Annotated in this window: 45 protein-coding genes (2 of these 45 running past the window's edge); 15 read left to right on the plus strand and 30 right to left on the minus strand. The window is 40.9% G+C overall.

The window, feature by feature from the left end:
- Window positions 1-103, minus strand: the 5' end (the start) of a protein-coding gene (locus tag SD427_RS10525) for an N-acetyltransferase family protein (protein ID WP_320557750.1). 401 nt of this gene lie to the left of the window's left edge; only the first 103 of its 504 coding nucleotides appear in the window; it begins with the start codon at window positions 101-103; its stop codon lies beyond the left edge, outside the window.
- 369 nt (window positions 104-472) lie between these two features.
- Between SD427_RS10525 and SD427_RS10530 the strand changes: the two genes are divergently transcribed.
- Together SD427_RS10530 and SD427_RS10535 are read left to right on the plus strand one after the other, a co-directional pair.
- Window positions 473-1,978 carry a T9SS type A sorting domain-containing protein gene (locus SD427_RS10530; protein WP_320557751.1) on the plus strand — a complete coding sequence of 502 codons (1,506 nt, stop codon included), beginning with the start codon at window positions 473-475 and terminating at the stop codon, window positions 1,976-1,978.
- 3 nt (window positions 1,979-1,981) lie between these two features.
- Complete coding sequence (locus SD427_RS10535) at window positions 1,982-3,403, plus strand: hypothetical protein (protein WP_320557752.1); 1,422 nt, start codon at window positions 1,982-1,984, stop codon at window positions 3,401-3,403.
- Between the two features lie 126 nt (window positions 3,404-3,529).
- On the opposite strand, the gene SD427_RS10540 is transcribed toward SD427_RS10535, so the two are convergent.
- The 5 genes from SD427_RS10540 to SD427_RS10560 form a co-directional block, all read right to left on the minus strand.
- Window positions 3,530-5,932: a S9 family peptidase gene (locus SD427_RS10540; RefSeq protein ID WP_320557753.1), complete on the minus strand. Its 2,403-nt coding sequence runs from the start codon at window positions 5,930-5,932 to the stop codon at window positions 3,530-3,532.
- A 219-nt stretch (window positions 5,933-6,151) separates the two neighbouring features.
- Entirely contained in the window at window positions 6,152-6,583 is a 432-nt protein-coding gene (locus SD427_RS10545; protein WP_320557754.1) for a DoxX family protein, read from the minus strand.
- Window positions 6,584-6,650: 67 nt separating this feature from the next.
- Window positions 6,651-7,526 (minus strand): GTPase Era, encoded by an 876-nt coding sequence (gene era, locus SD427_RS10550; protein WP_320557755.1) that lies wholly within the window; start codon window positions 7,524-7,526, stop codon window positions 6,651-6,653.
- A 246-nt stretch (window positions 7,527-7,772) separates the two neighbouring features.
- Window positions 7,773-8,672, minus strand: a complete 900-nt coding sequence (locus SD427_RS10555) for a carbohydrate kinase (RefSeq protein ID WP_320557756.1) — start codon at window positions 8,670-8,672, stop codon at window positions 7,773-7,775.
- Between the two features lie 31 nt (window positions 8,673-8,703).
- Window positions 8,704-9,702: a LacI family DNA-binding transcriptional regulator gene (locus SD427_RS10560; RefSeq protein ID WP_320557757.1), complete on the minus strand. Its 999-nt coding sequence runs from the start codon at window positions 9,700-9,702 to the stop codon at window positions 8,704-8,706.
- Window positions 9,703-10,104: 402 nt separating this feature from the next.
- Between SD427_RS10560 and SD427_RS10565 the strand changes: the two genes are divergently transcribed.
- Window positions 10,105-10,431, plus strand: coding sequence for a multidrug efflux SMR transporter (locus tag SD427_RS10565; RefSeq protein WP_320557758.1), 327 nt, complete (start codon window positions 10,105-10,107; stop codon window positions 10,429-10,431).
- A 187-nt stretch (window positions 10,432-10,618) separates the two neighbouring features.
- Here SD427_RS10565 and SD427_RS10570 read toward each other — a convergent pair whose 3' ends face one another.
- From SD427_RS10570 to SD427_RS10595, 6 genes are all read right to left on the minus strand, one after another.
- Window positions 10,619-11,386, minus strand: a complete 768-nt coding sequence (locus SD427_RS10570; protein ID WP_320557759.1) for a class I SAM-dependent methyltransferase — start codon at window positions 11,384-11,386, stop codon at window positions 10,619-10,621.
- Window positions 11,386-12,195, minus strand: coding sequence for a type I methionyl aminopeptidase (gene map, locus SD427_RS10575; protein WP_320557760.1), 810 nt, complete (start codon window positions 12,193-12,195; stop codon window positions 11,386-11,388). The genes SD427_RS10570 and map overlap by 1 nt, the downstream gene beginning before the upstream one ends.
- A gap of 158 nt (window positions 12,196-12,353) precedes the next feature.
- On the minus strand, window positions 12,354-12,785 hold the full coding sequence (locus tag SD427_RS10580; RefSeq protein WP_320557761.1) for a BT0820 family HAD-type phosphatase: 432 nt from the start codon (window positions 12,783-12,785) through the stop codon (window positions 12,354-12,356).
- A 94-nt stretch (window positions 12,786-12,879) separates the two neighbouring features.
- Window positions 12,880-13,860 (minus strand): acyl-ACP desaturase, encoded by a 981-nt coding sequence (locus SD427_RS10585; protein ID WP_320557762.1) that lies wholly within the window; start codon window positions 13,858-13,860, stop codon window positions 12,880-12,882.
- 138 nt (window positions 13,861-13,998) lie between these two features.
- Window positions 13,999-15,540, minus strand: a complete 1,542-nt coding sequence (gpmI, locus tag SD427_RS10590; RefSeq protein WP_320557763.1) for a 2,3-bisphosphoglycerate-independent phosphoglycerate mutase — start codon at window positions 15,538-15,540, stop codon at window positions 13,999-14,001.
- Between the two features lie 395 nt (window positions 15,541-15,935).
- Window positions 15,936-16,478, minus strand: coding sequence for a hypothetical protein (locus SD427_RS10595; protein WP_320557764.1), 543 nt, complete (start codon window positions 16,476-16,478; stop codon window positions 15,936-15,938).
- Between the two features lie 783 nt (window positions 16,479-17,261).
- On the opposite strand from SD427_RS10595, the gene SD427_RS10600 reads away from it, so the two are divergent.
- Window positions 17,262-17,609: a helix-turn-helix transcriptional regulator gene (locus tag SD427_RS10600; protein ID WP_320557765.1), complete on the plus strand. Its 348-nt coding sequence runs from the start codon at window positions 17,262-17,264 to the stop codon at window positions 17,607-17,609.
- A gap of 168 nt (window positions 17,610-17,777) precedes the next feature.
- On the opposite strand, the gene SD427_RS10605 is transcribed toward SD427_RS10600, so the two are convergent.
- Window positions 17,778-18,785 carry a hypothetical protein gene (locus tag SD427_RS10605; RefSeq protein ID WP_320557766.1) on the minus strand — a complete coding sequence of 336 codons (1,008 nt, stop codon included), beginning with the start codon at window positions 18,783-18,785 and terminating at the stop codon, window positions 17,778-17,780.
- 132 nt (window positions 18,786-18,917) lie between these two features.
- Window positions 18,918-21,347: an AAA family ATPase gene (locus SD427_RS10610; protein WP_320557767.1), complete on the minus strand. Its 2,430-nt coding sequence runs from the start codon at window positions 21,345-21,347 to the stop codon at window positions 18,918-18,920.
- Between the two features lie 366 nt (window positions 21,348-21,713).
- Here SD427_RS10610 and SD427_RS10615 point away from each other — a divergent pair, with 366 nt between their 5' ends.
- Complete coding sequence (locus SD427_RS10615; RefSeq protein WP_320557768.1) at window positions 21,714-22,037, plus strand: translation initiation factor; 324 nt, start codon at window positions 21,714-21,716, stop codon at window positions 22,035-22,037.
- A 96-nt stretch (window positions 22,038-22,133) separates the two neighbouring features.
- On the opposite strand, the gene SD427_RS10620 is transcribed toward SD427_RS10615, so the two are convergent.
- The 3 genes from SD427_RS10620 to SD427_RS10630 all read right to left on the minus strand — a co-directional run bounded on the left by SD427_RS10620 (window position 22,134) and on the right by SD427_RS10630 (window position 27,344).
- On the minus strand, window positions 22,134-23,033 hold the full coding sequence (locus tag SD427_RS10620) for a leucine-rich repeat domain-containing protein (RefSeq protein ID WP_320557769.1): 900 nt from the start codon (window positions 23,031-23,033) through the stop codon (window positions 22,134-22,136).
- 58 nt (window positions 23,034-23,091) lie between these two features.
- Entirely contained in the window at window positions 23,092-25,245 is a 2,154-nt protein-coding gene (locus SD427_RS10625; protein ID WP_320557770.1) for an alkaline phosphatase PhoX, read from the minus strand.
- A 272-nt stretch (window positions 25,246-25,517) separates the two neighbouring features.
- Window positions 25,518-27,344: a cytochrome-c peroxidase gene (locus SD427_RS10630; protein ID WP_320557771.1), complete on the minus strand. Its 1,827-nt coding sequence runs from the start codon at window positions 27,342-27,344 to the stop codon at window positions 25,518-25,520.
- A gap of 284 nt (window positions 27,345-27,628) precedes the next feature.
- On the opposite strand from SD427_RS10630, the gene SD427_RS10635 reads away from it, so the two are divergent.
- Window positions 27,629-28,483 (plus strand): nucleoside phosphorylase, encoded by an 855-nt coding sequence (locus SD427_RS10635; protein ID WP_320557772.1) that lies wholly within the window; start codon window positions 27,629-27,631, stop codon window positions 28,481-28,483.
- 130 nt (window positions 28,484-28,613) lie between these two features.
- Here the strand turns inward: SD427_RS10635 and SD427_RS10640 are convergent, their stop codons facing one another.
- On the minus strand, window positions 28,614-29,981 hold the full coding sequence (locus tag SD427_RS10640) for a hypothetical protein (protein ID WP_320557773.1): 1,368 nt from the start codon (window positions 29,979-29,981) through the stop codon (window positions 28,614-28,616).
- A gap of 537 nt (window positions 29,982-30,518) precedes the next feature.
- Between SD427_RS10640 and SD427_RS10645 the strand changes: the two genes are divergently transcribed.
- Both SD427_RS10645 and SD427_RS10650 read left to right on the plus strand, forming a co-directional pair.
- Complete coding sequence (locus tag SD427_RS10645) at window positions 30,519-30,818, plus strand: hypothetical protein (protein WP_320557774.1); 300 nt, start codon at window positions 30,519-30,521, stop codon at window positions 30,816-30,818.
- Window positions 30,819-30,937: 119 nt separating this feature from the next.
- Window positions 30,938-31,747, plus strand: a complete 810-nt coding sequence (locus SD427_RS10650) for an enoyl-ACP reductase (protein ID WP_320557775.1) — start codon at window positions 30,938-30,940, stop codon at window positions 31,745-31,747.
- Between the two features lie 140 nt (window positions 31,748-31,887).
- Here the strand turns inward: SD427_RS10650 and SD427_RS10655 are convergent, their stop codons facing one another.
- The 7 genes from SD427_RS10655 to SD427_RS10685 all read right to left on the minus strand — a co-directional run bounded on the left by SD427_RS10655 (window position 31,888) and on the right by SD427_RS10685 (window position 43,460).
- Window positions 31,888-33,327, minus strand: a complete 1,440-nt coding sequence (locus tag SD427_RS10655; RefSeq protein WP_320557776.1) for a glycoside hydrolase family 30 protein — start codon at window positions 33,325-33,327, stop codon at window positions 31,888-31,890.
- Window positions 33,328-33,413: 86 nt separating this feature from the next.
- Window positions 33,414-34,223 (minus strand): glycoside hydrolase family 16 protein, encoded by an 810-nt coding sequence (locus SD427_RS10660; RefSeq protein WP_320557777.1) that lies wholly within the window; start codon window positions 34,221-34,223, stop codon window positions 33,414-33,416.
- Between the two features lie 193 nt (window positions 34,224-34,416).
- Complete coding sequence (bglX, locus tag SD427_RS10665) at window positions 34,417-36,639, minus strand: beta-glucosidase BglX (RefSeq protein ID WP_320557778.1); 2,223 nt, start codon at window positions 36,637-36,639, stop codon at window positions 34,417-34,419.
- 19 nt (window positions 36,640-36,658) lie between these two features.
- Window positions 36,659-38,125 (minus strand): glycoside hydrolase family 30 protein, encoded by a 1,467-nt coding sequence (locus tag SD427_RS10670; RefSeq protein WP_320557779.1) that lies wholly within the window; start codon window positions 38,123-38,125, stop codon window positions 36,659-36,661.
- A 21-nt stretch (window positions 38,126-38,146) separates the two neighbouring features.
- On the minus strand, window positions 38,147-39,007 hold the full coding sequence (locus SD427_RS10675) for a hypothetical protein (RefSeq protein WP_320557780.1): 861 nt from the start codon (window positions 39,005-39,007) through the stop codon (window positions 38,147-38,149).
- Window positions 39,008-39,022: 15 nt separating this feature from the next.
- Window positions 39,023-40,630: a RagB/SusD family nutrient uptake outer membrane protein gene (locus tag SD427_RS10680; RefSeq protein WP_320557781.1), complete on the minus strand. Its 1,608-nt coding sequence runs from the start codon at window positions 40,628-40,630 to the stop codon at window positions 39,023-39,025.
- Window positions 40,554-43,460, minus strand: a complete 2,907-nt coding sequence (locus SD427_RS10685) for a TonB-dependent receptor (protein ID WP_320557782.1) — start codon at window positions 43,458-43,460, stop codon at window positions 40,554-40,556. The genes SD427_RS10680 and SD427_RS10685 overlap by 77 nt, the downstream gene beginning before the upstream one ends.
- Before the next feature lie 176 nt (window positions 43,461-43,636).
- Here SD427_RS10685 and SD427_RS10690 point away from each other — a divergent pair, with 176 nt between their 5' ends.
- The 3 genes from SD427_RS10690 to SD427_RS10700 all read left to right on the plus strand — a co-directional run bounded on the left by SD427_RS10690 (window position 43,637) and on the right by SD427_RS10700 (window position 46,935).
- The gene (locus SD427_RS10690; protein ID WP_320557783.1) at window positions 43,637-44,830 is read left to right on the plus strand and encodes an MFS transporter; all 1,194 of its coding nucleotides are present in this window, start codon (window positions 43,637-43,639) and stop codon (window positions 44,828-44,830) included.
- Window positions 44,831-44,846: 16 nt separating this feature from the next.
- The gene (locus tag SD427_RS10695; RefSeq protein WP_320557784.1) at window positions 44,847-45,635 is read left to right on the plus strand and encodes an NUDIX hydrolase; all 789 of its coding nucleotides are present in this window, start codon (window positions 44,847-44,849) and stop codon (window positions 45,633-45,635) included.
- 121 nt (window positions 45,636-45,756) lie between these two features.
- Window positions 45,757-46,935 carry an acyl-CoA dehydrogenase family protein gene (locus SD427_RS10700; RefSeq protein WP_320557785.1) on the plus strand — a complete coding sequence of 393 codons (1,179 nt, stop codon included), beginning with the start codon at window positions 45,757-45,759 and terminating at the stop codon, window positions 46,933-46,935.
- 73 nt (window positions 46,936-47,008) lie between these two features.
- Here SD427_RS10700 and SD427_RS10705 read toward each other — a convergent pair whose 3' ends face one another.
- The 4 genes from SD427_RS10705 to rsmG all read right to left on the minus strand — a co-directional run bounded on the left by SD427_RS10705 (window position 47,009) and on the right by rsmG (window position 51,348).
- Window positions 47,009-49,702 carry a PD-(D/E)XK nuclease family protein gene (locus SD427_RS10705; RefSeq protein WP_320557786.1) on the minus strand — a complete coding sequence of 898 codons (2,694 nt, stop codon included), beginning with the start codon at window positions 49,700-49,702 and terminating at the stop codon, window positions 47,009-47,011.
- On the minus strand, window positions 49,699-50,235 hold the full coding sequence (locus tag SD427_RS10710) for a DUF922 domain-containing protein (protein ID WP_320557787.1): 537 nt from the start codon (window positions 50,233-50,235) through the stop codon (window positions 49,699-49,701). The genes SD427_RS10705 and SD427_RS10710 overlap by 4 nt, the downstream gene beginning before the upstream one ends.
- A gap of 8 nt (window positions 50,236-50,243) precedes the next feature.
- Window positions 50,244-50,651, minus strand: coding sequence for a hypothetical protein (locus SD427_RS10715; protein WP_320557788.1), 408 nt, complete (start codon window positions 50,649-50,651; stop codon window positions 50,244-50,246).
- A gap of 61 nt (window positions 50,652-50,712) precedes the next feature.
- On the minus strand, window positions 50,713-51,348 hold the full coding sequence (gene rsmG / locus SD427_RS10720; RefSeq protein ID WP_320557789.1) for a 16S rRNA (guanine(527)-N(7))-methyltransferase RsmG: 636 nt from the start codon (window positions 51,346-51,348) through the stop codon (window positions 50,713-50,715).
- A 238-nt stretch (window positions 51,349-51,586) separates the two neighbouring features.
- Here rsmG and SD427_RS10725 point away from each other — a divergent pair, with 238 nt between their 5' ends.
- The 4 genes from SD427_RS10725 to SD427_RS10740 all read left to right on the plus strand — a co-directional run bounded on the left by SD427_RS10725 (window position 51,587) and on the right by SD427_RS10740 (window position 57,057).
- Entirely contained in the window at window positions 51,587-52,780 is a 1,194-nt protein-coding gene (locus SD427_RS10725) for a pyridoxal phosphate-dependent aminotransferase (RefSeq protein ID WP_320557790.1), read from the plus strand.
- Between the two features lie 45 nt (window positions 52,781-52,825).
- Window positions 52,826-55,765, plus strand: a complete 2,940-nt coding sequence (locus SD427_RS10730; protein ID WP_320557791.1) for a M16 family metallopeptidase — start codon at window positions 52,826-52,828, stop codon at window positions 55,763-55,765.
- 339 nt (window positions 55,766-56,104) lie between these two features.
- Window positions 56,105-56,488, plus strand: a complete 384-nt coding sequence (locus tag SD427_RS10735) for a hypothetical protein (RefSeq protein ID WP_320557792.1) — start codon at window positions 56,105-56,107, stop codon at window positions 56,486-56,488.
- Between the two features lie 113 nt (window positions 56,489-56,601).
- Entirely contained in the window at window positions 56,602-57,057 is a 456-nt protein-coding gene (locus tag SD427_RS10740; protein ID WP_320557793.1) for a hypothetical protein, read from the plus strand.
- A 156-nt stretch (window positions 57,058-57,213) separates the two neighbouring features.
- On the opposite strand, the gene SD427_RS10745 is transcribed toward SD427_RS10740, so the two are convergent.
- A protein-coding gene (locus SD427_RS10745; protein WP_320557794.1) for a GLPGLI family protein crosses the window boundary here: on the minus strand, window positions 57,214-57,671 show its 3' portion. Its footprint extends 352 nt past the window's final position; 458 of the gene's 810 nt are visible here — the last part of the coding sequence; its start codon lies off the right edge, out of view; the stop codon is at window positions 57,214-57,216.

A 57,671-nucleotide genomic window follows, 5' to 3' on the forward strand; every position in this document is an offset into this window, starting at 1 on the left:
CCGTATCGGCAGTCACCATTCTTGACGGGACGGTTGAATTGTAAATTTCTACGATTTTAGGCAAGTCTTCAAAATCTGCATTTCTGAATTGTATTTCCTGCATGGTATAATTACATCTTTCTGCAAAGATAAATGAAGATTTTTTTAAAACTGACAGGAATTGCCTGATCTTCCTTAATTTTTAAAAGTTATTGATGATGATTTCTGACATTTTTAAATTTCAACACACTATGACATCCGGTGAATCCTTAGTTCAAATTTTCCGGCTTTTTTATCAGGCAATAAAAACATGCTGACAGTGAAATATTTCATTAATTATTGAAAAAATATTTTTTTATTGAAATTTTCTGCATACATTAGCATTGTTGAAAAATTAAACAAAATCCATTTAGCCTGTAATATTTATAAATATTAAGCTGATTGAATATATATTTAATATCATATTTTTCTAACAAACAAATAATTAATAACCATGAAAAAAGTCTTACTTACTCTCGGAGTATTAGTATTGAGTTTCAATTATGCTCAAGCCCAGGTTCCATTTCCCCACACTGCAACAGCATTAAATGGCCAGGCCGAAAGGGTAGCCTCATTCGGTGTCTCCGATAATGCCAATGACAGGCTGGAAATCACGAATGCCACCAACTACAACGGACAGTTTGTCCCCCAGCTTTGGGCCAGAAGGTCTTCTGACAACAGAACCACATTCGGAATTCAGGCTTCCATCCCGTCAAGCCTGGATAACGGCAGCAGCCCGCTGGTCGCGTTTTCTGCCGAAGCCAGGAACAACATCAACTTAAATGCACCAAACGGATCCGACTATCCGTGGGGCAACGGGTCAGACGGACAGGCCATCTCCATTACCAACAGGCCTTTATTTGTATGGAATAACGCCTATACCCGGATTATGACCATGGCAGGAAACAACAATATCGGAATCGGTACTGCCAGCCCGACTGCAAAGCTTCATACCCTGGGAAACCTGAGGTTTGAAGGATTATCTGCCTCTTCATCAGGAACCAATGTATTAACTACTGACGGTTCAGGAAACGTTTTTTTAAAACCGGTCTCTTCTTTTGGCGGAAACGGAGGTTCCTCCATCCTGTGTAACACCCCGAATTATATCCTGAAAAGTGACGGTTCTTCAGCCATATGCAGCCAGATTTATGATGACGGCAATTTTGTAGGAGTCAACACAAATTCTCCGACTGCGAAACTTCATACTTTAGGAAACCTGAGGTTTGAAGGATTACCTGCCTCTGCAGCGGGAACCAACGTGTTGACCGCTGACGCTTCGGGAAATGTTTACCTGAAACCGGTCTCTTCTTTCGGAGGAAACGGCGGATCATCTTCCATCCTGTGTAACACCCCGAATTATATCCTGAAAAGCGACGGTTCTTCAGCAATCTGCAGCCAGGTTTATGATGACGGCAACTTTGTAGGAATTAACACAAGCTCCCCGACTGCCAACCTGAACAGCATCGGTACCGTACGTTTTCAAAAGCTGCCCCGTACCGAAAAATTTGAATATTTTGTAGTGGCAGACGGAGAAGAATACCTGCAGTATATTCAAAGGGACAGTATGATGGAGATCATCAAAGAATCAGTCTACAGCAGGGTGGCAAGTGAATATTCGCAGTCGCTGGCGCAGATGTCTGAAGAAATTAAACTGCTCAGACAGGAAATTGCGGAAATGAAAGGCCAAAAAGCACAAAGTACAACAGTTTTAACCAGTAACCAGATCACGATTTCGCCCAATCCTACAGACGGCCAGATCAGAATAAATTTCAGGGATACCCCGAATGAGAAACTTCTGCTTTCATTGTATGATATACGGGGTTCAAAAATTAAAGACATCGCAATGGACGGTAACCGGAACGAGGAAAACGTGAATTTAAATTTTTTAACATCAGGAACTTATTTATGCAAGATTGCAGGAAAAAACACTAATTTTACGGGGAAAATCGTTAAAAAGTAAGTAATGCACATTTCTCCTTTTCAGTACATTATAAGTAATCAGCAATTGGATTTCCCTATTAACCATGGGGAAATCTTTTTTCATAAAGGCCTCAGTATCGGTATCCATCCATCAAACCGCGAACATCTGGTAATTAATAATGACCTTATTTTCTTCGGCGAGTGTTTTGACTATGAAAATACGCAGTTTATGAATAAGGAAATTGCAGAACAGCTGACAGGCCTGAGCCTGGAAAAGAAAATTGAAAAAATAAACAAGCTGACCGGCTTTTTTATTTTCCTTTTTTTTGAAAACGATCATGTGTATGTCTTCAATGATGCTTCCGGCCAGCTGGAAACCTATATTTCAAATACAGACAACAGGCTTTTTATCAGTGCACAGCCGAACATGATCACTTATCTTTCCGGGGATGATTCCTATCATAGCGATGCCCCGCAGTATATTATTGACCGGAAAATAAATATCTTCCGGAAAACGCCTTTCAAGAATATTGATAAGCTGATTCCTAATTTTTATTATCATATCAATGATAAAAAGTACATCCGGTTTTATCCGATGAAGGCTTTGCCGGTATTGCCTGCTGATGAGGTGGCAAAAGAGGCACTGGCTGTCCTGGAAGGTTCCATCGCAAGCATGGCTTCCAGAAAAGATATAAGTATTGCGGTTACGGCCGGCTGGGATTCCAGGGTCCTGTTCGCAGCCTCCTTAAAAAATGCTGATAAGGCCGTTTATTATGTCCTGAACCATCAGACGGAAGACGGCAGGCAGGATGTTAAAATAGCCGGGCAGATCACCGGTCATTTTTCAAAAGGCTTAAAAGTTATTGATTACGATGTATCATCCATTCATTTATCCGGTAATGATGCATCTGTGATATGGAAAGATGATGAAAAGGGCCGCAAAATGTCCCTTCTTATGAATGAGCATTTCCCGGACCGTTACCTCATCAACGGGAATATCAGTGAAGTTGCCAGGAACTTCTATGATCCCCTGCCTGAAAATCTTTCTTTAGGCGAGCTATGCTATATTTTAGGAATTAAAGATGGTCCTTATGAGAAAAATGCGGTAAAAGAATGGCTTGAAACCCGTAACCAATACATATATCTCCTGGATTCCATTTATTGGGAACACAAAATGCCCAACTGGGCGGGAGCCTCCAAATCAGTTTCCAATGTGTACAATACCGTGATTTCTCCTTTTAACAACAGGTATCTGTTGAATCTTTTACTCTCGACCAGAAGAAAAGACCGGGACAAATATTTCCACAAGATTTACAGCAGTATCCTGAAAAATGTTGATACCCATTTAGCCCTCATTCCGCTGAACCCGACCAAGAAGCACCGGCAGATTTCAACCATGAAAAAGCTTCATGTATACCCGTTGTACAGGCATCTGTTTTTTAAAATGAAAAAACTGAAATTCTGACAGGCTTCGGGCAGATTACAAAGCATATTATAAGCCGATTAATCTAATCTAGAAACCTGTCCCAAGAAATACATGCTATACGACAATAAAAAACCCGCTTCAGGCGGGTTTTTTACTGATCATTATTTAATTTTTCAGGCATTTTTCCAGGAACCGGTCCTGTTCCCAAAGCAGGTGCAGGATATTTTCTTTTGCGGCATATCCGTGCGCTTCTTTAGGCAAGAGCACCATTTTTACAGGAGCCCCAAGATTTTTGAGTGCCTGGAAATACCTTTCTGTCTGCAGGGTAAAGGTTCCCGGGTTGTTATCGGCATCCCCGTGGATCAGCAGCAGTGGGGTTTTCATTTTATCGGCATTCATAAATGGGGACATGGTATTGTATATTTCCGGCACATCCCAATAGTTCCGCTGCTCGCTCTGGAAACCGAACGGCGTCAGGGTTCTGTTATACGCACCGCTTCTGGCAATTCCGCATGCGAACAATTTGGAATGCGTCAGCAGGTTTGCAGTCATAAACGCACCGTAAGAATGTCCTCCTACCGCTACTTTCTTTCTGTCAATGTATCCTAACCTGTCTACCGCATTAATGGCCGCTTCCGCATTGGCGACAAGCTGTGGGATAAAGGTATCATTCGGTTCTGTTTTTCCTTCCCCGATGATCGGGAAAGCAGCATCATCCAGAACGGCATAGCCTTTAGCCGTCCAGTATACGAAAGATCCGTAATACGGAAAAGTAAAGTCATTCGGGTTCTGGGTACTCTGGCCCGCGGTATTTTTATCTTTATATTCCGTAGGATAGGCCCAGATCAGCAGCGGTAGCTTTTCGGTTTTGTTTTTCCGGTCATAGCCGGCCGGCAGGTAAAGGGTTCCCGTAAGCGTTACGCCGTCACTCCTTTTATACGTAATAACTTCCTTATATACGTCTTTAATACTTTCAAAAGGATTGGCAAAATTCGTAACGGCTTCTGCTTTGTCCGTTTTAATGTTTTTCCTGAAATAATTGGGATACAGGCCTGAAGACTGCCGGGTTATTAAAATCTCCCCTTTTGAAGGGTCTAAAATATCAATGATTTCTTCTTTGGCATTTTTAACATTGGACGTATAGAGTCTTTTTTTCTTCAGGGTGTTTACATTCATTTCATCAATAAAAGGGTGCTGCCCTTCTTTGGTAAAGCCCACCCCTATCAGGTAAGACTTCCCTCCTTTCATATCCACTACATATCTTCCGTACTGGTTTTTAGTGGTATTGAAGTTTCCCGGGTCACTGTACACATCCTGGTAATTCCGGTCATCGATTACTTTTGATGCTCCGTTATTCAGGTCGACAAGATAAGATTTCGTATTTCTGGTATCGTACCAGCCTTCGGAAACAATTGCATAATGGTCATTGGTCCAGCTTGTCCCTTCATACCGCTGCCTGGTTTTAAAGAATGATCTGGGTGCAGCTGCAAACGGAGCTTCCCAGGTAAAAACCTCATCCCTGAAATCCGCTGTTTTGGACTGGTCACCGCCATCCAGAGCTTCTGCGTACACTAAGGTTGCAGGAAGGTCGCTTCTCCATCCCATCTCTCTTTTCCCGGTTCTTACCGATGAAAAACCTTTCGGCATGATTTCATTCAGCGGGGTTTCATTCACTACTTTTACCACATTTCCATTGCCGTCATACACGGTAGTGGTCATAGGGAACCTGTTCAGGGGAACGATGTATGAAAAGGGTTTTTTGAGGGTAGTTGCCATCAGGTAGTTCCCGTCCGGCGAATAGCTCAGTCCGGTATACATGTCCTGATCTTTTACCTTTTTCAGGTTTCCGTCTGTATCTACATTATAAATATCGGAAGCGGTAAGGATTTCAAAATTCTTTTCATCCTGCGGGTTTTTAAGCAGGTCCTGATAAGTCCGGTTCTGCGATACTTTCCCGTCTGCCGTAGAAACAATCGGGCCTGTTGGAAGATCTTTGGCCGGATCCGTTAAGGCCGGCCTGTTCTGTGGAAGGGTTTTGATTAAAATATTTTTAGAATCCTTGTTCCAGACATACGGGATTCCCAGGTTTGCATTCAGGTTGTCCGGGGTTATTTTCTTTGCAGCTGCGGTTTCCAGATCTACAATCCATAATTCGACTCCTTTACCGGTAGTGTTGGTAAAAGCCAGTTTCTTTTCATCGGGTGAAAATGAAGTATAGGTAATTTTAGGGTTAGCAGGCAGATTCTTAACCTGGACTTCAGTTTTATCATTAAGTTTTCTGACCTTCAGATTATTGGAATACGTAGCCGTACTTGAAATGTTGGTTACCGGATTGATCCTTAATCCGCCCAGTTTCATTTCCTGCTGGCTGAGGTCTTCCAGCGTCTTGTAAGTCGGACGGTAGGTGAAAACAATCCAGTCTTTTTTGCTGTTCATGAGCACACTTGGCGGCCTTTCATAATCCGCCAGCTTAAGGATCTCCGGAGATGGCTTCTGATAGGCAATATTTTCCTGGGCTTCGTAAAAATTAAGGAACGCCAACAGGCAGATGGTTAGTTTGATCTTCATTGTATTATAATATTATGTTTTTTTTCTTCTCTTGTCTTGTCTTCTCTTCTTTTATCCTGTCTTTCCTACGAATTTAATGAATTATTTTATCTTTTATGGGGTTTTATTTTCCTGGTAATGTACTGCCAAGGCAGTTTTGCCCACTTCCTTTAATTTTAGAATTCCAGCATAAAAAAAGCAGTAAGTTTCCTTACTGCTTCTATTTATATTTCAGGCGAATTACCAGTCGCTGGCTCTTTTCCTTTTCTCGATCATATGATCTACTGAAATCTTGCCGGCCCCGAACACCATCAGCATCAGGTACACCGCCAGATAAATAAGGCTCATTTCCTGTTTTTCAAAAGGATCTGATGAATGAACAATGAATCCGGCTACTGCCATGGTAAAGATCAGGAATCCCAAAGCTACTCTTGAGAACAAACCTAAGATCAGCAGAATAGAACAGGCAAACTCTGCAAACACGGTAAGTCCCAGCGAAACCTGAGGCCCCATTCCCAGGAAGTCAAAAAACTCAGGCTTGCCGCCTTCAATCAGCATCTGAAGTTTCGGGAATCCGTGAGACAGCATGGCAAAACCAATAAATACCCTCACCACCAATAAAACAATATCTTTTACAAGAGAATCGGAATGTGCAGCGTTTAAAGAATTCATTCAGTTAAAATTTGATTAAAGATAACGAAAAATCTTTTAATATAACGGCTGTTCTGCCCTATTTAGTCTATCGGTACCCGAAATTCTTAAGGTCCCTGTCATTTTTCCGCCAGTCTTTTTTCACTTTTACAAACAGGTTTAAGTGAATTTTTTTGTTGAAGAATTTCTCCAGGTCCAACCTCGATTCGGTTCCTACTTTTTTAATGGCTTCCCCTTTATGCCCAATGATAATGCCTTTCTGCGTATCCCTTTCTACGTAAATAATAGAATCAATAAAGATGATGCCTTCTTTTTCCTTGAACTGCTCGGTCACCACCTCTACAGAATACGGGATTTCCTTTTCATAGTTCAGAAGGATTTTCTCGCGGATGGCTTCGTTAACGAAAAACCTTTCCGGCTTGTCCGTATACTGGTCTTTATCATAATAAGGCGGATTTTCAGGAAGCATCGACTTTAATTTAGGCAGAATGATATCTGTATTAAATGCATTTAAGGCAGAAATAGGCAGGATTTCCGCTTTCGGAATCCTTTCATGCCATAATTCCACCAATTTCTCCAGGCCTTCCTGGTTGGTCTGGTCTACTTTGTTCAGCAGGAGCAGGACCGGAACCGGGATTTTATTCAGTTTCTCAATAAGAAATTCCGAAGGCTCCGCTTTATCGGTAACATCTACGATGAACAGGAAAACATCTGCATCCTGTAGGGAATCCTTTACAAAATCCATCATTTTTTCCTGTAAACCGTATTTTGGGTCCAGAACACCAGGGGTGTCTGAAAATACGATCTGCAGATCTTCTTCATTATAAATTCCAAAAATCCTGTGGCGTGTTGTCTGTGCCTTCTGGGTAACAATAGCCAGTTTCTCCCCCATCAACTGGTTTAACAAGGTAGATTTTCCGGCGTTCGGCTTTCCGACAATATTTACAAATCCTGCTTTGTGCATAAAAACTATATTATGAGCTGCAAAGTTAGTAAAACAATCCGGTCTTTGCGCCTATTCCCGAAAAAAGGCTTTCAGGTTGAAGATGCAGCGGCCTGAACCTGCCATAAAGAATCAATTGAAAGCGTGCCCAAATACATCTCATAAAATATATCCCAAAAGAGGAAGAACATTTAAAAATAAGCTTTGAAAGGTTATGTAAAATAAACAGACGCTAAATCCGTGCTCGCCCTGCTGTTTGGCATATAATTAAAAGTGACGGTCTTTGAACTGTTCAAACTCTGAAAGCTCATAATCCGGGCAGGCTCCGGATTTTGATGTCACCCACGCACCCAAAGCAGCCGCCTGTTTGATAACTTCTTCCGGACTTTCATGCTTAATCCTTTTTGAAATAAAACCTGAAAGGAAGGAATCCCCGCTTCCCACTGTATCGGCAACCGTAATCGGAACTGCGGGACAGCTGTAGTTTTCTTCTCCTGTAAAATATCCGGCTCCTTTGCTTCCCTTTGTCAGTACCACTTCACGGATATCAAAATGATTCCTGAGGAATGCCACGCCTTCTTCTTCGCTGGTGTATTCCCGGCCGGTCAGCTCAAGGATCTGTCTCAGTTCCGCTTTATTCATCTTGACGATATCTGATTTGTGCAGCAGGGTTTTAATTAATTCGGCATCGATAAACGGCGGCCTGAAATTAACATCAAAAATCTTAAGCTTCGCTGCTTCCAGAAGCTTAAACAGGGTATTTCTTGTGGGTTCGTTTCTTGCCGAAAGGCTTCCGAAAACAAATGCTTCCGCTTCTGCAACCAGTTCATTATGCTCCTTTTGATAACCGATATAATCCCAGGCGACGTGGTTGATGATCTCATAGGAAGCTTCGTTGTGCTCATCGATCTTTGCGGTAACCGTACTGGTAGGATGTTCGTGGTCCACCTGGATAAAATCCGTAGTGATCCCCCAGTTGCTGATTTGGTCCGTTAACTGTTTTCCCAATTCATCATCTCCTACCCGGCTGAGCATTTTTACGTCGATGCCCATTTTATGGACGTGATAGGCTACGTTGAACGGCGCTCCGCCCGCTCTCGATCCCGCCGGGAAAATGTCCCAGAGCACTTCGCCGAAACATACGATATATGGTTTTTTATCTGTCATCAATTTATCTTTAGATTTATTACTGCTTATTTTACTTTACCGAACCCCGTTCCATAAACCGGGCGTTCAGCGTTACCCTTTTCCCGTCCGGCGTATAATTACTGATCTGGCTGTCCAGAAGGTTGACCGATTCTTTCGCCATATCCGTTAAGGGCTGCTGCACAAAACTTATTTCGGTAGGGAAAAGATAATACGCTTCGGTTTCATCAAAGGCCACGACCGAGAGGTCTTCCGGAACTTTAATATTGCTGTCAATAAGATACCGGAGCCCGGCAATGCCTAATTTGTTGCTGGAAAAATAGATCGCCGTTCTTTTTGAAAGATCAATATTGTCTTTCAGTTTTACCGGAATCTCTTCTGCAATGGTGTGGATCCCGATTAAAATCCTTTTGGCGGAAATCCCGGATTCCGATATCCGCTGGTCAAAGCCATCCTGCCGGTCCAGCAGATGCGGGAGTTCCGTATCATAGCCTACATAAATTATTTCATCAAATTTCCTTTTGACGAGATGGTCACAGATGTATTCTGAAATTTCGGAATTGTTGATCATCACTCCGGGCAGGCTTACATTTTTCAGGTACCGGTCTATGGTCACTACCGGATACTCTTCCCGGATCAGCTTATTAATGGCTTCATCAGAATCCACCACCGGCGCAATGATCATCCCGTCAACCTGCTGTTCAGAGAATAGTTCTGTAAGTTTCCTGAACTTTTCAGGATTTTCGTCGCAGCTCCCGATCAGAAGCGTATATCCGAGTTTCATTGCTTCGTCTTCAATATTCCGTGCAATATTGGAATAAAAATCATTGGAGATATCGGCTACAATTAACCCGATCAGCTTGCTTTTGCTCATTTTCAGGCTCCGTGCTATCTTATTGGGGGTATAACTGATATTTTCCGCCACTTCAAATACTTTTTTTCTGGTGGCTTCACTGATGCGGCTCCCTTCTTTTCTGTTGAGAACATAGGACACAGTAGCCACAGAAACTTCTGCAATCCTGGCTATATCTTTTATGGAAGCTCGTTTCATTCTTTAGTTTTCAGCAAAAATATTTTATTACCCGTATTAAAACAATAGATGCATAATTTGGTACATACCAAAAATAAATGTAGTTTGGCGATTTTTCAAAGCTTGTGGTTAAACGATACAAATACCTGTAAATCATCAAATTATTTAAAATCATACGTTTAGTAATCATGCATATTTCATATAAAATAATCCGGCGGACAGGACAATATCTCATTTTTGGTTAAACGTTTACTCTTACAATTTAATGAAAAATATAATGAATTCAAAATAGTGACCTGCAGATCGACTGCATAATGCATAAGATGACTGGTTTTTATGGTACCGTTTAAAAAGCAATTTTATGGGCAGTTACCCTTTAGTATTTATTTTTAAATCCTGAAATTTGCAGCAGGAATTAAAAATATGAATTGGATTATCTTAGTGATTGCGGGATTATTTGAAGTGGCGTTTGCGTCATGCCTGGGGAAAGTAAAAGAAACTTCCGGAACAGCCATGTATCTTTGGTTCGGGGGTTTCCTTGTTTCACTAACCATCAGCATGCTCTTGCTGATCAAGGCTACACAAACCTTACCGATAGGCACTGCTTATGCGGTGTGGACGGGAATCGGTGCCGTAGGGACTGTATTGATGGGGATTTTCTTCTTTAAAGACCCGGTAAGCTTCTGGCGGATTTTCTTTATTATCACATTAATCGGTTCCGTTATAGGATTAAAAGCCGTTTCACATTAAAATCAGGATACTATCCTTTTCCTGATTTTACAAAAGTATAGGAAACGGTTAAAATGAATATTGACCTTGGCAATGTACGGAAAGGATGATGTATTTTAGTGACAGAAAATGATCAGTGTTTCCGTTTATCAAAGAATAAATACAAAGGTATATGTAAAAAATGCCCGGACGCCCGGGCACTTTTTCATTATTTTTTATAGACTACCGGAAGAATTTCATTTTTCCGCAGTCCGTATTTTTTAATTTCTTCTTCTGAAAAGTTTTGGGAATAGAAATTAGGTTCCACTTCAAAACCAGCTTTCCTTAACCGGTCGAAATAATCCATTCCGTACCAGCGTACGTGGTCATACTGCCCGAAATGCTTCTGTCTTTCTTTGGGATCTTTGATGGTGAAATCCTCGTAAGTCTTTTCCAGCGTATTTTTCATCGGCACCTGCAGAATCCCCCAGCCTCCCGGCCTTAAGACGCGGTACAGTTCACCCATGGCTTTTGCGTCATCTTCAATATGCTCCAATACATGGTTGCAGAAAATGATATCGAAGCTTTCATCTGCAAAAGGAAGATCCAGGATATCAGCTTTTACATCGACAATCGGCGAAAATAAATCCGCTGAAATATAATCCAGGTTCCTCATTCTTTTGAATTTCCTTAAAAATTCCTGTTCGGGAGCAATATGCAGGACTTTATGGTTTTTAATGAAAAAATCGGTTTCGTTCTGAAGGTAGAGCCACATCTGCCGGTGCCGCTCCAGGCTCAGCGTTCCCGGGGACAGGGCATTCTCGCGCGGGTTTCCATAGCCGTACGGCAGAAATTTCCGGTAGGATCTGCCATCGATGGGATCCTGAAATGTATCCCCTTTAAAAAACTGGTAAATCAGCGGCCGTGCCCAGATGCTCAGTTTAATCAGCATCGGGCGCGGGATGGTATTCAGTAAAAGTTTTGCGGCTTTTTTCATTAAAAATCCAGTTGAAACGCTTTTTCTTCGTCACTCACAATACCCAAAGCATCGTAAATATACTGAAACGTAGAAAGCAGTACCGGTTTGCCGTTGATTACCGCCACATCATGCTCAAAATGGGCAGAAGGCTGGTTGTCAAGTGTCGTCACTGTCCAGCCGTCATTATGGAACTTTACTTTTTCAGTTCCGAGGTTGATCATCGGTTCAATAGCAATCGTCAGTCCGTCTTTGATTACTTTTCCGCTTCCCTGTCTGCCGTAGTTGGGAACCTGCGGATCTTCGTGCATTTTTCTTCCTACGCCATGGCCTACCAGTTCTTTTACCACTCCGTATCCTTCTTTTTCACAATGGCTCTGGATCGCATGGGAAATATCGCCGATCCTTTTGCCTCTTACACACTGCCCGATCCCTTTGTATAAAGATTCTTTGGCAACTTTCAGCAGCTTTTGGGTTTCCGGCTTTACTTCACCGATTTCGAACGTATAGGCATGGTCTCCTACAAAGCCGTTCAGCACAGCTCCGCAATCCACAGAAAGCACATCGCCTTCTTTGATTTCTTCCTTATTCGGGAAACCGTGGACCACCTGCTCGTTCGGTGAAATACACAGGGAATACGGAAAGCCGCCGTATCCCAGGAAAGCGGGCTCGGCACCGTGATCCTTGATGAAATCGTGCGCCAGCTTATCCAAATGGAGTGTGGTAATCCCCGGTTTGATTTCTTTCGCCAGCATTCCCAGTGTCCTGGACACCAGCTGGGCACTCTGCTTCATCAGACGAAGTTCTTCTATTGTTTTTAACTGAATCATTTTATTTATAGATGTTAGAGATCAGATGCCGGATATCAGGTCAGAACTTTATGGATATTTTAAGTTCAATTCCAAGCATCTGTTGTATTCCGGCCGTTGTTTAAATCAGAAGCTGAATCAGAGCTGATTCCTGATCCCTGACTTCCAATTCTTTTACTCTACCAGAATAATCCTTTTTTCTTTTCTTTTTTAAGTTTTGAATAGGCCAGGACTTCTTTGCCTTCCACACGGAATTCTATTCTTTCCTGAATAATATTGTAGATCTCGCCCCAACCCGGAAATCCGCCAAGGTTCCGGTCATCGATGAACCAGTCTGCATCCAGTTTTCTGGACTGCTTTTCCGAATCAAAGACCTCCCCTTCAAAGCTGGAGTTGACGGCATAAAATTCAATGCCGTTTTTCTTACAGAATTCTACTGCCTCGTCCAGGGTTTTCCCATGACGGTACGTCCAGAGAATAAGCCTGTAGCCTTCAGCCTGCAGCCTTCTCAATGTTTCAAAAGCGAAAGTTTTCGGTTTACCGATTGCGGGATAGCCATCATCAACAATAGTCCCGTCAAAATCCACCGCAATTTTTTTATTATTCATCATTTTGAATATATTTTTGAAGAGGCAAAGATACAAATAAAAAAAGTGCCGGAAAACCCAACACTTTTACTTTTATGATCTAACCAACAAAATCAGATCAGCTTTTCACCCAATTGAAGTGGAACTGAAGATCCGGTGTTGAAATCCTGTCTGTAATCTTCTGAAGCCTTGAAGGCAGCTTCATTAAATATTCCTGAGCTTTCTCAGCTTTTTCGTTCAGGCCTTTTACATGCTCAATCTTCCATTCGTCCAGAAGGTCCTTCATAATGTTGATATAATCCTGCCCTGTATACACCATGCATCGCTGTGCAGCATCTGAGAAATGGCCCCAAAGCTCTCCGGCTTTCTGTCCGGACTGTCTCATCATGTGAGCAGGCATAACAATCTTTTTACGCATCATATCTTCAAATGCCAGGATCATTTCCGACGGATCGATTTCCAGGATCTTTGCTACGAAGTGCTTGTATGCTTTGGCATGCCTTGCTTCATCGGCAGCAATAACCGCACACATTTTAGCCAGTTTAGTATTCCCTGACTGTTTTGCCAAGGTTCCTACCCTTCTGTGGGATATGTTGGTTGCTGTTTCCTGAAAGCTTGTATAGACGAAGTTTCTGTACGGGTCCATACTGGTCCCCAGATCAAAACCGTCATTAATAAGGTACTGCGTGGTTATTTCCATTTCCCTCATGTTCACCCTTCCGCACAGATAAAGATATTTGCTCAACAGATCACCGTGACGGTTTTCTTCACCTGTCCATGCCCTTATCCAGCTGGCCCAGCCCAGTTCTTTCTTTTCCTGATCCATACCGTCCACACCCATCAGCCAGGATTCGTAAGAAGGCAAAGCTTCTTCCGTAATACAGTCACCGATCAGGGTTACGAACAGATCATACGGCATTTCACGGGCAAAAGTCTGAATTTCTTCTAAATCGTATTTAAACTGGTCACTTGACGGATCCGGAAGGTAATCTGAAGGCTGCCATATTTTTTCAATTGGCGTTAAGAACTTATCAAGGAAAGTACCCACTTCCTTTTCCAAGATCCCCATTACTTCTTTCCTTACGAGTTGTTGATACATTTTTACAATTTAGAATTAAACTACAAAGTTAAGATTTTATTATTATTTAGGACATAATATTACGTTAATTCTTTCTGATATTAATCATAAAAATGCCGTTATGCATAATATAACGGCATTTTTTCTGTAATATTAAGTTTAATCTATCAGAATATTCCCAGTCATGATTTCCGGCACCTCTATCCCCATGGCCTTTAAAATAGTCGGGGCCACATCACCGAGTTTACCCGGTTTTAAATTCCAGGTACGTTCTTTATCCATTACAATGAAAGGGACAAGATTGGTGGAATGCTGTGTATTAGGGCTTCCGTCAGGATTGACCATCACATCGGAATTTCCATGATCGGCTAGAATGAAAACGGCGTATCCGTGTTCATAGGCGGCTGTTGCTACCTTTTCAATGCACTGGTCTACCGTTTCTGCTGCGGCTACTGCTGCCTGGAATACCCCGGTATGCCCCACCATATCGGTATTGGCAAAATTTAGGCAGATAAAATCCGCCGTTTCGCTTTCCAGTTCGGGGAGAATGGCATTGGTAATGTCATGTGCAGACATCTCCGGTTTAAGGTCATAGGTAGGAACCTCTTTCGGGCTCGGGCAGAGCAGCCTTTTTTCACCGGCAAAGGGTTCTTCCCTTCCGCCTGAAAAGAAAAAGGTTACGTGGGGGTATTTTTCCGTTTCGGCAATCCTGATCTGGTTTTTCCCGTTTTTTTCCAGGATTTCACCCATGGTTTCTTTCAATACTTCCTCATCGAAGACAACATGTACGCCCGTAAACGTCTTATCATAATTCGTCAGGGTAATATAATGAAGCGGCAGCTTTCTCATGAAGTATTCCGGCTTGTCATGCTGGCAGAGCACTTCGGTAATTTCCCTTCCCCGGTCTGTACGGAAATTGAAGCAGATCACCACATCATGGTCTGTCATCTTACCTACAGGAACTACATTCCCGATCTGTGTGGCATCAACCATGATGATCGGTTTCATGAATTCATCGGTGATATTTTCTTCATATGACTTCTGGATGGCCTGTAAAGCATCCGTGGTACGGTCTCCTACGCCTTCCACCATGGCATCATACGCAATTTTCACGCGCTCCCAACGCTTGTCGCGGTCCATTGCATAATACCTTCCCACTACGGAAGCCAGTCTTCCTACGGTTGTCTCCATATGGTTCTGAAGATCTTTTATAAACCCTTTACCGGAGTGCGGGTCACAGTCGCGGCCGTCCGTAAAAGCGTGCACAAATACGTTTTCATGCAGACCGAACTCATGGGCCGCCGTAAGCAGGCCTTTTAAATGATTGATATGTGAATGTACACCGCCGTCTGACACCAGGCCGATGAAGTGCACTTTTTTGTTTTCTCTCCTGGCATATTCAAAAGCATCCTGGATGACCTGCTGCCTGCCCAGCGTCCCGTTTTCCACTGCCATATTCAGCTTTACCAGGTTCTGGTAGACCACTCTTCCCGCCCCGAGGTTCATATGCCCCACTTCGGAATTCCCCATCTGCCCGGAAGGTAAACCAACGGCCAGGCCACTTGCTTCAAGGGTCGTATTCGGGAAATTTTTAAGACAGCTGTCTATGAACGGGGTATTGGCCTGATCTAATGCGGAAACGGCAGGATTCTGGCCCAGCCCCCATCCGTCAAGGATCGCTAATATTGCTTTTTTTGACATTTTGTATAAACTTTTGTATCACAAATTTATCTAATTTGAAATGAATTGAAGAATATGGAGGGCTTAAATTTTAATTAAAGTTATGCAGAACGGCAGGCTGCCATGCAAGGTCATTTCAGGTTTGCGGCTGAAAAGCTTCCACGGATCCTGCAGGGTTCAGCAGGTGATTTTGCGGCTTCGAGGACAACAGCCTCCGGTCTTCCAGACTTCTTTACGCTGTCAGGATACCTAAAAAATCAAAGATTTCGCTTCATCATGTATTGATATGTTCAGGAGAGCCGGCGGACCTCTCCGAGGTTTTGAAAACTTTCGTGATTCTATAGCATGAAGTATTCAGCTTCTTTATCCGGCATACTTGTCTTATGTGAATTGTGCGGCTAAAAAAATCCGGTCAATTACTTCCCGGTTACTTTTCCTGTTGAAGCCCTTTCCGTGATCAGCCATGCGGCATCCAGCATTTTCATGAGTTGGATATACGGAATGACGATCTTCTTTTCCTGATCGCAGCGGTGATCTCCCAATGAGAAATAAACCACCAGCGACAGGAACTCATCGTATTCTTCCACGCTGCAGGCACTGAATGCCCTCCGGAATGCCCGCACCGGATCCCGGTATTCTTCCGCCGAAAGCGGGCCCGTCATTATTTTGGGAACATTGGTTTCGGATGCAGCTTTGAACTTTCCTTTCTTTGCTTTTTTGCCGATCAGGCAGCAGGCCCGGACCAGCGACCGCAATGACTGGTACAGGTGGAAGACTTCAGCAGGATCTTCCAGGATCCGGGTGTTCTTCTGTACCGAACACTGTACCATCGTATTGATGGTTTCTTTCACTTCGGCCAGGTCATTGAACTGAAAAAATGCCTCCAGCAGGCCTGCCGCGGAATGTTTCCGGGTGCCGGACCAGAACCGCGCCCCGAAATCTGTTTTTTTCTTTTTCATCATTCTGATTTTTAAGTTACGGATTATCATGACCATAAAAGGAATTCCTTTATGGTGGACGGGATGTTGATCTGCCTGTTCGTTAAAGTCGTCATTGTCTGAGCATGCCTGTCTGACAACAAAACATGACGGATATAACAAAAGTATTTCCCACTCTGCGGCAGGCCAACGGTTTACTTTTTTTAAATTCCTCTCGTAACGAAAATAATTTGGAAAATTGAAAGAAAGCCAGTATTTTTAAGGGTTGAATTTAAGCGTACTTCGGCTTTCCTTTGGCTTAAAGGAATTTCGGAGGGCGGCGGTTTTTGGGTGCGGCTGTACCCCGCCTTCCTGCATTCGCGGGCAGTTTCGGTACAGCGCGGTCATCAGTTATGCTGCGGGGCTCCGGTTATTTGGCGGGCCTGTCAGCAGAAGGTTTGAAAATGTCGTTCTCATTATATATTTTTTATTGTGGAACGATGCTTTTTGAAGTATGGGAAGGGCTATGCAAAAATAGCATGGAGCGGCCTCACACTTTTATTCCGTGGGTGTCCTACGACCCTGACAATATTACTATTGCTTGCAAATAAAAGTTACGTGAGAACCGCCCGCATGCCGTATGCAAAAGTAAGAAACTTTTCGACATGGAGCGATTTCACGATTCTCTCGTCTGCTAATTAGGACTTTACGGAACGAGAAACATCGTTTCAATTATGCCTTTATCAGGCTTTTTGTATTTCGCTGTTACAAATATATAAATAAATTTTATTACACCCAACAAGTTGGGCTATTTTTTTTATAGACATGGAAAAAACATTTTCTTTTGAAACTACCGGATTTGATTTTGCTTTTATAAATCATGTAAAAAGCATCCGTATCAATATGAAACTTAGCGGAGATCAACTCAGTCTTAAAATGGGCGTAGCAAAGAGTTTCGTAAGTAATGTAGAATCGTATACCCAACGTCACAAATACTCCACTCGCCACATTTCATTGCTGGCCAAAGCTTTCGGCTGCAAAAACATTTCCGAACTGATGGACTTCCCTACTCCGGAATATGACCGGATTAAAGTTACCGTGAGGCAGGTTTATAATGAAAGCGGGACGAAGGTGATGGAGAGTGAGATTGTGGGGATTGAGGGGGTTGTGTGAGATGATTTAAATACAAAAATTTTGAGAAGTTATAATTGATATTTTTACAAAAGAATTATAAATTGGGATCATTGTGAGCCGAAGAAAAATACCAAAACATCATTAATTGATGAATTATTCAATTGATAACTAGTTAATTAGGTTTTTAATTTAATACTAACCTTACCCTTATTGTCGAGCATTATTTAACCAATTTTCATCTAAATTAATTATCTTAAATGTCGGATTTCCCGGAAAAATAAAGAGTTTTCCAAAAAGTCTTTCTTTTAAATTTAGAGCTTCCCTAATTTCAAAATTTAGTTCTTCCCAAATCTTTACTATACTGTCAGGTAAATAAAATTTCAATTTTAAATCGTTATTTAATTGTATTGTCCACAGATTTATTTCCTCAGCATAAAAATAATATCTAGCATTTATTGTTCTGGTCTCTAGAAAATATTGCCGATCAATATCTGTATCAGAAAAAAGAAAGATCATATCACCACTTTCTAAAAGCCCAATAATAATTCTTTGTTCAAACTCACTTACAGAATTAATAATGGTACTAATATGACTATTAATTTCATAAATAAATGTGTGATTATATTGATTATGCCCTTTCAAGAATAGTAGTAAATTACTTTTTTCCTCTTCTGTAAATTTATTATTCAAATATTGATCAGTTATTTCATGAAATAAATTACAGATATTATCTGGAAATAACCATTTTAAAGAGATTAATGGTATTTTATTATTTGCCGCAAATTCAAAAGCATCTTTTGTAAAATGCTCGACAGATGCAACACCAACTTGGTAATTGAATCTAATTCTGTTAGTAACAGCTTTGCTAGTGCGTCTTAAATTTTTTCTTAATTCCAATTGGTATTCAGTCAGAATTTCTAATTCATTTATGTCATACCTAAGTCCTAAAGCATTTCTTATAACCGTTAATCCAACCTTTTTATTATAAGCTTTACATTCAAAGTTGATACGAAACGGATACGAAAACGGCATCTGAATTGGGGGATTCATAAGGACATCCGCATCATGCGCCGCCCCTTTCCCATGAATGAAATTTAAACCCCGATCGTTAAATATGTACTTATTATCAGGTTTTACTTTTGTAAAACCACAATTAATAAGTAGTCTCCTTACAATATATTCTAATAAACTTCCTTTAATTTTTGTTGCATTCATATAAATATATTTTTTCACTTAACACAAAATCTTTGCGATACTAACACCATCAAAATACAAAACTTCAATTTGAATATATACTGAGTTTAATAATTAGGTACTTGATTAATCATATGAGTATTCTATTTACTTTTAATTTGAAGTTAAGGCTATTTGCTCAATTACTGATGCAATTCCAATGCTTTCCAAAAGAGCTTTATACTGTTCTTCATCTTTTTGTTCAATAGATGATAAAATAAATTCTGCAACTGTTTTCATTTCTGGAACATCTATTGGTTGCGTACTTCTGCCAGAGTTTTCTTCTAAGTGCGAGAATTCATTTGTTATTCTTTCAATTAACAAAACAGTTTGATTTTCGCCAAAAAATTTAATTAATCTTTTATTATTGCTGGAATTACCATCCGAACTATTCAGTTTACTAGGATATTTATAGAATAAATAAACCTCCAAAAATTTTCTTAAGTTATTGCCAAAATTGTAGAATATATCAAGATTTGAATCTGAAACTACATCATGTTTAGCGCATTTATATATTTGATGAAACAAATAATTAAATTCAGTAACATAATCTTTTAAGTACGAAGGCATTAAACTAATAGTGCATTTGTTCTCAAATCTGTTGACTAAAAAATACTCACTTTGTGTTTGTCTATCAATCTTTGAAAATTTCAACATTTTTAAATATTTAAAAAATTCTAAGTTATGTGTGGAAATAAAAATTTGTTCAAAACGCTTTTTTACGAATAGTTCATTATTTATAAGACTATAAATGTAAAAAATATGATTTGAGTCCAAACTTGATATGGGATCATCAATTAATATTATCGGTTTTTGTCCAGCTGTATGAATATCATCCAATTTAGCCATAAAATAGCAAAACGAAATAATACTACATTCGCCTTCGCTTAAATGATACGCTATCTCACCATTTCTTACTATATTGAATCTAATCTTTTTATCAGAATCAACTTCTTCTTCAATTGCTTGTAATTCTAGGTTTTGATGACCAAAATAATTTTGTAAATATCCATTTACCTTTCTTGCTCCTTCTTCTTCATTATTCAATTGACGTGATAATTCAATAATTTCTTTCTCTTTTAATTTTATGTAATCATCTACTTCTTTTCTTTCTGTTTCTTTATTTGTGTTTTCTGTGACTTTACTTGCAATATTTTGTAATTGGGTGCTATACTGAATAGTTTCTACAAAACGCTTTATCTCTAATAGTCTAAGCTCTTTTTTTGCTTCTGAAATTTTTCCAGATAATTCAGTTGAATACACATTGTTACGATTCCTAATGTCATTATAGAGTCCTATTATAGCTGAGAAATCTTCCTGCGAAAAAGTTATAGTGTAGTCATAAGCGATTGGACTATGGATTGAAAGTAAACGCTCATCAATTTTAGAAAGTAAAAATTCTAAATCTGCCTTATAATTTAAAATTTGAGAATTAAATGCATTAGAACATTCAGTAAGTTCATCGTGAAAACTAATATAGAAGAAATCTTTATTTGCTAATTTAATATTAGTTATAGCATCTATTTCTGCTATAAGTTTGAATTTAAAAACGTTTAAAGTATCTTCAAGTTTTTTTGACTCTTCATCAAAATGATTATCTAGCTCATTCCAACGAGATGATTGTATAGGATTACCACAAAATTTACAAGAACAATTCCTATCTTCAGAATGAAGATCATATCCCTTTTTAACCCACTCATTTAAACTAGAATTTGCTAATAGTTCTGCAATTTTATTATTGTCTAATAAAGGTTGTTCTAAAGCTAATGTTATTTCTGATAATTCTCGTTCATAAACATTTGCAAAATTAATAGATTGGGAAACATTTATTTTTTCTACTTCTTTTATCTGCTCCAGATTTGTAGATTCGTTACTTTCATCAATTGATATGAATACTGGTGAAAGAATCTTGTTAATTTCATGTTGTAGCTTCGTTTTATTATAATTTATATCACCAAACTTTAAATGCTGTTGTTTTATACTTTCGGTACCAACAGTAGCCTTATTTGTCAATTGAGTTTCTAAGGTTCTTTTTAACCTATCAAGTTCAGCATTTTGTACGCCAACCAATTCAGATAAATCAGCTAATTCTTTATATTTTAAAGTTTTGGAATTTTCATTATTGTCTCCTAATTCATTTTTAATAACTTCAATTTGCGCTTCGATTTCGCTATTTTCTCCAAGAATAGCGAATGGTTTAATCTCTGAATCAGGATTTATAATGAAATTTAAATTCTCCTTTATAAAATCTTCATTAAAACATCTAACATTTAATATATTCTCGTGAAAATTAGATTGATCAATTCTTGAATTATCAAATAATATAATTTCAAATTCTGGATTAAGATATTTTGATGAAATTTCTTTGGTTTCTAATGCTCTGATTATTCTTGATAAAGTAGTTTTACCAGAGTAGTTTCTTCCATAAAATATGTTCTCTTTCTTCAATTCAACAGGATTATTTCCTGGATTACTTCGAATCGCCGCATTCCATTGGAAATTTTTAAATAATCCAACGTTATTAATGTTAATTCTTTTTATCATATCAAGTTATTAGTTTTATTTTTGAGAAATTGCCTTATTTTATATTATACATACGATAATAGCAAACGTAATAATAAGAAATTATAGATACTTACGGCAATCCGTATTTATACTGAATTTTAATATCCCATATTATCAATCTCTTTCACTCCAACAAATCCTATTAACCTAGAAATTCTCTATCAGGAATTAATTCCCAAATAAAGATTCTCCTAACAGAAAATAATGAAAGAACAATAAGTTTCTCCTGAAGAGGCTGAGCGAAGCCGGAGTATCATCGGTAGTCTTTTCCTAGTCACGACCGTCCATTCATGGCCATCGGGTGTTTTTGCTTCCGGGATCCGAAATATTTATTATTTTTGCGGTATGGATTTAAGAGACCAACTGAAAAACCTTTTTCCTGAGCATGAGGAACAGGATTTTAGAATGCCCGAAGAACAGTTTAAGCAACATGAACCGCTGGTCTGCAAGTTTGAAAAGAAAGGCAGGAACGGCAAGCCGGTAACGATTGTGGAAGGCTGGGAAGGCAGTGAGGAAGAATTGAAAAATATCTCCAAAAAAATAAAAACCACCTTGGGAATCGGTGGTTCTGAAAAGGACGGAACGATCATTATTCAGGGTGACAACCGTGATAAGATCATGAATATCCTTAAGGAAATGGGTTATAAAACCAAGAGGGTCGGCGGATAGAAGAAATTCTGCCGACTTTTGCTTTTCTAAAAGCTGAATTTTAAAACCAATAAGCGTTTTGTACCTTTTGTCTGGTAAACATTCAGGACAGAAGTTTTAGAAATAAATCTGGGCCTGCGGCATGATGGCTCTTAATTTTTCAACGGTTGCTTTTTCCATCGGATTTCCGGTCAGGATCAGTGTTTTAAGGTTTTTCAGCTGGGAAAATTCGGCTGGCAGGTCTTTTAAATTATTGTTGGCGGCATTCATGCTTACTACATTCTTGAGGCCTTTTACTTTAGATGAAATTTCTCTGATATTGTTATTGCTTACGTTTAAAAACTCAAGGTTTTTAGACCTAAACAGTTTTTCAGGAAGCCTTGAAATTGAATTATACTGCAGTTCCAGGTATTTCAGCTGTTTCGGGAACTCCAGGTTTTCCATATCGTTGATCTGATTGGAAGACAGGTTCAATGATTTTAAATTTTTGATTTTATCCAGGTCTTCTGCAATAAAACTGATCTGGTTCCCCTGCAGGTTGATCTCTTCCAGGCCCGGGATCTGCAGCAATGCTTCAGGGAAAACATTCAGGTTATTGGCATCCAGATGAACGGATTTCAGGTTCTGAAGCTTTCCTATGTTCGGGTTAATGCCCGTGAGGCTGTTTAAGTTCATGGAGAAGCTTTCAAGTTTCCGGAGTTCACCTATCTCGTCCGGGATATATTTGATGCTGTTCTCATTCAGGTTTAAAATCGTCAGTTCTTTCAGGGCAAAAATTGACGCATCCATCTTTTCTAATTTATTTTCCATTAAATTCAGGAAAAATACGGAATTCAAATGCCGGATCTCAGAGGGCAGATTGAACATCCCTTTACCCCTTAAGCTCATGCTGTAGACGGTTTTACCGCTGTTCAGGGCTTCATCCACATTGGTATAGGTCGGGTATTTTACCGGATCGATCTGGGCATTTACCTGTAAAACGGCTGCGATGAAAATGGAAAGAAACAGTTTTTTCATAGATCAAAAAAACTACCGGTAACACAAGGTCACCGGCAGCAATATTAATGGTTGATTATTATTTTTTCAAAAGCTTTACCGTCTGCTGGAATCCTCCTTCCGCTTCGATGTTCAGAATCAAAACTCTTGAAGCTTCAAGCTGGTGGGTGAAATCCAGGTCCAACACTTTGTTGGTTCCGGTATACTTCTGGGTGAAAACAATTTTACCGTCGATGCTGTACGCCGTTACGGAAATGTTTTTCAGGCCTTTCGGTGAATTGATTTTCACGATTCCCGAAGTTGGGTTCGGCGCAACGGTAACCGTTGTGTTTTCTGCAGAAGCATCAATGGTCCCTAATGTTCCGGCCGTTCCTAAGTTATTTTTAAGGGCAACCACTACGGTAGCGGATTTTCCTCTGTAGTCAATGGTGTTTCCTGTCGCATCCACATCGGTGGAAATGGTGGAATTCGGATGCTGAATAGAGAAGAACCCGAATTTGTGATCCGGCGTAAAGGTAAGCCCGGTAGGCTCTGAACCGGCAGGCATCGAGGCAAACAGCCTTACTTTAGGATTGGCCTGCGTATGATCCGGAGCAATTACCCAGATGTAGTTCTTACCGCCGTCCTGAAGCACCCAAAGGTTGCCCAGCTCATCAAAGGTAAGGTTATCGTTCCCGTCTCCCCAGGCTTCCGTTTTTGTTCCCTGCGGGGTTTCAAAAGAATAGGTTGTGGTAAGGCCGCCTACGAAAGTTTCCACCTGTGAAGCGGTTGTTCCGTTGTCCTGGAACCGGTATGTTTTATTTAATCCTTTAGCGGTAAAATACACTTTACCGTCAACCGGGCTGATGTCTACGTCTTCCACGCCGTTGAAAGCGGTACCGCCCAATGACTGTGCCAGAGAAGCCGTATTGTTCTGGTCTGCCTTTGTTTTGTTCGGTACCTGAATCCAGGTTCCGGTGGTGGCTACCGGATCTCCGCCGCTTAATCCCTGGTCTGCCTTCAGAACATATAAATTCCCTGAAGAAAGGTTGTTCGGGGTATCCATTACATATTTATACACCATGTTCGTTCCGCCGTCTTCCCCGTAATACGCTACGGTTCCTGCATTGTTGATCACTACGTTTTCGTGGTTCATGATCCCCATCTGCCACAGTTTCCCTTTGGACCCGTCGGCATTCTGGGAAATAACCTGAGCGGTTGCCGGATCGATTTCCACCAGCCATCCGTAGTCTTTCATGCCGTCGCCGTTCACATCATTGGATGTTACGGATTCTTCTGCCGTTACTACAGTTCCCCACGGCGTAATGCCTCCGGAGCAGTTCCTGATGGTCTGAACCAGGCTCGGTGCCGAGAAGCTTACCGCCCTTGATTTGGTTAACTGCCAGAGTTTTGAAGTTGCATTATAATTGATTTCCGCCATGGTAACCCCACCCGGATTGGTTTCGTGGTTTACGGAAAGGTATCCGTTGGTGCTGCTTGCATTTTTGGCGACATATGCGGTGAAGTCATTCTGTCCGCCTACCAGTCCTCCGCCTTCGGTATAACTGTCTCCTTCTTTTAAGATCAGCTGGTATTTGTGTTCAGCCGGAATAAGCAGCTTATTGGTCTGGGCGGTAGGAACAATCGAGGTAAAGCAGCTGATATGGCTGGCATTGCACGGAACCGGCGGGTTGGTCGTGTTTGCCACGGTTTTAAGGTAAGCATCGATCCTTAGATCTGAGCTTGCCGAACCTCTGTTGTGCAATTCTATGGAAAGCCTGTTGTTTCCGTTAACGAATTTAGCTTTCGGAACAGAAAAAATGTTGTACACGCTTTCTGCGGAGCTGTCAATGGTTGTACTGGACCATGTGTCGAAAGTAATGGTACCGGCCGGCATATTGTCCCTTACCACTTCTTCACCGTTAAGATAGACAACGATACCGTCATCCCTCATGATTCCCAATTCCACTGTAGAAGAAAGATCATTTAAATTTACGGTAAAATCTTTAACAAAATAAGCCGTGATAAGGCCTGTAGCCGTTGTGGTGGTTACCGGATCGCCGTAACCGAGCGGCCCGTTCCCCTGAGGCCATGCAGAAATATCATAGCCGGCATCTTTCCACTGGGTTGCCAGCGCGGTATTGCTGTCATTGTATTTCCATGAAGAATTTTTGTTAAAAACAAAAGTCTGGGCATTAAAAAACGAGCTTGTTATCAACGCAAGCGCTGCTACGGTAAGTAATTTTCTTTTCATTTCAAATTTCGATTTATTGAACGTTGCAAAGCTATTTTTTTACCGGAAATCCGCTGTTAATAGGACTTTAAATAAACACTGCGGAATATTAATTAATCACGAACCGAATGTGAACCAGATGAATCATATATTAATTATGGGAAATCACATGGATTGTAATTTACAGTAAACCCATTGCAAAAATAAACAAGCTGAAATTTTCAGGGCTGTTTATGTAATTTTCCTGAAATCTGATCTGCCTCTCGCAACGAATGTACATTTCAGCATTCAGATTATTTCCTGCTTACGTCGGTCAGTGAATTCAGGAACGCAATAATCTGCCTGATCTCTGTTTTTGTCAGGTTCAGCTTATCTGGAGCCAGGGTCTGGTTCTTCACCGGCAGGCCCAGCCCTTCCCCTCCGCCTTCATTGTAGAAATCCATTACTTCTTCCAGCGTGTTAAATGCTCCGTTATGGAAATACGGTTTTGTTAAAGCAATATTCCGTACCGTTACCGTTTTAAAGGAGTTTTCGTAAATCCATGAATTTTCTTTTTTTACCGGGCTGTTCAGCCTTCCTTTATCGGGATCCAGCTCAAGAGGTTTCCGGCTGACCGGCTTTGTGGTAATCCCCAGTACTTCAGACTCATTTTCATTGAAGAACGGTGGCACAAGCCCTGAAAAATTGGGGGCAAAATGGCAGGTAGCGCAGTTGGCCTTTCCCATGAACAGGTTGAACCCTTTTTTAGCATCGGAAGAAATGTCTTTTTCACTGCGCATAAAGCGGTCAAAATCGCTGTCGTAAGAGTACAGTGATGCCACATAGGAGCTCAGAGCTCTGGAAAAGTTTTCTTTGCTGATGTTCCCGTTTTTAAAAGCCTGTTTAAAAGCTCTTCTGTATTCAGGCTTTGTTTTTAATTTTTTAATGATGCTCTCATAGCTGGTATTGAATTCATCCTGATTGTAGATGACGTGTTCCGCCTGCTGTTCCAGGTAAAAAGCCCTCAGATCATAGAAAAACCTTCTGGCAAACACGGCATTGTATAGGGACGGCGAATTCCGCAGTACGGTTTTCCCTTCCATATTGCTCAGAGACTTTGCTTTCAGGTCGGTAAAGGCATTTTCCGGCAGGTGGCAGGTGGCACAGCTCATTTTCCCGTTGTCACTTACACCCTGGTCAAAAAAAATCTCTTTACCCAGTTTTCTCAGTTCCGGACTGTCTTCTTCTTTTTTCAGCAGGGTATAAAAGTAAGGATCCAGGAAATCACCGCTGAAAAAATTCTTATTGCCGGCATTCCACCCTGAAAATTCTTTCAGGTCGTCACTTCGCCCGTCCCAGTTCCCGAATTCCTCATACAGAGGCTGTATGTATTTTTTATAGAATTCGATCCGGTCAAAAGTTTCAAAATCATTGTTTTTTGACAGATAATTGATTCCTTCCGTTAAAACAGCGTCTGCTTTCTGAATATTGTAATTTTTGAAATAAGCATCATCGTTAATGTATTTTTTCATTCCTGAAAAAGCGTGCGCTGCTTCTTCGGAAACATTGAGTGAGCCGGGTGTATCAAAACCTGTTACTCCCAGGCTGTATATCCTGATGAGCTCAATTCTTAACGGTAAGGTTTTATTATTCCCTTTGCTTAATCCGTTTTTAACGGAACTTAAATAGAAACCTGCGTAACTGTTGTATAAAAAATCGGTGATCGTCTTAATTTCCTCTTTGTGGTCTGCCGCTTCATCAGAAAAGACAAGCTCATCCAGTACCTGCAGGCCTTCCGGCGGAAGCGTATATGCTGTGGTTCCTGCTGCTTCAATGTGGAATAAAGGAGCTGCATTAAGATGGGTCTTCGTAAATTCCGGGTAATGATAGGCTATGTAAAATTCTACTTCTTTAAAAGAATTCCTTGTGTTTTTCAGGGACTGCCGTAAGTCTCCGAGTGAAATTTCACCGTCCGAAAACCTGCGGGTATCGGATTTCAGCTGCTCCAGCCTGTCTTTAAAATCTGACAGCCCCTTATTGATCACCGTATGCTCAGTTTCGGTACCCTTATAAACAGGATTGAAAGACATCACCGCAAAACCGATCAACAGGACAACAATGGCCAAAGGATAAAATTTCATGCTAATTTTTGCGCAAAACTACCGATAGGTAACGGATCAGATGTTACTGCAGTTTTAAATGTAAATTAAATAATGTTTACATTTAAAAAACAGATTTACTGCGTACAGCATTCAACCCGTACCTCTCAACAGGCTTCAGGTAGTTTTTTTTTATTAATTTTAACCTCCGAATCCTATTCATTGATATGCGGACGGCCGGTTTTCCCGGTTCCCGGTTTTAATTTATGATGATGAAGCTTTGGGGGAAGATTTTTAAAACAACTTTAATTCAAAATAAAAAACATATGCTTAATAAACTGGCGGCTTCAGAACTGGTTCTGAACGAAGACGGAAGTGTTTACCACCTTAACCTTTTGCCTGAAGATATTGCTGAGAAGATTATCCTGGTAGGTGACCCGGACCGGGTAGCGAAAGTTTCGGCCTATTTCGATACGGTGGAGATCAAAAAAAATAAAAGGGAATTTTACACCCATACCGGAACACTGCGCGGCGAAAGGATTACCGTGATGTCAACGGGGATCGGTACTGAGAATATTGATATTGTCATGAACGAGCTGGACGCCCTGGTGAATATCGATCTTAAAAATAAGGCGTTTAAAACAGAGCATTCGTCATTGCAGCTGTTCAGGATGGGGACCTGCGGAAGCGTAAACCCTGATATCCAGGTGGATAATATGCTGGTAACGCAGAACGTGGTAGGGCTGGACGGACTCATGCATTTTTACCCGGATTATGAATTTGAAAATGAATTCTCAAGAAATTTCATGGACAAGTTTCCTTATCAGAAGATCAAACCGATGCTTTATTTTTCAGACTGGGCAGAAGAGCTGGGTGACTTGTACAAAGACGCAAAATACCACGGAAATACGGCAACTTTTCCCGGGTTTTATGCGCCACAGGGAAGGCAGCTGCGCCTGAAAGCCGTGGACGATCAGTTTTTAGAAACCCTGAACGACCTGGGCATAACAAATTTTGAAATGGAAACTTCTGCCATTTATGCACTTTCCAAACTGTTAGGGCATAAGGCAATCACCGTAAACAATGTCATTGCCAACAGGAGACGCGGCGAATTTTCCGCAGATCATCACGGCTCGGAGAAAAGGCTGATTACATGGGTTCTGGACAGAATTATCAGATAAAACAGGGCAGAACATTATGTGTCTGGTTACCGGACAAGAATATTAAAATAAAAAAGGATCTCATTTCACTCATGAGATCCTTTTTATTATCTATCAAAGAAAAACTTATTCAAGGTTCTATATTGTTTTTTTAAAATTCATTGACCGTCACATAAAAATGGGAAGAGTACAAACTCTCCGGATTTTCGGATATGTTTGTGAGATTAATGGTAATATTCGATGTTGAGGTCATTCTCGGGTTTGAAATTGAAAATGAAGTGTTTCCGGCAAAATCCCCTGCCGGCGTAACGGTGATGGTGGCTTTTGTGGAATTGGGAATCAGGGCTGAAGGAATGGCAAAATCCATCGTAACCGTTTTCCCTGAAGCCAGGTTATTCACAGAAACAGCCGGCCATACCTCAAAACTGATCTGGTTTTTATTTACAGTTCCCCTGTCTCCCAGTTTGTACTGCCCGTTCACGTCCAGCTTTGCCGTACTGTTAGGTGTAGAAGTACCGATGCCTACATTGGCATTGTTGTCTCCCAGAACAATTGCATTATATTGTGAAGTGAATGCTTTGTACCCGATAGCCGTGGAATTCTGGCCTATTGCAGATGCCGCCGACCCTACTGCCGTAGACTGCTGCCCGGCGGTTACCGAGTTGTACCCAATGGCTGTTTCACTGTTGGTATTTGTTTTGGCCCCATACCCTAAAGCGACAGACTGGAATCCTGCAGCCCAGGAACTGTTTCCTAATGCGGAGGATTCATTTCCTGTTGTCTTTGCATTGTATCCGATGGCGGTAGACTGGAAGGCATCTGAAAACGCATTGTTGCCGATAGCCGTCGATTCATTTTTACCGGTTCTCGCTTTGTATCCGATTGCATTGGACTGATAAGCCTCAGCCCTTGATTTATTTCCTAGTGCAAGGCCTTCATTTGCGGTTACAGCAGCCTCATTCCCAATAGAGACCCCCTGATAGGCCGAGCCTGAAATACCGATGGCAATACCGTTCTGCCCGGCACTGGCGCCGGCACCCAGACTTACGGAATTATCTACCCCGAACCTTCCCGCTTTTGTCGCGTTCACTTTAAAAACGAGATCATCAGCCGTACTGGTACCTAACGAGAGATTGGTGCCGGATCCGCCGTAATTTCCGGAATTGGTACCGGTATTATTCCAGTTATTGGAATTGTTTGCAGCGGTGGTATTGCCTGATCCTGTGGCAATCATATTCCATTTAAGATTGCTCCAGTAATAAAATCCACTGTTGGTTAATCCGCCCAGCCCGTTGTTCCAGACCATCAATCCGTCTGCCGGTGAAGGAACGGTTACATTATCCGTAACCGAAGTCAGGGCAATGCTGGGCAAAAGCACACCTTTGTTATTAGAATTAATGTGTAAAATAGAAGAAGAATCCGGATTTACAGTTCCTATCCCCACCTGAGCGGCTGCCTTATTAAGATTAATTAATATCAGGCATACGGATAAGCACTGAATTGTTGTTTTTGTTTTCATTTAAAAGTTTTTAAACAGTTATCAGTTTTGTGGTGCAAATATAATATTTTTCAACAATATGAGTATTTTTTTGAATTATTTTTATATTAATACCCCAATAGTGAATTAATATGATAAAATGTGCCTTTTAATCACTATTTGATGAATATGAACATAGAATTAATTCTATATTAAATCATTGTTTAAACCACATATAACATGGTTTTCTAATAATTATGAAATAACCTGATTTTACGTTTATCAGAATTAATTTTGTCAAAAATTGAATAAAACGTAATCCCTGAATAAATATTTTTTTTAATTTAAATGTATGAGAATCATTTTCAGCCCCTTAAAAGCACAGCAACTGGCATTTAATTTAAACTGTGGAGAAACGGCAATTATTAGTACAGAAAATGGCTGACTTAAGACATACCCAGACTATCAGAATTCCGGAATTAAATTTTATGAAAAATTTAACATTGCACAAAAATTTTAGGAATAGTTATTGTTCATTGATAAATATCGATAAAATAACACAAACAAAATAGTACAATTATGAACAATTCAGATTACAACAAAGCGGAAAATGCAGTTAACAACACAGAAGACTCATTAAAAAGTACGGCAAACGACGCAAAATGGAAAGTTGAAGAACTTGCTGATAGAGCGAAAGACTATATCAAGGAAAAAAGAGATAATGACCAGGAAGCTCAGCAGGAAGACTGGTTTGACAGGGTAAAAAACAATGCATCAGATGCATGGGATACTATTAAAGACAAAGCAAATGATGCATGGGAAAAAACCAAAGATGCATCAGAAGACGTAAAAGCAGAATGGAATAAAAAGACAAATTAAAATTTCAGTTCAATAAATATTTTCAAAAAACGGGACCTTTTTAAAGAAGGCCCCGTTTTTTATTATGCCATCAGCACAAATATTCCTACATTTGTATATTAATAAACATTTAAAAAATTATGTCATACGGTTTACTTAAAGGCAAAAAGGGGATTATTTTCGGAGCCCTTAATGAACAATCAATCGCATGGAAAGTTGCAGAGAGATGTCATGAAGAAGGTGCTGAATTTATATTATCCAATGCCCCTATTGCATTAAGAATGGGAGAACTTAACGGTTTAGCAGAAAAAACAGGATCTGAAGTGATCGGCGCGGATGCAACTTCTATTGAAGATCTGGAAAAACTTTTTGATGCGGCTGTTGCCAAATTTGGTAAAATCGATTTTATCCTTCATTCTATAGGCATGTCTATCAATGTAAGAAAAGGAAAACCTTATACAGAAATGAACTACGACTGGCTGGAAAAAGGCTGGGATATCTCCGCGGTTTCCTTCCACAAAGTGATGCGTGTGGCCTATGAAAAAGACTGTATGAATGAATGGGGAAGTATTCTTGCACTTACCTATATTGCTGCCCAGAGAACATTCCCTGATTATAATGATATGTCTGACAACAAGGCTTATCTTGAAAGTATCGCGAGAACTTTCGGTAACTACTGGGGAGAAAGAAAAGTACGTGTCAATACCGTTTCCCAGTCGCCTACCCCTACTACGGCGGGCAGCGGGGTAAAAGGCTTCGGGAATTTCTTAGGCTTTGCAGAAGATATGTCTCCGCTGGGGAATGCCACAGCCCTTGAATGTGCAGACTACTGCGTAACACTTTTCTCTGACCTTACCAAAAAAGTAACCATGCAGAACCTTTTCCATGACGGAGGGTTCAGCAGCACCGGAGTTACCCAGAAAGTGATCAGAAAATATGATGCTGAATAAATAAATACACACTGAAGTATTTAATATAGTATATGCCGGGACAATTTTTTGTTCCGGCATTTTTTATGGATGGAAAAAAAATAAACCGGCGGCACCAAAGGTGCCGCCGGTTCTAAAAAATAATGTAAATATGAAGTTTTTTATAAAATTACGGTCTGTATCGAATGGGCAGGAGCAGCGAGCTTTGCCGACATCCCTTCAATCCAGAGATTGGCATCCATATCCTGGTCAGAGTCATTCATGATTACGGTAACCAGCTGTCCGTTTTCATTCATGAAGGTTGTGGAAATAAGTGCCGCCCTGTTGGATGAACTTCCGATTCTTTGCGCATTGGGCTTAATGAATTTCGAAACATGGCCCACATAGTAATATTCATAGGTATAGTGCACTTCTCCTGTTCTGGTATCCGCAATGATTGGGGCAAAACAGAAATTCCCGACATGGTTCGGTCCTCCGGTTTGGTCCAGAAGCACATTCCAGTCTGTCCATAAAGCCGTTCCTTTGTTAAAATCGTTGATCATATTCCGTCCGTACAGTTCACCTAAACTTACATCATAGATTTTAGCCAGATCAAACTGTTCTTTACAGCCTTCGGTAAAAGCGAGGAACTTATCAGGGAAAGCTCTTTGCGTTTCCAGCAGGTTGTCGAAAAGCTGCGTCTTGTTATTCCAGGTTTCATACCAGTGGTAACCGATTCCGGCAGCATATTTTGAAGTCTCGGGATCGCTCAGCGTCGTGGTGGCCCTCTGGTAGATCAGGTCACGGTTATGATCCCAGATCATTACTTTTTTGTCTTTATACCCGTTTTTCCAAAGTGTGGGTCCAAGATTTTTCTTCAGGAATTCCCCTTCTTCTTCTGCCGTATAAATACAGGATTCCCAGGTCTGTGTTGCCATCGGCTCGTTCTGAACCGTCAGCCCCCATACGTTGATCCCTCTTTTCTCATATTCTTTAATGAATCTGGCATAATAATCTGCCCAGGTCTGGTAAAAAGCATTTTCAAGCTTTCCGCCTTTCAGCATGCTTTTATTAGATTTCATCCAGGCCGGCGGGCTCCAGGGTGAAAAATAAAAGGTAAACTGGTTACCGATCGCTTTCTGTGCTTCTTTGATCATCGGGATTTTATACTTCTCATCATGCGCCACATTAAATGATTTCAGTGAGGTGTCATTGTCCTGGACATAGGTATAAGAATCGCTTGAGAAATCACAGGAATTCATATTGGTGCGCACGACTGTATATCCTAAACCGTTTTTCCCGTAATAAGCCTCAATAATTTCTTTTTGCTTATTTTTCGGAAGCTTGTAAAAGGTTTCGGCTGAGGCATCGGTAATGGCACCTCCGATTCCGATTAATTTCTGATATTTAAAATCCGGATCCACAAAAATACAGGCATCCGTTTCCATCGGCTGGGCCATTTTCTCAAATTTAACGGCTCCCTTATCTACCATCTTCTCGTTTGTTTTAGAACCGGTAAAAATTACTTTTGCCGTTTTCCCAGCGTTTTTTTTCCAGTAGTTCTGAGCATTCGCATTAAAAGCCATTCCGGCTACCAGACAACTTACGACTATTTTCTTCATTTTCTTTTCTTTCTTTATATAATTAACTACTGTGTCAAAAATTATTTTGAAGTCTCTCTGTCCTTTTGAAGGAAGGAGTCTTAATATTAATTGTTTTTATAAATCCTTACGTAATCGATGTAATATTTCTGAGGAAAAACGGAATCATCAATCCCTTCTTTCCCGCCCCAGAATCCTCCGACTGCCAGATTCAGGATGATAAAATACGGCTGGTCAAAAGGCCAGGCCGAATAAGTTTTCTCCGTGTTTTCATACGTAAAAAACTTCCGGTTATCTACGTAAGCATCAATCCGTTCCGGCGTCCAGTTTAATGTATAGACATGAAATTTTTCACTGGCATCCTTTACGAATACGGTATCCGTTTTCTGGGTATTGATTTTATGATTATAGTCTTTTGTATGGACAGAGGCATGAACATACCCCTGGTTATACCCTACATGTTCCATTAAATCCACTTCCCCGTCATCCGGCCAGGTTTTCATCTTTTCGCTCATCATCCAAATGGCGGGCCAGGTACCACGGCCTTTCGGAAGTTTTGCCCGGACCTCTACCGTGCCGTACTGAAAAGAGAACTTTCCTTTCGTCAGAAGCCTTGCGGAAGTATATTTACGGTTGTCCCAGTTTTCCTTTCTGGCCTCAATAATCAGGCTGCCGTTTTCCATCCTTGCATTTTCCGGACGGTCTCTGGTGTAGAACTGGGATTCTTCATTTCCAAAGCCGCTGCCGCCGACATCATAATTCCATTTTGCAGCATCAGGTATGCCTTTTCCGTTGAATTCGTCGTTCCAGATCAGTTCACGGTTGGCATCCGGTCTCTTTGAAGCACAGCCTGAAATAGAAAAAATCAGCGTTCCCCCGATAACAAAATGAAAAATATATTGGATTTTCGTATTCATAGTCTGTGATTATGGGTTAACTTATTTTCTGAGGAAGAAATCATTACTGTAAAATAAAGGATGAGATTCTTTAATGCTCCCTGCTTGTCCCAGAGTGGAAAATGTGGTATTAATATCCAGCTCATTAAATTAATGTCCTTTACCACCAAAAGCGGGTTTTATCCCGCTCTCAGTAAGTAAAAATAACTACTATTTATTTTATCCAGTTAATACTTCTGGTCTGAACATGCTGTGAATCGGTTCCGACCATGATGTCAAATTCACCGGCTTCCCAGTTATAATTCAGTTCATCATCATAGAATTTCAGGTCTTCCGGAGTCAGTGTGAAGTTTACTGTTTGGCTTTCCCCTTTTCTGATGAATACTTTCTTAAACCCTTTCAGTTCTTTAACAGGCCTTACTACTTTGCCCACTAAATCCCTGATGTACAGCTGTACCACTTCTTCCCCGTCGTATTTTCCGGTGTTGGCTACATTGATACTGATGTTCAGCGCCTGGTTCCCTTTAAGGCTGGCAGCACTTGCCTTCATATCAGAGTATTTAAAATCCGTATAGCTTAAACCGTATCCGAACGGGAATTTCGGGTCATTATCCAGATCAATATAGGCTGAAACGTAATTCCTGTCGGCATTGTTTTTTGCAGGTCTTCCCGTGTTGTAATAATTGTAATATACGGGAATCTGCCCTTCTGTCCTCGGAAATGTCATCGGGAGTTTCCCCGCCGGGTTTACGGTTCCGAAAAGTACATCTGCAATGGAATTCCCTGCTTCCGTTCCTAGCCACCAGGTATACATAATGGCCGGAATATGGTCAGCTGCCCAGTCGAAAACCAAAGGCCTTCCGGCATTGATCATCAGGACAACGGGTTTTCCGGTTTTGGCAATTTCCTTTAACAGGTCTTCCTGAACGCCTGAAAAACGGATGCTGCTCCTGCTTTTCGCTTCACCGCTCATCGCATGGCCTTCGCCTAAAGTCATAATCACAACATCTGCTTTTTTTGCCGTTTCCACGGCTTCAGCAAACATGGATTTATCCTGATCATCAACATTAGCTCCTTTAGCATAAAGTAAAGTCGAATTTTTATCCAGCTGGTTCTTAATCCCGTCAAACTGCGTAACAATCCTCTGGCTGTCATCCTTGAAAGCTACTGACCAGAAACCGTGGTTCGCAACCGTCTCTTTTCCGAAAGGCCCGATCAGCGCCACTGTTTTTACAGATCTTGAAAGCGGAAGGATATTTTTTTCATTCTTCAATAACACAATACTTTTTGAACCGAATTCCCTTCCGAATTTTCTGTTCTCCTGATTGTTCAGCTGTTCTTTCTGTCTTTTTTCGCTGCTGAACCGGTAAGGGTCATCAAAAAGCCCCATCTCGAATTTTTTAATCAAAATCCTCCTTGCAGCATCATCAATCAACTTAGGGTCAACCTTTCCTTCCTTGACCAGACCGGGAAGCTCTGCCATATAAGCACGGCTTTCCATATCCATATCGCTTCCGGCAAGGATGGCTTTTTCCGAAGCTTCCTTATTGTCTTTTGCATACCCGTGCGGCACCATTTCACCGATGCTTCCCCAGTCTGAAACCACAAAACCTTTATAATTCCACCTGCCTTTTAACAGATCTCTTAAGATATACCTGTTTGCCGTGGCAGGAATCCCGTTGATGTCGTTAAATGAGTTCATAAATGTTGCCACGCCGGCTTCTGCCGCTGCTTTGAACGGCGGCAGATAGGTTTCATTCAACTGCCTAAGGCTCATGTCGACTGAATTGTAATCTCTTCCGCCGACTGCCGCGCCGTACGCTGCAAAATGTTTCGCACAGGCCATAATCGCGTCAAGGTTCCCAAGGCCTTTGCCCTGAAACCCTTTAATTCTGGCCAGCCCGATCTGTGTCCCGAGGTATGTATCTTCACCTGAGCCTTCCATTACCCTTCCCCATCTCGGGTCCCTGGCAATGTCAACCATCGGTGCAAATGTCCAGTGGATTCCGTATGCCGAAGCTTCCGTGGCTGCAATCCTTTCTGATTTTTCAATCAAAGCCAGATCCCAGCTTGCCGCCTGTCCCAGGTTTACGGGAAATGTCGTTCGGTAACCATGGATTACATCCTGCCCGAACAGCAAAGGAATCTTCAGCCTGGACTGTAACGCCAGCTTCTGGAAATTCCTGGTTTCTTCCGCGCCTGCAACATTGAGCATGGAACCTACTTTCCCTTTTTTAATTTCATCTAAAACCGTTGCCGAATTGGAATTCTGAGGGCCTGTAGCATATTCAAAACCACTGTACTGAACCAGCTGCCCTACTTTTTCTTCTAACGTCATTTTAGACAGCAGCTCAGAAACTTTCTGATCGGTTGTCTTCTGCCCGTATGCATTCATCCCAAATGCTGATAATAGTAATACAAATGAAATTTTCCTCATCGTTTGGTTTGGTTTTAGTTTAAAAAATATACGTTGCAGTAGAAATTCCCGGCATGGTAACAGAAGCGGTCTGCTGATTATATTTAATATTAAATGTCTTATCTCCGGTGTTGCTGTTCTGTACAATTAAAACCGTTTTCCCCTGAGGCGTCTTGAAAGCGACCGTTGAAAGGTTATCCCCTTGTGTGGAAGCAATTCTCTGAGAATTTGCCGGAACAAATTTTGAGGCATGGGCAATGATGTAATAGGCAACATTTTTATCATAACTTGATCCACCTGTGATTGTAACGGCACCTTTACATTGCGTACATCCGCCCGGCGTATGCGGTCCGAATGATGCATCATTGGCGACATTCCATTCCAATGCGTTTCTGCTCCAGTTCCTCATGGAACCGATGACAATATTTTTAACATGCCAGTCCAGATCTCCTGAGAAATTTCCGGTAGAGCTCGTCCACTGTTCCGTAAAATACACATTTTTATTCGGAAACAGGTTGTGGACGGTACCTAAGGCAGAAATATCCCCGGCGTATAAATGAAATGCCGAACCGTCTACGAAAGGATTTGCAGCCGGATCATTTAAAACAGCCAGCGGATAAGCCGGATTATCGCAATTGTGGTCATACGCGATAATCTTGGTATTGATGTTGGCAGCTTGAAAAGCCGGCCCTAAATGTGCTTTGATGAATGTTGCCTGATCTCCGGCCGTCATGTACATGCTCGGGTTGTTACCGGGATGCAACGGCTCGTTCTGAGGCGTGATGGCATCAATCTTAATGCCCTCAGCCTGCATAGCCTGGATGTATTTCACAAAGTATTTTGCATAAACACTGTAATACTCCGGTTTTAAGCTTCCTCCGATGCTGTTTCCGTTGTCTTTCATCCATACCGGGGCCGTCCACGGCGTAGCAAGGATTTTAATATTGGGATTGATTGCCAGAATATCCTTTAACATCTGAACAACGGCCTGGTCTTTCGTAAGGCTGAACTGTGCAAGGTTTGCATCGGTCTGGCCGGAAGGCAGATCATTGTAGGTAAAAACTTCACTGTTAAGATCGGAAGCCCCGATGCTGATCCGCAGGTAGCTTATCCCGATTCCCGAACTGCTGAACAGGTCATTTAGCAGTTCCTGTTTTTTGGCTGTGCTCAGCTGGTTGATCACCTGGACACTTCCTCCGGTAAGGGTATACCCGAACCCGTCCACTGTCTGGAATACCTGTGAAGCATCCACCTCAATGGTTGTTCCCGTACCAGCGGTTCCTGAAAAAGACGCATTGCCCTGCTGCTGGAGTTTTACGGACTGGTCTCCTTTGGTAAGCCATACCTGTATAGGGTCTCCCGTACCGGTTCCTGCTCCTGTTCCGCTTCCGGGATTATCATTATTCGATAAATCCGAAGATGTACTGCTGCAGTTTAAAAAAGAAAGAAGTGCTACACCGCAAAGCGCAGCACCTCTAAAGAAACTATATGAATGTTGTGATTTCATATTAAAATTTGTATGTAAGAATTATTGCATTCTGCGGAACTCCACTTTGTCTATGCTTAAGCTGTTAACGGTTTTTCCGCCGCATTTGATAACAAGATAGACGGTTCCAGTTGTCGTGGCTGTATAGACTCCACCGTTTTTATCACCGTTACAGCCAATAGCAGATATTTTATCGTCAAAAGCTGCTTTTCCGCAACCGTCCCATGTGTTAATATTTCTGTAAACATTACCACTGATATCCTGACCTTGTGCAGGAATACTGTTTACGACATACACTTCAAACCAGGTATCTTCCAGTGCAGTATTAGACTTTACGCTCATATCAATCGAATACTTCTGACCTGCTTCAACCTGTATCGGCTGATAAATAGCCTGCTGATTACTTCCAGTAGCTACAAAAGTGGCCATTCCTGTAGGATTGCTCAGTATCCACTGTGCTCCCGACGTACTGATGTTATGAACTGTCCATTTTGATGCATCAGCAGGCGTATCAAATCTTCCCCCTTTAATAATATTACCATAAACAGGATCAGAATTAGTAACAGTTATGGTTTTACTGTCTGTACCCGCGATAACGCCACCAATTCCTATTGCCTGGTGTTTTATTATATATATACCTTCATCAGGAAGAAATAAATCCTGTATATTTTTTCCTATTTTGAAAGCATCACCATCTATGCTCCATTTTGTCGTTATATAGTTATTGGCATTTGTTGTAAGCGTATATTTATTCTCTGTAATTTTTTTTACATTAAATGTGCCGTCTACCATATCCTGAGTAATACCGTTTCCGTCACCATCAATTGTATCAGGTGTACAAGCGGCAAAAGAAAGAACTGCAATACCCATCAGAAGACTCTTTGTAATATATTTAGCTATCATATTTATAGTTCAGAATTAATATTTAGGATTTTGTTTAAGAATCGTACCGGTAAGTTCTGTATAAGGAATTGGCATAATTTCGTTTTTACCTGCTACAAAGCCTTTAAATGCTAATGCTGAAGGAGCATCTCCCCATCTTACCAAATCGAAAAACCGATGTCCTTCTCCTATCAGTTCTCTTCTTCTTTCATCTTTAATTGCCTGTATAGAAACTGGAACTGATGCCAGTCCGACTCTTGCCCTTACTGCATCTAACAGAACTTGTGCTCTGGAGCCCGAACCGTTAAGTGCCTCAGCTTCCATAAGATAAGTATCTGCCAATCTTATCAGAATATAGTTTTTTCTGAAATTTAATTCCCAAGCACCTGGCAAAGTTGTTTTTTCACTTAATGTAGGAAGATATTTATTAAGAAAATATCCTGAATCCATATATGCACCAGAGTAATCAGCCTTACCCTGCTGTTTTAATGATTTTATGTTCATAATGGATGCATTGAGTCTCGGATCTCCCTGCATAAAATTAAAAAGATTTTCTGTAACAGGATTAAATGCCCATCCGGCTATAAGATCCGGGGCATCATCTTTAAGCTTACTGTAGCCTCTTGGAGCCGTCATAATACAGATTGAATTTCCTTCATCTTTACCTTGTCCCCAAAAACCCCAGTCTGAACTTCCCTGATTAGTATGCATTACTTCAAAAATAGATTCGGTAGTAAACTTGTTATCTGTAACCCAGAGATCTGCAAAGTTCTGTACAAGTTTATAACCATATTGGCTGCTTGTTCCGGGAGTACCATTAACAGATGCTAATTGTGCAGCAGCTTCAGCTTTCTTATTTTCATACAGATATACTTTTCCCAACAGTGCTTTCGCAGCACCTTGTGTAAGCCTTCCTCTTTCTACACCGCTCACTGTAGCAGGCAGATTGGGAATTGCAGCCAGCAAATCCTGCTCTATCTGTGTGTATACTGCGGCAGGAGTAGCTTGAGGAATATTATAATAATCATCTGTTGCCTTTATTTCTTTAAGGATAAGCGGAATATTACCGAAGGTACGGAGAAGATCGAAATAATATAAAGCTCTAAGAGTTTTTGCTTCTGCTGTGAATCTATTCTTAACGGCATCACTCATATCTGCCTGAGGAATTTTTTCGATAAGCACATTTGCTCTTGAAATTCCCTGATAATAATCTCTCCAGTAACTTGCTGGTATGGTATTCGGATTAATTTGAAAATTAGATATCCCCTGAATTCCGGCCCCGTCTGTACCACTTCCTCCTCCTGCATAGAAGTCATCTGAACCTGCATTAAAGAAAGTTACCATGTTTTCAAATCCTCCTGCATATTTCCGTACAACATCATAAGTACCAACCAATGCGAAAAAGCATTCTTGCTCATTTCTGAAAAAGCTGTCTGTAGGAAATGCTCCCAAGTATTTTACATCTTCGATATTTTCATTATTACATGAAACACCGGTAATTGCCAGTCCTAAAAAAAGTGACGCAGCTATGCTTATTTTATAAATTTTATTTTTCATTGTTAATTTTTTAGAATGTAATATTCGCACCGAAAATAAATGTTCTTGCCTGCGGATAGTAAGCTCTGTCAATACCAAAGCTGTCACCTGCTGCGATTTCAGGATCATATCCCGTATATTTTGTAAATGTAAACAAGTTTTCTGCAGTTACATAAAGACGAAGTTTACCCACACCGAAATTTTGTGTCATGGTTTGTGGAAGAGTATACCCAAGCTGAATCAACTTTACTCTCACATAATCTCCTTTTTGCAAATAATAACCTGACATCCATGTGTAATTATGATTGGTATCATCAACCGTTACCCTTGGTGTAGAATTTGAAGTGCCCTCGCCTGTCCATCGGTCTAAAATTGCTGTCTGGTAATTGGCATTTAACAGATCAAGCCTTCTTAAACCCTGAAAAATTTTATTACCTGCCTGGCCCTGTGCAAATACCATAAAATCCCAATTTTTATAATTCAGATTAACGGTCATCCCGAAAGTGAATTTAGGTACAGAATTTCCGAGATTCACTTTATCAGCATCTGTAATTCTTCCATCTCCATTAGCATCTGCCCAGATAAAGTCTCCAGGTTTAGCATCTGGAAGAATCATTTGTCCGTTGGCGTTTACATAAGAGTTAATCTGAGCTTGGTTTTGGAAAATCCCTAATGTATTATATCCATAAAATGAACCATAAGATTCTCCTACCTGGATTCTTGATACTGGTCCCATAGACTGAAATCCGGGGCCATCAATATAGTCTCTGCCTTGTTCAAGTCTTGTAACGGTATTTTTCAGATAGGCGAAATTTCCGTTTACAGATACACCCCAATCAGACCAGTTTTTCTTATATCCCAATTCTACCTCTACTCCTTCATTCTCCATATCACCTATATTCGCTGTCGGAGCTACTGTTACACCAACATATCCCGGAATATAAATTTGCCTTAGGATATCAGAGGTTTTTTTCTTATAATAATCTACTGTTAAGTTAAAATTATTTAGGAACCTAAAGTCGGCGGCAAAGTTTAGCTGCGAAGTAGTTTCCCATTTCAAATCAGGATTTGCTAAAGTGTTAGGCAGGTATCCGGGCTGTATAACTTCAGTACCTGAACTGTTATAAAAAGGATAGTTAGCTCCCGATACATAGAAGCTTGCAAATTGGAAATCATTAATTCCGTCATTTCCTAAAATACCATATCCTCCACGAAGTTTAAGCGTATTAATGATTTTGTTTTCAGGCCAAAAGCTTTCATTATTTACATTCCAGCCAAGGGAAAATGCAGGAAATGTTCCCCAATGATTATTCGCTCCGAATTTTGAAGAACCATCTCTTCGCAATGTTCCTGTAAATAAATATTTATTATCATAATCATATATTATCCTTCCGAAATATGATACTTTATGCGTATTGATGTTATCCCAAGCATTGACTGTCTGATTTGCTCTTCCCACATCAAAATTAAATGAAGCATCCAAATAGCTCGAAATAGGCAGATTACTGTGCGTTACAGTTTGTCCGAAACCGATATTATATTCGTAATACCCATTACCTGCTAGCAGGTTCAGATTGTGTTTACCAAATCTTTTTTGATAGTTAATTGTATTTTCCAGACTCCACTCAAACTTTTCCTGATTCGTTCTGCTAAGGCTGTTTACTCCTAAATTACTATAATTAGCACTTAAATAATACAGAGGAGTAAAATTCTTATTTCCCCAATATGCTTTTTTCCCGTTGATCGATGATCTGAAAGTAAGATCTTTCATAACCTTTAGATCTGCAAACACATTAGCAATAAAATCATCGCTCCATCCGGTATTGCCCAGTTGAGTATATCTGAAAGCAAGAGGATTTGTCATTTCATTCTGAACAAGACTGGAAATACCATATGGGACTCCATTGGCATCTTTTACTACAAAAGGCCTTGCAGCCAGAGGAACACTGGAAATGTCAGGATTAAGAATAGGTGTTGTAGGATCCAGATTAACTGCAGAGCTCAATGGTCCTCCAAATTCTCCATTGGAATTGATTCCCTGTGATTTTGTATGTGTGTATGCTAATGTTTGTCCTACTGTAAGCCAGTTCGTGAGTTTATGAGTAGAGTTTAAACGTGCTGTAAGTCTTTTGTAATATGAAATATCACTCATTACGATACCGGTCTGATCATAATACCCAAAAGATCCGTAGAATGTTGACTTCTCGTTGCCTCCGTTGATACTGAATTCATGGTTTGATCTTTCACTTGTATTGAAAATTACATCCTGCCAATCTGTTCCGGCTCCTAAGGATTGCGGGTTACTGAATTTTGGAGCTTGGCCACCATTTACATATGCCTCATTCAGAATCGTTGCATACTGTGTAGCATTTAAAAGGTCTAATTTCCTAGAAGCATTACCGATGCCGTAAAATCCATTATAGCTTAAATTAAGCCTTCCTCGTTTTCCTTTTTTAGTAGTGACCAGAATTACACCTCTGGCCGCCGAAACTCCGTAAATGGCAGATGATGCACCATCTTTTAAGACTTCAATATTTTCTATATCAGATTGATTCAGCCAACCGATTCCGTCAACAACAATTCCATCAACCACCCAAAGAGGGTCATTGCTTGCTCCGAAACTGGTAATCCCTCTTACACGGATTGTTGCTCCGGATCCCGGCTGTCCGGAATTGGTAATTACATTCACACCGGCTGCCCTGCCCTGAAGTACCTGCTCCGGCTTACCCGCAGGAATGTTTTCAATGTCACTCGCCTTGATGCTGGAAATGGCTCCCGTTACATTGCTTTTCTTCTGGGTACCGTAGCCGATCATTACCACTTCCTCGATTTTGGTCTCCTTGGAAACGGTGTCATTCGATGTGTTCTGGGCACTGAAATTTGCCGTAAAGTAGAGCACGGCAACCATCCCTAAACTTCTAGATATTTTTACATTCATATACAGTTAGTTTTTTAATTCTCAAATTGAGACAATAAAAATATATTTTTTTTTAAATAATTAACATTATCTTAATAAATATTTTAATTTTTCCTTTATTTTTGGGACTTCAAAGGCCTATTTTTTCCCGTACTTTTCATAAAAAATCATAAAAAGCAATAAAATTAATCCCCAAAATGATGACCAGCACTGCCCGAATCTCCCTTCCGCTGAAACTTACTTTTCTTATTTTTTCAATGGTGCTTAATTGTATGGGCCTGGTTATCCTGCAGCTTTCGGAGGCAAAAATCACCTTCGAAAAACTCGGTTTCCTGGAATCTTTCAAAGATCTGCCGATTGCTTTTATCTCCCTTTTTGCCGTCAATTTCATCAGCAGGTTCGGGACTAAAAAATCACTCATTCTTGCCCTGTCCATTGTCGGGATCTGCTCATTAATCCTGCCGTTCGTGGAAGTATTCTGGTTTTATAAATTATGGTTTGCCATTGTCGGGACCTGTTTTGCCATCGGGAAGATTTGTGTATACGGAATACTCAGGCACAATATTTCAGATGAGAAATCTTTAGCCAGGACCATGAACAGTGTCGAGGCTTCTTTCATGATCGGCATTTTCGTTGTGAACATCGGTTTCGGATCGCTTATTTCCAGCCGCTTTTCAGAATTCTGGAAATTCGGTTTCTTATCCATTTCATTACTGTCAGCTATTACAATCTTCCTGTTTTTAAAGCTTCCTGTCTCAGAATCTGTGCCTACTGAAAAAGAGAGCATGCTCAGAGAACTTTCAAAACTGGTTAATCCTCTGATGGCTCTATTTTTAGCCATTATTTTCTCCATCGTATTCATAGAACAGAGCTTTAATTCCTGGCTGCCTTCATTTTATAAGAACCATCTGAAGGTAAATTCTTTTTTCTCGCTCCAGGCTACATCACTCATGGCTGTTTTTTCCTATATCGGAAGAATCATTACAGCTAATCTGATCCAAAGGTTTGCCCTGTCGAAATATTATACCGCCTGCCTCTCGCTCATTATGCTGGTACTGGCTGTCATCAGCGGTATCCAGTTCTTCGGTGCAGATGATGCAGAAATACTATTGTTTTTATTCCCCGTTACCGGCCTTTTCCTTTCACCGCTGTATCCTGTGATCAGTTCGAAAATGATCGCCCGGGTAGACAAAAGCAGGACCCACCTTTTCACTTCACTGATTGTCATTTTCTCATCTCTGGGAAGTTCTGTAAGTTCTATTATGATGTCTGTTCTGTTCGGAAACCGGATGCTGGGCTATTATTCACTGTACATTCTGTCGGCCGTTACCGTACTGCTGATCATAAGTTTGATTTATTTTAAGCTTGCAGACCGTACTTTTGAAAAATAATTTTATTTTTACTGACATGAAAACCAAAAACGAAAAAAACAAAGAAACCCTTCAGGAACTTATCGATACAAAGGACTTTGTAGCACACATATCGGTAGACTGCACCATATTTGGTTTTCATAACAATATCCTGAAAGTCCTGCTTCTTAAGTACCACGACCTGAATCTGTGGTCGCTGCCCGGAGGTTTCGTATTCAATGATGAAGATCTCCGGGAGGCCGCTGCGCGGGTTTTACACGAGAGGACGCATCTTAAGGATATTTTCCTTAAACAGTTCCATACCTTCGGAAGAATTGACCGGACTGAAAACAATGTCCATCAGATTCTTCTCAATAACAAAGGCATTGAAGTCCCTAAGGACCACTGGATTTTCCAGCGGTTTGTTACAGTCGGATACTGCAGCCTGATTGATTTTTCAATGGCCAATACATTTCCCGATGCTTTTAACGAAAGCTGTGAATGGTTTGAAGTAAACAAACTTCCGCAGATGGCTTTCGACCATGACCGCATTATCGAAACCGGACTGGAATACCTGAGGATGAACATCAATACCGAAGTGGCGGCGAGCAACCTTTTACCGGAAAAATTTACGATGAAAGACTTACAGTCGCTCTATGAAACCATTTTAGGGGAATCGTTCAGAAGAAACAATTTCCAGCGCAAGATCTTAAGCCTTAATATTTTGGAAAGGCTGGAAAAGCTGTATGACGGCTCTGCCAACAAAGCGCCGTATTTATACAAGTTTAAAAACAGGATTTACCATCCTGCCAACCAGTACCCTATTTCCAACGAAGATGAACATTAGGATGGTTCCGATGATCACTGCCCTTATAATTTAACCCTTTCATTGCCAGCTGATAAAATGCATGTAAAAAAAATTTCCATGAACTCGTGAAAAGTGCTATTTTTAGGAAAATTAAATTACAATGTCATATTATCCCCTTACAAGCATACCTGACTATTACGGGATTGATGCTTTACTTACCGAAGAACATAAGCTGATCCGTCAATCGGTCAGAGACTGGGTAGAAAGTTCTGTTATGCCGCGGATTGACCAGGCAGCCCAGGATCATACCGATATTGCGGGACTGATGAAGGAATTGGGACAAATCGGGGCTTTAGGCCCTTATATACCGGTTGAGTACGGAGGTTCCGGTCTTGACCAGATTTCTTACGGCCTTATCATGCAGGAACTGGAAAGAGGAGATTCTGCGGTACGTTCAGCAGCTTCAGTGCAGAGTTCGCTGGTGATGTTCCCGATCAATGAATTCGGTTCTGAAGAGCAGAAAAAGAAATACCTGCCTCAGCTGGCTGCCGGGGAAATGATCGGATCTTTCGGATTGACCGAGCCTAACCACGGTTCAGACCCGGGGTCTATGGAGACTAATTTTAAAGATATGGGCGACCACTACCTTCTGAACGGGGCTAAAATGTGGATCACCAATTCGCCGCTTTGCGATATCGCGGTGGTCTGGGGCAAAAATGAAGAAGGGAAAGTGCAGGGACTGATCGTTGAAAGGGGCATGGAAGGCTTTACTACTCCGGAAACCCATAACAAATGGAGCTTAAGGGCTTCCAAAACGGGTGAACTGGTATTCAATAACGTAAAGGTGCCTAAAGAAAACCTGCTTCCGGGTGTTACCGGACTGAAAGGGCCTTTATCCTGCCTGAATTCCGCCAGATACGGGATATCCTGGGGCGTTATCGGGGCAGCCATTGACTGCTACTGTACCGCAGTGCAGTATTCCAAAGAAAGAAGGCAGTTCGGGAAACCGATTGGCTCCTACCAGCTGCAGCAGAAAAAACTGGCTGAATTCTTAACGGAGATTACCAAGGCACAGTTACTTTGCTTACAGCTGGGCAACCTTAAAAACGACCATAAAGCAACACCGGCCCAGATTTCAATGGCGAAAAGAAACAATGTAAAAATGGCCATCGATATCGCAAGGGAATCCCGGCAGATCTTAGGCGGAATGGGAATCATGGGTGAATTTCCGATGATGAGGCATGCTGCCAACCTGGAATCCGTTATTACTTATGAAGGTACCCACGATGTTCATCTGCTGATTACAGGCATGGATATTACCGGGATCAATGCTTTCTAAATATTGAATAAATGTAAACAATAAAGAGCCTGATATTTTATCAGGCTCTTTATTGTTCAGTAAAAGGTTTATATTAACCGGAATACGGCTTCAGCCTTTCAATAAAATTAATATCCGGATTCAGGATTTCTTTAATCAGGCTTTTTACCGATTTCATGGCCACGTCGATATCCCCTTTTTCAAACTGAAGGGAAATGACCCCTTTCTTCGCTTCGGCAAAACTCCAGATTCCCGTCTCTATCGGGAATCCCCAGAATTCGGGGAGGTTCTGCACAACGTATTGATAAATACACAGCTGCAGGGCCTGTTTCCGGTCATTGTTATGGAAATATTCATCTGCTTTGTCGTCATCTATTTTGACTACCAGGTTTTTGATCTTTGCCGTTTTATAATCGATAATCCTCAGCGTGCCGTTCAGCCTGTCGATCCTGTCTATAAACCCGAAAAAAGAAATTTTGTCCTGTCCGTCAAGAGTGAAATCCACTCCTTCAAACCTCTTTTCAATATCAAGAATTTCCAGTGTATTTCCGCTTTTCACCAGATCAAGATCATAGTCCAAGATATTTTTAATTACTTTTTTAGCAATTGCCTTATGGATAAAGTTCATGCCTTTTTCATAAAATTCCGGCTGGTGCTTCAGCTTATTAATTGCGCCTTCTATATATTGATCTATTGCTTCGACCGACCGCTTTAAGTCACTTTCCTTCAATATTTTGCCTTTCAATGCTTCATAAATATCCTGAAGGGTGTAATGCACGAGATTCCCGTAATTCCTTACCGATAATTCTTCTTCGATTTCATCGCTTTCCGAAGTATTCAGGATCTTGGAAAGGTAAAAATCAATGGGATTGTATAAATAGCTTGTCAGATGGGAAGCCGAAACTTTCTTCTTCCACTGCTCAAGCCTTGCCAGGACAACCGGTGTTTTTGAGACCTCAATAGGCTGGGTCATGATCGGTTCAGAAGAATTTTCAATGATCAGGTGCTCAATATGGTGTGAACTTTCCATTTCGATCTGCGTAATGAACCTGCTTTTTTCCCCGGTATTGACCCCGGAGCTTAATGCATTGAATAAAAGGTGCACATTCTTGGCATCCTGGATCAGGCGGTAAAAATGATAGGCATAAATACTGTCATTCTCCAGAAAAGTATGAAGATCAAAAAACTTCCTGATGTCAAAAGGAATATAGGTGTTCTGGGAATTTCCCAGCGGTAATTTGCCTTCATTCACAGAAAGCAGGATCACATTTTCAAAATTCAGAAGACGGGTTTCCAGAAGTCCCATTACCTGAAGTCCCTGAAGAGGCTCGCCCTGGAAATCAATACTCTCCGAATTGATGTGCTGGTTGATCAGGATTTCCAGGGTTTCCATTTTAATCTCGAAGCTGTAAGGGGAAAGCTGGTTCCTGATCATCCTGAACGCATTCTCGAAGTGGGAAACGTTTTCATATTGTATATCATCAATTTCCAGCCATTTTATCTGCTGGCAAAAGGCAATTAATGAATCAAGATACATATTGGTTGACTCAGCTTTCTGAAGCAGGTTGTAATATGAAAGTTCCCCCAGCAATTCCTGCATGAGCTTTTTTGAGATGTAAACAATATTCCTCTGTTCAATACCGGCTTTAAAATTATTGATGATCTGATCATCCTCCGCAGATTTCGGAAGCTCTTCAAGAATCGGGTAAACATCCCGGTAATAATAGGAAGACCTGTTTTTTTCCAGCTGCTTCTGGAGATAGAAAAGCTGCCTGACCGCGTTGGAGAAAGAAAGGTTCTTCAAAGGGAAACCCATGGTAATATTCAGGTTCTGAACCCCATGCATGGCATCCAGGCTGGCCGGAAGCAGGTTCTCATCCAATAAGACAACAGCCGTATTGGAGTAGGTTTTGTTCTCTATTTCATTAAGGATTTCCGGAAGGATCTTGGTCTGGGAAATATTTCCGGAGACTTCATAAACCTTTATGTTTTTCGGCTGGTTAAAATCTTCTTCAATCCACCGGAAAGGACGCTCGTCGGTAAATTCTTTCCACGTTTTATGGTTCCTCATAAATTTACCGGCTTCCTGCCTTTCATCATCAAAATAATAACGGTCTGCCTGGAAAAAGCACTGTGCCCTGTTCCACTGCAGAAGGCTGCGTACCAGCTTCTCCTCCACCGGAGTAAAAGCGTTGAAACCGCAGAAAACAAACTGCTGCCGTGTATTTTTAGCAAAATCAACAACCTTTTTATCTGCCGTCTCATGGATCATGCCGGAGGTGGCCCAGTTTTTTTCCTTTAACCTTTTCTTGAGGACAGGCAGGTAAATATTCATGTTTTTCCAGAACGTAAGGAACTTTTTTCTCGGCACATCATCATCTTCCCCGAGATCCTGTGCCCATTCCTTGATCCTTTCTTCATCAAACATATACTCAAGAACCGCTTCATCGTTCCCTGAAAACTTCAGGATATCATCCCAGTCTTTCTGTAACGTGGGAAACCATTTCAGGAATTCGGAAAATTCATCTTTGGGGATCAGGTTCAGGCTCTTGTATACATCAAAGGCAAACAGCCACAGGGAAATGCCCTTGATTTCCTGTTTATCTGCAATATGGCCGACCAGCTCTTCGATGGTATAAAAATGAGGAAGAAATCCGGAGTAATTATTTTCTTCAAGAATCCGGCGGATAAACACCACAGGCCTTTTACCGGGCAGCACCATACTGAAATCCGAAAGATCAGGGTTCTGTGCCAGTAATTCGGTGATGACTTTATTAAGGAATTTCAAGATGCTTTATGGCTTTTGTAGTTTTCTAATTCTTCAGCAATAATACGATTATATTCCGACTGTTTTTCTTCCAGCATCCCGTTTTTGGTTTCTGCATCATAGGTCTTCTGGAAAGCCTGGTATTCTTTGAGAATACGGTTGTAGGTGGATTTAAAATATTTGTCAAAATCCGAAGACGTCCTGATCTTTTCCGCAATTTCCTTCCGCAGCTTGCGTGCGAAAACTTCGGCCGCATCAAAATGCTTCTGCTCATGCAGGAGGACATAATTATTGATCCGTTTTACATCTTTCCAGGATTGGTTTTCATTAAAAATAGTTTCAACCTTTATCTTAATAGGCGCTTTGGGGTTTGAAGATTTCACGTAAGAGTAAGACCAGCCACAGTTGGTATAGGCTACTACATTGGTACCCGACTGGTTGTTGGTCCTGCTTTTAAAATTATCCCAGGTAAGTTTCCTGCCCTCTTCCCAATATATTTTCTGTCCGTATAAAATATTGGAAATCAGAAAACAGGCTGCAAAAATCCATTTCATGTATTTATTTATTCAACTACAATTGTTTTGGTGATCCAGCCGTTGCCGCCGTTCCAGAATTTAAAAGTATAAGTCCCTTTCTGGCGCGGGCTGAAATTAATCCGGCTGGCTGCTGTGTAACTGTTTTGTGTGCAGGGCCCGTTTGTCCTGTATTTATAGGCGGTAACCGTCCTTGTCAGGTTATCGCTCTGAACATAATCATACCCATAAAACCCTTCACATTTGGACGGGTACGTGGAGTACGTCCTTATGCTCTGAATCCCGTAAACATCCATGGTGTCACTGTCAATTTTTACACTGTCAATTTTAATCTTATCTGCAGATTCTATCGTCTGATAGTCGTCATCGTCATGACACGATGCTAAAAATAACCCTAAAACCAATGCAGAAAACCCAACAGAGAAAAGATTTTTCATAACTACAATTTTTTGATTATCAGTACTATTCCATCAAACAGTATTCCCCGGCAGCCTCTATTTAAGAATTAAAATTACCTTTTGACACGTAGACTACTTTTTTGGTATCAAAAAATTCTTCATCAAAATAATTTTTGAGTGAGAAAATTTCACACCTGAGGCCCGCGAGCTCTTCGGCAAGGTCACCGCCTTTCAGATATAAAATCCCGTTGTGCCTGGTATTGAACTGTTCTTTTTCAAATTTGCCTTTCAGCCACTTTAAAAATTCCGGCATCTGCGTTACGGCCCGGCTTACCACAAAATGGAATTTTTCCTTTACTTTCTCAGCCCTTCCGTGAATGGCCGTCACGTTCTTGAGTCCCGTCCCTTCTGCTACCGCCTGCACCACGCTGATTTTCTTACCGATGGAATCAATCAGGGTGAATTCGGTTTCCGGAAACAAGATCGCCAAAGGGATTCCGGGAAAGCCGCCGCCGGTCCCGATATCCAGAACCTTTGTTCTCGGAGCAAACTCCATCACTTTTGCGATTCCCAATGAATGTAAAATATGCTTTTCGTACAGAGATTCCATATCTTTTCTGGAAATTACATTGATTTTTTCATTCCATTCATGGTACAGGCCTTCCAGCTTATCAAACTGTTCGATCTGTTTTTCTGTGAGTTCAGGAAAGTATTTTAATAATAACGTTGTAGACATGTGAAATATTATAAAAAGCAAAAATAAGTTTTTATTCATATTGTATTCAAATTAAGAGCTTGTTTTTAAATGGAATTCAGAATATGATTTATCCCAAGTTACCTTAATCAGAGGGATTTTGTTTAAAATCACAGCAATATGTTTCCGGTGGACTTCAAAATTTTTTCTAAAGTTTCAAGGCTAAAATGTAAACCGGCTCTAAGTTTTTATTATATATTTGTTCAAATGCAAAAATTTTATGAATAAACTTTCAGAAAGGGTCGAGAGATTAGGATATTCTCAAACCTTTGTCATGTCAAATAAGGCCAGAGAAATGAAAGCCAGCGGAATAGATGTTATCAGCCTTACCCTCGGCGAGCCGGATTTTGATGTTCCCGACAATATAAAGCAGGCCGCTTTTGATGCCATCAACCAAAACTACAGCCACTACTCCCCTGTTCCGGGATTCTTGGAACTTCGGGAAGCCATTTCCCATAAACTGAAAAGAGACAATCATTTAGACTATAAACCCGCACAGATCTGTGTGTCGAACGGCGCAAAACAGGCCATTTTAAATGTCCTGGCAGCACTTCTTAACGACGGTGACGAAGTGATCCTTCCCAATCCGTACTGGGTAAGCTATGATGAGATGGTAAAAATGATGGGCGGGACTTCCGTAATGCTTCCCACTTCTTATGTTACTGATTTCAAAATTACAGCCGAGCAGCTTGAAGAAGCAATCACGGATAAAACCAAAGCGGTCCTGTTCAGTTCCCCGTGCAACCCTTCCGGAGGCTATTACACCTATGACGAACTGAAATCCCTGGCTAAAGTGATTGCCAAATACCCTCACGTCACGGTAATTTCAGACGAAATCTACGAATACATCAACTACGAAACAAAAACTGCTTCCATCGCCCAGTTTCCGGAAGTCTATGAGCAGACCGCCGTGATCAACGGAATGTCCAAGGCATTTGCCATGACAGGCTGGAGAATCGGGTATTCCGCATGCCCGGAATGGCTTGCGAAGGCCTGTGAGAAAATCCAGGGCCAGATGACCAGCGGGGCAAATACGGTGGCACAGAGAGCTTCCATTGTTGCTTTGAAAACCGATCCTTCGGAGTATAAATATATGATTGATGCTTTCCGTAAAAGAAGGGACCTGGTGTATGATTTAATTACAGAAATCCCGGGGTTCAAAGTGGTCCTGCCGAAAGCGGCATTTTACTTTTTTCCGGATGTTTCCTATTACATCGGGAAAACACTTGACGGGACGGAAATTAAGGATGCTGATGATTTTGCGATGTTTATTTTACAGAATGCCCATGTAGGATGTGTCGGCGGCGTATCTTTCGGAAGCCCGGAATGCATCAGGTTTTCTTATGCGGCATCAGAAGAAGATTTAACGGAAGCGATGGGCAGGATAAAAAAACTGCTGGCGAAATTCAATTAAATAAAAGGCAAGGAATCAAATAATACCCACTAAAGTTTAACTATCATGAATTTTTTAAAAAGGCTTACCATTGCGACAAGCATTGCTGCAGCGAGTTACTGCGGATATGCCTACGGACAGGATTTCCAGTGGAAAGAAGCGCAATCCAACGGATATTCGTACAGATATGTAACGAATGATCCTACTTCTGCAAGATACTACACACTGAAGAACGGACTGACCGTTATTTTAAGCCCGACGAAGAAAGACCCGAGAATACAGACCTACATCGCGACCAAAGCGGGAAGCAAGACTGACCCTGCAGACCATACCGGCCTCGCCCATTATCTTGAGCACATGCTTTTTAAAGGGACCAACCAGTTCGGTTCAAAAGACTGGGCAAAAGAAAAGCCGCTTTTAGACAAGATTGATGCGTTGTATGAAAAGTACAACCAGACGACAGACGAAGCCAGGAGAAAAGAAATTTACAGGGAAATTGATAAAGTTTCCGGTGAAGCATCACAATATGCCATTGCCAATGAATACGATAAGATGATGGCGGGAATGGGCGCGGACGGAACCAATGCATTCACTTCTTTTGAACAGACGGTCTACACCGAAGATATCCCGGCCAATGTTGCCGACAAGTTCCTCGCGGTTCAGGCAGAACGGTTCAGGGAGCCGGTCCTGAGGCTTTTCCATACCGAGTTGGAAGCAGTGTATGAAGAAAAAAACAGAGGCCTGGACAATGACCCGAGAAAAGTTTATGAAGCAATGTTTGCTGCCATCTTCCCGAACAACAACTACGGGAAACAGACGACGATCGGGACTGTTGAACATCTGAAAAATCCATCCCTGAAAGCAATCCGGAATTATTTCAACAATTATTATGTCCCGAACAATATGGGCGTAATTATGTCGGGAGATTTTAATCCTGATGAGATGATCTCAAAAATCGACAGGGCATTTTCCTACATGAAACCGAAAACGGTTCCCGAATATAAAATCGGGACGGAACAGCCGATTAACATTCCTGTTACCAGAGAAGTCTACGGGCCGAATCCTGAAAACATCACCATCGGGTTCAGGTTTCCGGGTGCAACGACCAGAGAGGCAAGGATGCTGAACTTTATCGGAAGCATGCTGACCAACGGGCAGGCAGGACTGATTGATCTGGATCTTATTAAAAAACAGAAGCTGCTTGCAGCCTACGCTTCGCCCTATGTTTTAAAAGACTATTCGGTTCTGCTGCTTCAGGGGAACCCTATCGAAGGCCAGTCGCTGGATGAAGTAAAAACATTGCTGCTTCAGGAAATCGACAAGCTTAAAAAAGGTGAATTTTCGGATGACCTCATCCAGTCGATTGTTAATAATGAAAAGAAAAACACCATCCAGAAGTATGAAAAATATACTTCAAGGGCAGAATCCCTGATGGATGAGTTTACGTCTGACCTAGACCATAAAACCCAGCTTCAGTATGTAGAGGAGATTTCAAAGATCACCAAAAAGGACATCATGGACTTTGCTTCGAAATACCTTCAGAATAACAATTATGTAGCGGTATACAAAAGGAAAGGTGAAGATAAGAATATTGTAAAAGTAGACAAGCCTTCTATTACGCCGGTATCCGTAAACAGGGAAAACCAGTCCCCGTTCCTTAAAAAGATCGATGAGATGCCGGAAGCCCCGATTGCTCCGGTGTGGGTGAATTTTGACCGGGACATTGCTAAAAATACACTGGGCAGCGTAGATGTACTTTCGGTAAAAAATACAGACAATGCTTTGTTCAGGCTGTATTATTATTTTGATTCAGGAAGATGGAATAATAAAATCCTCCCTTTAGCGGCAGAATACCTTCAGTACCTGGGCACGAAAAATAAATCTTCCGAGGCCATCAGCAAAGAATTTTATAAACTGGCTTCCAGCTTTAATGTAAATGCAGGCAATGAAGAAACGTATGTTACCCTGGAAGGCCTGAATGAAAACTTTGACCAGACCGCAGCTTTATTTGAAGACCTTATCAAAAACTGCCAGCCGGACCAGAAAGCCCTGGAAGCTTATAAAGCTCGGGTGAAAAAATCCAGAGCAAATGCCAAGCAGAACAAAGGATCCATAATGAACGGACTGAGAAGCTACGCGCAGTACGGCCCGCAGAACCCATATAACAATGTGCTGAGCGATGCGGAACTGGATGCGCTGAAAGCGGAAGACCTGGTAAACATGCTTCATGACCTTTTTAATTTTAAGCATAAAGTGTTATACTACGGGCCGAAATCCGGGAATGAACTTACCGCTTCTTTAAAACCGGTTCATAAAGTATCCGGTTCACTGAAAGAAATGCCTAAGTCAAAAACTTTTGTACAGGTTCCTACGGATAAGAATAAAGTACTGTTCGCGCATTATGATATGGTTCAGGCAGAAGTGTTCTGGGTAAGGAATAGTGATCCTTATAACCCGTCTATTACCCCGACCGTAAGCTTATTCAACAACTATTTCGGCGGCGGAATGGGATCTGTCGTATTCCAGACGATCCGGGAATCCAAAGCACTGGCGTATTCCACTTACTCTTATTTTTCGCTCCCGGGCAAAAAAGAAGATAAGGATATGATTACGGCCTATGTAGGAACGCAGGCCGATAAATTCAATGAATCTGCCGTTGCGATGAATGAGCTGCTGACTACCCTTCCGAAATCCGACCAGCTGTTTGAAACAGCCAAAAGCGGCCTGAAGAAATCCATTGCCGCCGAAAGGATTACGCAGGACGGGATCATCTTCACATATTTAAGAGCACAAAAGCTCGGCAATACAACAGATATCAGAAAAAATACCTATGAGCAGGCGCCGAAGCTTACGTTTGCCGATATCAATAACTTCCATGATAAGGAAATGAAAAGTAAAAATTACACCTACTGTCTGGTGGCATCCCAGGATAAAGTCAGCGAAGCCGACATGCAGAAACTCGGTGAAGTGAAAAAACTTAACCTGACTGAGATTTTCGGTTATTAAAACAAAAAGCAGCTGCCTTGGCAGCTGCTTTTTTTATCGGTCATCTATTTTCCGGTTGAGCTGGATGGGATTATTGTTTTCTTTAACCTGCTTCTGCACATTTTCGTCAGGGTTTTTATATCCGTGGGAATCCTATCATTCCTGCTTTATTTCCGTTACTTTACTCAAATTTTCCGGACTTGGAACAATAAAAACAGATATGTCATACGGTTATTATTTATCAGTAACAGCTTGTATAGCAAACAGAGGCGTTTCTGTTGCAGTAGGTACATCAGATATGGAGCAGGCATCGGATTTATCAGATATGAATTACATGAGATAACAGATACATTAACTGAATTGAATGCTGTTATTGCAGGACAGTCAGATTATTTGGATTGGGGTACAGATTCGTTATATGTATCTTCTGAAACTGCTCTATCTCAGTATGTACGATACGATAAAGTAGAAAAAAACCAAGTGTCTACTTTAAGCTTAAGAAATTTTTTAATAGAACTGAAAAATTTCAAAGAGCAGTGTCAGGCTGGAGACTATTACAAAACCATCATTGGGCAGGCATTTACAGCAGTTAAGGCTAATCCTTCCCAATATAAAAGATGGCCAACTTCCGATTTAGATTATTTAATTACCTTAAATAATATAACAATTGCTCTGGTATTGGAAGCCAATGATTTTAGTTTATCAACAGGGCAATATTTAGCTCAGTTAATAAGATATTTTTAATACAAATCTCAAATATGTATGATGAGTACTACAATAAAATTTTTGAATAGTAATAATAAACTGGTTACCGAACAACTGACTACTCAAATGGGTAATTTTTCAAAACTTTAATTATGCCTGTCAGTAAAATCACATATAAGCAAAACAAAGGGTTTTGGGTAGAAGAAACCTTTATGCAATTAGTGTATCACTACATACACGAAGAATTAATAAAAACCCAATATTTAGTTAAAGATAAGCATATACTGTTAAAATCTATCAGAGATCGTATAAACGGTTATTTTATTGGAATAATGTCATTAGGCTGGAGAAATTTAATCGAGACCAATTCAGAAATTAAAACGATGACTCAGGTTTTAGAAAATGTAAAGACAACATTGAAAAGCAAGGGAACATATATTTCTATTGTAGAGCTTCAAAATATTTCAACTGAAGATGTCGAATTTAAGTTATATCTTTCAAATCCTTTTCCAACTTCAGATCTTATCGAAATTTTAAATGCATTAATTCAAATGTTAAATGGTTCTTGGACCTCTACAGATTATGAGATGCAGATTGATTTTATTTAAAATATCTTCATAAACGAATGAATGTAATATTTTACATGAATAAAATATTTAACAATGCAAAAGCAAAAAACAGAAACAGTTTTTCTATCATATTTATTTTAAGAAAAAGAGATGCAACAAAGTATCCCTGATGATTATACATCCCCTCAAACTGTTTTATTGGTAATCTATTTTCTGGTTCAGTTCGATGGGATTATTGTTTTCTTTAATCTGCTTTTGTACATTTTTCGTTAAGGTTTTCATATCCATCGGGATGATATTACCGTTAGCATCCCCTACCTGAAATTTTATATTTCTGGCTTTAATCTCTGCAAAAGGATCGCTGTAATAATTTAACTGCATTTTATTTAAAACCTCCCAGCTGATTTCTTTACCGGTTCTTAAGGCGAACATATTATTCTTATCCGATCTCTTTGTTTTAACTAAAGCAAATTCAAAATCTGAAAGACGGTCTGAAATTTTGACAATCATACCCGGCAGGCCGCTGAAAATATACGGCCCTTCCTGTAAAGGGATACTTTGTGTAAACCACGCCGTCCATTCCCTGCCGCCATACTTTACGGTTGCTTTCTGGCAGTCATACTCCCCTATCTTTAATTTATCTGATCCTATTT

The sequence above is a fragment of the Chryseobacterium sp. JJR-5R genome, from assembly GCF_034047335.1.
Taxonomy (GTDB): Bacteria; Bacteroidota; Bacteroidia; order Flavobacteriales; family Weeksellaceae; genus Chryseobacterium.

What these genes read in the sequence shown, in the direction of transcription:
- SD427_RS10660 (WP_320557777.1), bottom strand. Translation starts at nt 34,223, where the DNA reads ATGAATACGAAAATCCAATATATTTTTCATTTTGTTATCGGGGGAACG.
- SD427_RS10530 (WP_320557751.1), top strand. Translation starts at nt 473, where the DNA reads ATGAAAAAAGTCTTACTTACTCTCGGAGTATTAGTATTGAGTTTCAAT.
- SD427_RS10540 (WP_320557753.1), bottom strand. Translation starts at nt 5,932, where the DNA reads ATGAAGATCAAACTAACCATCTGCCTGTTGGCGTTCCTTAATTTTTAC.
- SD427_RS10560 (WP_320557757.1), bottom strand. Translation starts at nt 9,702, where the DNA reads ATGAAACGAGCTTCCATAAAAGATATAGCCAGGATTGCAGAAGTTTCT.
- SD427_RS10545 (WP_320557754.1), bottom strand. Translation starts at nt 6,583, where the DNA reads ATGAATTCTTTAAACGCTGCACATTCCGATTCTCTTGTAAAAGATATT.
- era (WP_320557755.1), bottom strand. Translation starts at nt 7,526, where the DNA reads ATGCACAAAGCAGGATTTGTAAATATTGTCGGAAAGCCGAACGCCGGA.
- SD427_RS10620 (WP_320557769.1), bottom strand. Translation starts at nt 23,033, where the DNA reads ATGAAAAAACTGTTTCTTTCCATTTTCATCGCAGCCGTTTTACAGGTA.
- SD427_RS10740 (WP_320557793.1), top strand. Translation starts at nt 56,602, where the DNA reads ATGCCTGTCAGTAAAATCACATATAAGCAAAACAAAGGGTTTTGGGTA.
- SD427_RS10565 (WP_320557758.1), top strand. Translation starts at nt 10,105, where the DNA reads ATGAATTGGATTATCTTAGTGATTGCGGGATTATTTGAAGTGGCGTTT.
- SD427_RS10655 (WP_320557776.1), bottom strand. Translation starts at nt 33,327, where the DNA reads ATGAAGAAAATAGTCGTAAGTTGTCTGGTAGCCGGAATGGCTTTTAAT.
- SD427_RS10710 (WP_320557787.1), bottom strand. Translation starts at nt 50,235, where the DNA reads ATGAAATGGATTTTTGCAGCCTGTTTTCTGATTTCCAATATTTTATAC.
- SD427_RS10730 (WP_320557791.1), top strand. Translation starts at nt 52,826, where the DNA reads ATGAATTTTTTAAAAAGGCTTACCATTGCGACAAGCATTGCTGCAGCG.
- bglX (WP_320557778.1), bottom strand. Translation starts at nt 36,639, where the DNA reads ATGAGGAAAATTTCATTTGTATTACTATTATCAGCATTTGGGATGAAT.
- rsmG (WP_320557789.1), bottom strand. Translation starts at nt 51,348, where the DNA reads ATGTCTACAACGTTATTATTAAAATACTTTCCTGAACTCACAGAAAAA.
- SD427_RS10535 (WP_320557752.1), top strand. Translation starts at nt 1,982, where the DNA reads ATGCACATTTCTCCTTTTCAGTACATTATAAGTAATCAGCAATTGGAT.
- gpmI (WP_320557763.1), bottom strand. Translation starts at nt 15,540, where the DNA reads ATGTCAAAAAAAGCAATATTAGCGATCCTTGACGGATGGGGGCTGGGC.
- SD427_RS10600 (WP_320557765.1), top strand. Translation starts at nt 17,262, where the DNA reads ATGGAAAAAACATTTTCTTTTGAAACTACCGGATTTGATTTTGCTTTT.
- SD427_RS10625 (WP_320557770.1), bottom strand. Translation starts at nt 25,245, where the DNA reads ATGAAAAGAAAATTACTTACCGTAGCAGCGCTTGCGTTGATAACAAGC.
- SD427_RS10640 (WP_320557773.1), bottom strand. Translation starts at nt 29,981, where the DNA reads ATGAAAACAAAAACAACAATTCAGTGCTTATCCGTATGCCTGATATTA.
- SD427_RS10635 (WP_320557772.1), top strand. Translation starts at nt 27,629, where the DNA reads ATGCTTAATAAACTGGCGGCTTCAGAACTGGTTCTGAACGAAGACGGA.
- SD427_RS10675 (WP_320557780.1), bottom strand. Translation starts at nt 39,007, where the DNA reads ATGATAGCTAAATATATTACAAAGAGTCTTCTGATGGGTATTGCAGTT.
- SD427_RS10715 (WP_320557788.1), bottom strand. Translation starts at nt 50,651, where the DNA reads ATGAAAAATCTTTTCTCTGTTGGGTTTTCTGCATTGGTTTTAGGGTTA.
- SD427_RS10615 (WP_320557768.1), top strand. Translation starts at nt 21,714, where the DNA reads ATGGATTTAAGAGACCAACTGAAAAACCTTTTTCCTGAGCATGAGGAA.
- SD427_RS10685 (WP_320557782.1), bottom strand. Translation starts at nt 43,460, where the DNA reads ATGAATGTAAAAATATCTAGAAGTTTAGGGATGGTTGCCGTGCTCTAC.
- SD427_RS10695 (WP_320557784.1), top strand. Translation starts at nt 44,847, where the DNA reads ATGAAAACCAAAAACGAAAAAAACAAAGAAACCCTTCAGGAACTTATC.
- SD427_RS10645 (WP_320557774.1), top strand. Translation starts at nt 30,519, where the DNA reads ATGAACAATTCAGATTACAACAAAGCGGAAAATGCAGTTAACAACACA.
- SD427_RS10725 (WP_320557790.1), top strand. Translation starts at nt 51,587, where the DNA reads ATGAATAAACTTTCAGAAAGGGTCGAGAGATTAGGATATTCTCAAACC.
- SD427_RS10580 (WP_320557761.1), bottom strand. Translation starts at nt 12,785, where the DNA reads ATGATGAATAATAAAAAAATTGCGGTGGATTTTGACGGGACTATTGTT.
- SD427_RS10610 (WP_320557767.1), bottom strand. Translation starts at nt 21,347, where the DNA reads ATGATAAAAAGAATTAACATTAATAACGTTGGATTATTTAAAAATTTC.
- SD427_RS10670 (WP_320557779.1), bottom strand. Translation starts at nt 38,125, where the DNA reads ATGAAATCACAACATTCATATAGTTTCTTTAGAGGTGCTGCGCTTTGC.
- SD427_RS10630 (WP_320557771.1), bottom strand. Translation starts at nt 27,344, where the DNA reads ATGAAATTTTATCCTTTGGCCATTGTTGTCCTGTTGATCGGTTTTGCG.
- SD427_RS10690 (WP_320557783.1), top strand. Translation starts at nt 43,637, where the DNA reads ATGATGACCAGCACTGCCCGAATCTCCCTTCCGCTGAAACTTACTTTT.
- SD427_RS10585 (WP_320557762.1), bottom strand. Translation starts at nt 13,860, where the DNA reads ATGTATCAACAACTCGTAAGGAAAGAAGTAATGGGGATCTTGGAAAAG.
- SD427_RS10595 (WP_320557764.1), bottom strand. Translation starts at nt 16,478, where the DNA reads ATGAAAAAGAAAAAAACAGATTTCGGGGCGCGGTTCTGGTCCGGCACC.
- SD427_RS10555 (WP_320557756.1), bottom strand. Translation starts at nt 8,672, where the DNA reads ATGACAGATAAAAAACCATATATCGTATGTTTCGGCGAAGTGCTCTGG.
- SD427_RS10605 (WP_320557766.1), bottom strand. Translation starts at nt 18,785, where the DNA reads ATGAATGCAACAAAAATTAAAGGAAGTTTATTAGAATATATTGTAAGG.
- SD427_RS10700 (WP_320557785.1), top strand. Translation starts at nt 45,757, where the DNA reads ATGTCATATTATCCCCTTACAAGCATACCTGACTATTACGGGATTGAT.
- SD427_RS10570 (WP_320557759.1), bottom strand. Translation starts at nt 11,386, where the DNA reads ATGAAAAAAGCCGCAAAACTTTTACTGAATACCATCCCGCGCCCGATG.
- map (WP_320557760.1), bottom strand. Translation starts at nt 12,195, where the DNA reads ATGATTCAGTTAAAAACAATAGAAGAACTTCGTCTGATGAAGCAGAGT.
- SD427_RS10650 (WP_320557775.1), top strand. Translation starts at nt 30,938, where the DNA reads ATGTCATACGGTTTACTTAAAGGCAAAAAGGGGATTATTTTCGGAGCC.